The organism is Candidatus Caldatribacterium saccharofermentans (genome assembly GCF_050267035.1).
In the GTDB taxonomy this organism is placed as follows: domain Bacteria; phylum Atribacterota; class Atribacteria; order Atribacterales; family Caldatribacteriaceae; genus Caldatribacterium; species Caldatribacterium saccharofermentans.
Genome location: NZ_CP187957.1, coordinates 283,033 through 339,263, shown reverse-complemented (window position 1 = coordinate 339,263; position 56,231 = coordinate 283,033). Strand labels below are relative to the sequence as shown.

The window sequence follows — 56,231 nt, the reverse complement described above, 5'->3', positions numbered from 1 at the left end:
GGTGCAAAAGGTCACAGTCGATTTTATGATGCTTCTCAGAAGATGTTGCGTTCTCTCGCGCACCGTGGCGGTGATGAGTTGAGACAAGTAGCGTCCGACGGTGTATTCATGCAAATGTCGTTTCGCAAGATCGAGCGATTCCTTGCGCCTTTTGCTGACAGAAATGCTGCAGTTTGGGATGGTATACCTCCTGCTGAAATATCTGCCCAAGCGCTTTCTCGCTGGCCAAGTCCCTTTGTCATTGCGGCTATCCAGGATGGCGATTTGTTCATCGCACGCGACCCCCTGGGGGTAAAGCCTCTCTATTATGGTCAGATAGATGGTGCACTGGTTTTTGCTTCGGAAGTCAAAGCCCTTCTATCCGTTACCGATGATGTGCATGAATTCCCCCCGGGCCACTTCTACACTGCACAGCAGGGGTTTCAACCTTTTACCCATATCCAGGCAGGAGATTTTCTCGACGATGATGCTGATACGATTGTGTCGGAACTCAGGAAACGACTGGAACAGGCTATTCAGAGATGGTTAGTCACGGATACGGTAGGAGTGTGGCTATCCGGTGGTGTGGATTCTTCCGTCATTGCAACCTTGCTCAGACCAAGAGTCAGAAAACTTCACTCGTTTGTGATTGGCCTGCCGAACGCGACAGATCTGGAGTACGGACAGATCATGGCAAACCTTCTTCAGACCGAACACCATGCGCATATCATATCTCTGGACGATGTTCTCGCTGTATTGCCTGATGTTATCTATGCGCTGGAATCCTTTGATGCTCTTTTAGTTCGCTCATCGGTGACACACTATTTGATTTCCAAAGTTGCATCGGAGTATGTAGAGCTGATTTTTACCGGTGAGGGTGGTGATGAATTGTTTGCTGGCTATGATTACATGAAAGATTATCCCCTGGAGCAACTCCCTGTTATTCTGGAGCAAGCAGTCAGGAGCTTGCATAATACAGCCTTCCAGCGTGTTGATCGCTGTGCTGGAGCGCACGGACTCATCCCTTGCTTTCCCTTTGCCGATATGGATGTGGTTGAGTATGCACTTCGTATTCCAGCCGGGTACAAGTTGTACCAGAGGTCGGGGAAGCGGATCGAAAAATGGATATTGCGTCGAGTTGTGGAGCAAGATGTCCCCGAGAAGGTACTCTGGCGTCCCAAGACCAAGTTCTGGCGAGGTACGGGACTCCAGCAGTTCATTGGCGATTATGCGGATTCGCATGTCTCGGACCGTGATTTTGAGCGAGAGCGGCGTTTACCAAACGGCTGGATACTCGCATCTAAAGAAGAATTGATGTACTATCGCATTTTCAGTGAGTTTTTTGGCAAGGTATCCAATCTGGACTGGATGGGACGGACGCAAATACCTGGGTGAATATGAGCTAACGCCAGGCCGTCCAGCACGTGCTCCTGCCCGTTGTGGTTTTGTTGTGCTTCACGATGGGGTTGAACGTGTTCGTTCGTGAGACCGACTTCCGGGAGCCCAAAAGTAGGAGCTCCTCCTTTCCCCTGAAAGCATTGGGGGGAATGGAGTTTCCCCGGGGAGTCTCTGGCAACACCCCGGCAACGAGGGAAGCAGTGAGTGCTCTGCGCATGACCCTCAAAGCCCTGGCGCAAAGTATATCCTGGGTTCATGTACCCTCCGGATGAGTAAGTTTGAAGAGAACGAACCCATGATGAAAGAGTTCAAAAGTAGAGACATCCCTACAGTAAGCTGACGCTGTCGTAGGCGTTTTTCCGTTATCTCTTGCCGTTCCGGCGTGGTAGAATGAAAGAAGCACGAAAGGAGGTTCTACTATGGCCGTAGAAAAGATTTCTGAGCTTCCCCGCAAGATGAAAGCGGTGGTGAACCACGCTCCCTATGACTTCCGTCTTGAGGAGATTCCGGTTCCAGAGGTTGGTCCTGAGGAAGTCCTCATCCGGGTGGGGGGATGCGGTATCTGCGCTGGAGATGTGAAGACCTTCCACGGGAATCCCCGAGTGTGGGGTGGTAATGGCCATCCTCCGTACGTGGTGACCCCGGTCGTTCCAGGGCATGAGTTCTTCGGCCAGGTGGTGGCCCTGGGAGAAGGGGCAAAGGAGAAACACGGTGTTTCCCTGGGAGACTGGGTGGCCGTGGAGCAGATTATCCCCTGTGGGGTGTGCCGCTTCTGCCAGGAAGGGAGCTACTGGATGTGTGAGCGGCACTACATTTTCGGTTTCAAGCGCCACGAAGCCGAAGGGGGATTTGCCGAGTACATGCGCCTGCCCCGAAACTCCCGGATTCACAGGCTCCCGGAAGGGTTCCCTCTCCGGGTTGCGCCCTACATTGAGCCTCTGGGATGCGCTGTACACGCCGTGGACCGGGCGGACATCACTTTCCGGGACGTGGTGGTCGTTGCCGGGATGGGGGCCATAGGCCTGGGCATGCTCCAGGTAGCTCGTCTGAAAAACCCCCGGCTCCTCATCGCCGTCGATGTCATCGAGAAACGCCTGGACCTGGCGAAGAAACTCGGTGCTGACCTTGTTCTCAACCCGAAAGTCGTGGATGTGGTGGAGGAGGTCAAACGCCTCACCGATGGCTACGGGTGCGACGTGTACATCCACGCAAGCGGCAATCCCCAGGGAGTCATCCAGGGGCTGAACATGCTCCGCCGCCTTGGCCGTTACGTGGAGTTCAGCGTCTTCAACGCCCCAACAACAGTTGACTGGAGCATCATTGGAGACGTCAAAGAACTCGACATCCGGGGTGCCCACCTGAGCCCCTGGACCTACCCTGTGGCCATCCGGTTTCTCCATGAGGGCCTTGTGAAGGCCGATGACATCATCACCCATGAGCTTCCCCTTGAGGAGTTCAAGAAAGGGCTTGAGCTTGCCGAAAAAGGCGACGAGGCCATTCGGGTGGTGCTCAAGCCGTAGGGGTGAATCCTTTGCCCAGGCGAAAGGATCATTTTGCCCTGGCCTGCGAAGTGGCAAAACTGTACTACTACGAGGACCTCACCCAGGACCAGATTGGTGAGGTCCTCGGCCTTTCCCGGCAGAAGGTCTCAAGGCTTCTTCGCTGGGCAAAAGAGGAAGGCATTGTCCAGATTCGGGTGCTTGACACAGGGGAAGACACGAAGACCCTTGAGGCGCAGCTTCGGGAACGTTTCGGTCTTCGAGATGTGCGGGTGGCCTCGACCTTCAGCCGCGACCCGGGCCTTGTGGTGAAGCGAATTGCCCAGGTTGCTGCATCGTACCTTCGGGGAGTGGTTGAGCCCCACACCTCTTTGGGGGTTGCCTACGGGAAAACGCTCTTTGCCATGACCCATTTCCTCGTGCCGAAAGTCGTCCCGGGTTTCCAGGTGGTGCAGATTATGGGAGGGTACGGGAAGCTCAAGGGAGATGTTGTGGCGGTGGAACTCGCCCGGGCTCTGGCGCAGAATTTCGGTGGGAGTGTGGTGTATCTCCTGGCTCCAGCATTTGCGAAGGATGAGGCAACGCGGAATGCCCTCCTTGGTGATGAGCGTGTGGCCCGGGTACTGGAACTTGCCCGCAACGTGGATATCGCCCTTGTGGGGATTGGAGGAGTGACTTCGGGTTCCACCTTGCTGGATACCGGGGACATTTACCCCCACGAGGTTGAGGAACTCATCGCCCGGAAAGCGGTCGGGAATATCTGTGGCAATTTCTACAATGAGCAGGGGGAGCCGGTTCCCTGCCAGGCTGATCGGCGGCGTATTGCCCTGACCCTGCAGGAGCTCTCGAGAATCCCAAGGGTCATAGGGGTGGCGGGAGGAGAAGAAAAGCTCAGGCCTATTCTCGGAGCGCTCCGGGGGAAGTTCGTGAACATCCTCATCACCGACGACGTCACCGCTTCGGCCCTTCTTGAAGGGGATTAGCATTTGCGCCCGCTCCTTTTCGGGAGTATAATAACCCTATGGAAGGAACATCACATCTAAAGGAGGGGTGTGGTTATGCGGAAGTTCCTTCTGTTCCTCTTGGCCTTCGTGCTTCTTGCGAGTGTAGCCTACGCTTCACCGGTGAAGCTCGTCGTTGTGGGAGATGCAGGACACAACCTGAAACCTTTTGAGTGGTATGCGAAGGATCTGAAGGAAAAGTTCGATGTGGAACTTGAGGTTATCGGTGTTCCCTTTGGAGAGCTCTATGAGAAAGAAAAGGTAGAGCTCATTGCTGGGACCGGCGCTTTCGATATCATGATTGTCTACCCCAAGTTCCTTGCCGAGTTCGCCGCCAACGGCTGGCTCTATCCCCTTGACGAATTTGTTGCAAAGCTTGATCCCAAGCTCGACGACGTTACCCCGGGATACCGGGACTTCTACTGTAAATACGGCGGCAAGCTCTACGCTCTGCCCTATGACGGTGACGTCCTGAGCCTCTATTACCGAAAAGACCTCCTTGAGAACGAGGAAGAGCGAAAGGCCTTTAAGGAGAAGTACGGGTATGATCTCAAAGTCCCCGAGACCTGGGATGAGTACCTCGATGTAGCTGAGTTCTTCACCCGGAAGGCTGGAGAGAAACTCGCCGGAGAGGTTCTGCAGCGCGATTTCTACGGGACTGCCTACTATGGCCAGAAAGACCAGATTTTCGCCTGGTGGGGGAATATCTTTGCGAGCCTCGGTGGCGTGTACTTCGATGAGGAAACTATGGAGCCGGCCATTAACTCTGAAGCGGGAGTGAAGGCTCTGGAGATTATGAAGGAAATCCACAAGTACTGTCCTCCTGATGTCCTGGCCTACGGATACGAAGAACTGAAAGACGTCTTCCTCAACGGGGACTGCTTCATGGTCATCCAGTGGCCCTGTGTGGGGAAGAAAGGAGCAGACCCAGCACAGTCAAAGATTGTCGGAAAAATCGGAGTCTCTCACGTTCCGGGAGTCAAGAAGGATGGCGAAATATACTATCGGGCCATGATGCCCTGCGGGCGAGTTCTGGCTATTGCCGCACAGTCAAAAGACCCCTGGAAGGCATACCAGGTCATCCACTATCTCTCGGTGGTCACAAGCCTTGATGACGTCTCTACTCCAGAAACCGGCCTTGACCCCTACCGGTACTCTCACTTTGCTCACCCCGAGGCCTACGAGATGTTCGCGAATGTCGAGGACGCAAAGATTTACCTTGCTGGTGTTCAGAAGAACATGGAGAAGGGGTACCCCGAAATGGTCCTTCCTGGAACGGTGGAGTACGAAGAGACCCTGGGTGTGGCCCTCACCAGGGCTCTCACTGGGGAACTCGATCCCAAGAGCGCTCTGGACGAAGCGGCACAGGCCTGGAGAGACATTCTCGAGCGATTCGGCGAGGAGCAGCAGAAAGCCCTCTACCAGGAGCTTGTGAAAGGCTGGAGAGCCGTAGGTCTCTGGTGAAGTCACCGGGGCTGGGGTTCTCCCCCAGCCCCTTTTTCTGGAGGAAACCATGGGGGGCTTGCGCAAAAGAGACTGGTGGATAGCTTTCTTCTTCGTCCTTCCGGTGGTTGTGATTCTCCTTGCCATTTCCATCTTCCCGATGATGTACTCTTTCTACCTCAGCCTCTGCAAATGGGACATCGGTATGGGAGGGCAACGAACCTTCATCGGAGCAGGAAACTACCTGAGGCTTTTTTCCGACGCCCGTTTCTTCAACTCCCTGAAGAATACTGGTCGGGTTCTTCTCTTTGGGGTAGGAGCACAGTTTGCCCTTGGTCTTTCCCTGGCGCTCCTTCTGAACCGGAGTTTCCGGGGGCGGAGTCTCGTGGTGACCCTTTTTCTTCTCCCCATGATGATTTCGCCTGTTGTTGTAGGTTGTATCTGGAAGATTATCTATCACTACCAGTATGGTCCCCTGAACTATCTCCTGAATCGCTTTGGATTCCGCTCAGTGAACTGGCTGGGGAGCAGCAATGTGAGTCCGTACTCTATAGTCCTTGCGGACATCTGGGAGTGGACACCCTTTATGGTCATCACCCTTCTTGCGGGTTTGCAGGCCATCCCCGATGACCTCTACGAAGCGGCACGGGTGGATGGGGCCAACCGCTGGCAGATTTTCTCCGGGGTGGTGTTCCCCCTCTTGCGCCCGGTGGTTGTCATCGCCATCCTCATTCGGGTGATGGACGCATTCAAAATTTTTGACCTTGTGGTGCTCCTCACTATGGGTGGTCCGGGTCAGGCTTCAGAGAGCGTGGCCTTTTACAATTACCTTACCGGGTTCAAGTACTTTAGCATGGGCTATGCCTCGGCTATGAGTTACGTCCAGCTTGCCGTCATTGTAGCTATTGCCAATGTTTTTCTGCGGTCTTTCAGGGGGAGGGAAGTGGTGTGAGGCGACGGGATGGAGTGACGGTGGCGGTTTTCGTGAGCATATTCGCGCTTCTTGCCATTGCCCTTGCCCCTTTTGTCTGGAACGTGCTGACCTCCTTTAAAGATAAGGGGGAATACTTCACGTACCCTCCAGTGTTCGTCCCTTCATCGTTTGACCTTGAGCACTACGTGCGGGGTATGCATCTTGGGGGAGCAAAAGGCATAAAAGACAGCTTCATCATCGCCTCCCTCACCACCCTTCTTGCCATTGCCCTGGGGTCACTTGCGGCGTATTCCCTTTCTCGTTTCCGCATCGGTGGAGACAACTTTGCCTTCTGGATTCTCTCGGTGCGGATGATGCCCCCCATTGCCTCAGTTCTCCCTCTTTTCCTCTTTTTCCGGTTCCTGCGGTGGCTGGATACCTACCAGGCGCTCATTTTCACCTATGCGCTCGTGAACATCCCCTTCGCTGTCTGGATGATGAAGGGATTCTTCGATGAGCTCCCGGTGGAACTTGAGGAAGCTGCGCTTATCGATGGGTGTGGGAGACTGGGGGCCTTCGTCCGGGTGGCCCTGCCCCTTGTGGCTCCTGGCCTTGTGGCGACGGCACTCTTTTGTTTCATGTTTTCCTGGAATGAATTCCTCTTTGCGCTGATTCTCGGGCGATCCCGGGTCGTCCCCATCACGGTGAACATCGCCGGTCTCATCGGGGGTCACGAAATCCTCTGGGCAGAAATTTCGGCCGTTTCCATCGTGGCCAGCATTCCCATTATCGTTCTTGCCATTCTCCTTCAGCGGTACCTCGTTCGGGGTCTTACCCTTGGTGCCGTCAAAGGGTGAGCGATGGGGATTTCTTCTGTGCCGTTTTCAACCATTCCAGGAACTCTTCCCGGGAAGCAAAGGATTTCTGGGTTCCCCGTTTCTCTGTAGAGAGGGCAGCGTAGGCGCAGGCAAGGTCAACAGCACAGGGGAGGTCTTTCCCCTCTGCCAGGAAGTAGGCTAAGGCCCCAAGGAACGCGTCTCCAGCCCCGGTGGTGTCAACCGTCCGGGCCTGGTAGGCGGGGAAAAGGGTGAAGATTCCTCCGCTTCCCAAAAGAGCCCCTTTCTCTCCCAGTGTCACCAGAACATTCTCTATACCTCTGTCCCAGAGCGTGGCTACTGCTCTTTTTAGGTCCTCCTCCCCTTCGATGGGGAAGCCAGCGAATCCTTCAAGCTCCCGCTCGTTGGGGACGAAGAGCTTTACACCGCGGATGCTCTGCCAGTCCAGGGGCTGGAAGGGAGCGGGATTCAGAATGACCGGGATGTGGAGCTTTTGGGCTAAATCAATAGTGGCGTAGACCGTCTCAAGGGGAATCTCAAGCTGCACGAGGATAAAGTGAGATCTGGCCAGGGCCTCTCTCGCTTTCCAGACGTCTTCAGGAAGCAGGAAGGAATTCGCCCCCGGGATGATGAAAATGCTGTTTCGACCTTCAGGATCCACAAAGATAGGGGCGACGCCGCTCGTTTTCCCCGGAACGGTCTTGATGAAGCCTGTATCAATCCCGTAGCGAGCGAAATTCTCTTTGACCAGGGGACCAAAGAGGTCATCCCCTACGGCAGTCACCACGACGACCTCTCCCCCGAGTTTGGCCACAGCTATCGCCTGGTTAGCTCCCTTTCCACCAAAACCGATCTCAAAATCCTTCCCGAAAATGGTCTCTCCGACCCTCGGGAAACGGTCCTCATAGTAGGTGACGAGGTCCATCATGTTGCTCCCCACCATGCCGATGACCGGTCGCGCCATAATTCTCCCTCCTACTTTCCCGCGTACTTCTATGATAGCACAGAGCCCCTGGTGCACTGCCCTGGGGTTCTGACCATCCGGATGTGGGAGAAATTTTTTCTGAACGGGTAGCGTATCGCAGGGTGTTTGGTTAGAATACCAGAGAGCGTCGCTTTTTGGGAGGCCTATGGTTCGCATAAAGGTTCTGCCCCTGGGAAAAACCCTGGAAGGGGAAGAGGGAGAGAATCTCTTTTTGCTTTTTCAGAGGAAGAACATCCCCCTGGAGTCGTACTGTGGGGGTGTGGGTTCCTGTGGTAAATGCGTGGTTCGTATTGTGCAGGGGGAGGTTTCTCCTCCCACTCCTCAGGAGGTGCGGCATCTTAGAGAGCGCATCGGAGAGGGTTTCCGCCTTGCCTGCCAGGTCGTGCCCCTGGGGGATGTGGTGTGTGACGTTTCGGCGTCTTTCGAGGATACGAAGCCCCTGGTTCTCGGTTCCCCTGAAGAGGGAAACGAGACCTTCTCTGGAGATGATGCTCCTGTGCGGCGGAGCATCCTGGGGCTCCGCAAACCCCCTCTCCACTCCCCGACCTCTCTCAAGGAAGAGCTCGAGAGGATGATAGCTCCTGTCTCCTTTGAGCGGATGGCCCTGTTCGGGCTTTCTCTGCTTGGGGAAAAGGATGAGGAAACTTTCGAGGTCCTCTGGGACGAGCGGGCCGTTTTTGCAGTGCGGACTCCTCCAAAAGAGACAGTCCTTGGGCTGGCCTTTGACCTCGGGACGACCACTGTGGCTTGCGAGCTTCTGGATCTTGCCTCGGGGAGGGTTCTGGCCTGGGATGGGGCACTCAACCGACAGGCGCGCTTTGGTGCCGATGTGATTTCGAGGCTTCGAGCCGTTCAGGAGCGGTTTGAGAACCTCGAGGCCTTACAGAAGGATGTGGTGGAGACGATGAACGCCCTGGTGGGGGCAGTATGTCAGCAGGCTCACTCTGACCCTCAAGAAGTCGTAGCAGTTACAGTTTGTGGCAACACCATTATGGAGCACCTCTTCCTCGGTCTTTCCCCTCTGAGCATTGGCGTGGTGCCTTTCGTCCCCGTACTCCGGGAAGGGTATGTCCTCCGGGCAGGGGAACTTGCGCTCTCTGTTCACCCCGGGGCTCAGGTGTACGTCTTTCCCGCAGTGGCAGGATACGTGGGAGGGGATGTTCTGGCAGGACTTGGGGCCTTCAGGGTTCACGAAGCGAAGAGGACAACCCTTTATATCGATATTGGGACCAATGGAGAGATGGTGCTCGTGCACCGGGGAGAGGTTTTCGCCTGCGGGACAGCGGCGGGACCGGCCTTTGAGGGAGTAGGAGTGCGTTTTGGAATGCGGGCCTCTTTAGGTGCGATTCACGCCCTTCGCTTTGAGCAGGGACGGCTTTCTTTCTCCACCATCGGAGGCGTACCACCCCGGGGCATCTGTGGCACAGGCCTTCTGGACCTTATGGCCGGTCTTCTCGCTTTTGGTCTCCTTTCCTCAACGGGAAGGTTTCGCAAGCAGGCAGAGTGGACATCGTTTTTTGAAGAGGAGCGGGGAGAACGAAGGTTTATCGTATCCCGTGACCCTCTCATTTTCATCACCGAGAAGGACATCGAGAACCTCCAGCTCGCTCTGGGGGCAATGAAGGCAGGGAGAGATATTCTGCTGAAAGAGGCTCGCCTGAAAAAGGAAGACATTGAGGAGGTCATCCTTGCGGGGGCCTTCGGGAGTTTCATAAAGCCAGAGAGTGCCAGGATGCTCGGGCTCATTCCTCAAAAGGCCCTGGCCCGTTCCGTGGGGAATGCAGCCCTTTTGGGGGCGAGAAAAGCCCTGGTGTCGTTGCGTTTTCGGGATGAGGTGGAACGCCTTGCCCGTCGAGTTCACTACATTGAACTTTCGGCTCGTCGAGACTTTGAAGACGCGTTCTGTGATGCACTGCTTTTTGAGAGTTAACCTGCAGTAGGGGGGTTCACCAATGGCAGTGGTCAAGCCCTTTTCGGGATATTTCTATGCTCCTTCCCTTGTTAGGGAACGGGGAATTGAGAGACTTGTGGCACCTCCGTATGACGTGATTTCGGAGAAGGAGAGGAAGCGCCTGGGTGAGGAGGAGTACAACTTCGTGCACCTTATCCTCGGAAAGGACGAGAGCGGCTACAGAAATGTAGCTGAACGGCTCCGTCGCTGGGTTGCCCAGGGAGTATTTGCGAAAGACACCGCTTCTTCCCTGTACATCTATGAGCAGGAGTTTGAGCTCAATTCCTTTGGGCGCAGGACCCGTACCGGTGTTGTGGCTCTGGTGCGCCTTGAGGAATTCGAGAAGCGGGTCATCTTCCCTCACGAGCGGACCATGCCAAAGTACTCTCTGGACCGCCTTGAGCTCCTCCGGGCAACACGAGCGAATCTCGAGCACATCTTTTGTCTTTACAACGATCCCCAGGGGGTGGTGGATACCCTCTGTGAGGAACACAAAAAGGAGGAAGCGCTCCTTTTCGCCTTCACTGACCACCGGGGAGTGATACACCGACTCTTCCGGCTTTCTGATCCTTCAGCCATCGCCACCATCCGGAAGGTTCTCAATCCCCGTACCCTTATCATCGCCGATGGGCACCACCGGTATGAAACCTGCCTCATGTACCGGAGGGAACGGCGGGAAGCTCTGGGAGACCCCCTTGAGGAGATTCCCGAGGACTACGCCATGATGACCCTGGTCAACATTCACAATCCGGGGCTCCTTATTCTTCCGACGCACCGGCTGGTCCATGACCTTCCAGAAGAGCGTCTTGTCAACTTCTTCCAAAAATGCGAGGCCTATTTCGACGTCAGGATTTTCCCCAACGAGCGACAGATGGAGGAATTCCTGCGAGTGGCCCCTCCATACACCATTGGGGTCTACGACCGAAAGAACGAGCAGTGGGGAACGATCACCCTGAAAGACCCCCGGATTATGGATGAACGTCTGGGGGAGGACAATGTGAATCGCCATCTTGACACCACCATCCTCCACGAGCTCGTCTTCCGGGACATTTTGGGTCTCAATGAAGAGGGCCGGGGGGAGAGTGAGTACGTTGATTACCTCCGGGGAACCAAGGACGTTTTCGCCATCGCCCGGGAAGAAAGCAGGTACCAGCTCGTCTTTGTCATGCGCCCGACACCGATTGAGCAGGTTGAGAAAGCGGTGGCGAAGTTCCAGCGGATGCCTCAAAAATCCACCTATTTCTATCCCAAGGTGTGGAGTGGTCTCGTCTTCCGGATGCTGGAAGAGTAGGGAGGAGCATATGCCTCTGCTCCAGATTGCCCTGGATCTCTGGGAAGAACGTGAAGCCCTTGAGCTTGCCCGTCGTCTTGCTCCTTGTGCGGATATTCTTGAGGTAGGGACGACACTCCTTCTTGCCTGTGGTCTGCGTATCGTCCAGCGCCTCCGGGACCTTGTGGGAGACAGAGTACTTCTCTTTGTGGATGCCAAGATTGTGGATGCAGGAGAAGAAGAGGCTGAGGCGGTTTTCCAGCATGGTGCGGACATTGTCTCTGTTCTTGGCGGTGCATCTCGTCCCACCCTTGAGGGTGTGTGGAAGGCAGCAAGGCGCTGGGGGAGGCGATGGATGGTGGACACCATTGACTTACCTCTGGGTTCCCTAGAAAAGATGGCTCTTCTAAAGGAACTTCAGCCGGATTTTGTGGGTCTTCACCTTCCCCACGATGTGGTCCGGGAGGAAGAACGTGCCTGGCAGAACGTCGAGTTTTCCTCTTTTCCCTGGCAGGATTTTCCGCTCCTTGTAGCGGGAGGTATCACTCCCCGGACACTTCCCAGAATCCTTGCACTCTTCCATCCAGAGGTGGTCGTGGTAGGATCGGCAATTACCCGGAGTTCCTATCCCGAAGAAGTAGCCAGAACCATGAGGAGAATGCTCGATGAGTGTTCGGGAGAAAGTTGCTGAGGTTCTGCAAGAAGCTCGGGATTTACTCTCCACCCTTGAAGAGAAGGAGATAGAGCAAGTTCTCTGTGCTCTCAGGAAGTGGCAGAAGAAGCGCCTCTTTTTCTGGGCTCGGGGACGCAGCTTCCTGGTCCTCAAGGGGTTTGCCATGCGCCTGATGCACCTTGGGTATGGGGTGCACATTGTGGGCGAGGTAACCTGTCCTGCCATTCAGGAGGGCGATGTCCTCATCGTGGCTTCAGGTTCAGGAAAGACATCCTCGGTGCTCCTTTTTGCCGAGAAAGCCCGAGACCTTGGGGCCGAGGTGCTGGCCTTTCTGGGAAGGAGAGGAACACCTCTTGAGCGCGTTGTCCACCACGTTGTGGCCTTTTCTCCGGAACAAGCAGGTGAAAGCCGGCAGCTTTATACTGGAGGAGGGGGAACGAGGTTTGAGGACGCTCTCTGGCTCCTCTGCGACGCCCTCATTCTCGCCCTCATTGAGGGAAGGGAAGGGGAGGCCTACCGCCTCATGATGGAACGTCATGCCAACCTGGAATAAGGGGGGAGGAGGATGGTCAGCATTCCCGAGCTTCGTCGGAGGGTTGAGGACGCCCTTGGGGTGGAAATCCCTCTGCGGGCGCGCTTTCCAGAAAAGGAGGACATTCCCGAAAGAGAAGAGGACCTTCAGGGTTTCCTTGCCCAGCACACCGACCTGACGCTCCTTCGGCCCACGGCGACCCGGCAGGAGGTTCGGGAACTCTGTGAAAAGGCCAGAAAGTACGGGGTTTTCAGCGTGATCGTGCATCCTTACTACGTTGCCCTGTGCAGTGAAATCCTCGAGGGCAGTGGGGTCCTCGTGGGGGTGGCTGTGGGGTTTCCTCTGGGACAGAATAAGCCCGAAATCAAGGCCCGGGAGGCCCGCCTGGCGTTCCAGGAGGGAGCAAGAGAGGCCGACATGGTGGTGAATTTGGCGGCACTCAGGGAAGGAGACTGGAAGACGGTGTACCAGGACATCCGGGGTGTGGTGGAGGAAATGTCCCCTCACGTGGTCAAGGTGGTCCTTGAGGCAGGATACCTCACCGAAGAGGAAAAGGCCATTGGATGTCTCATCGCCTGTGCCGCACGGGCCCACTTCGTGAAGACCGCTACAGGATTCGGACCTTCAGGGGCCACAGAAGAGGACGTTCGTCTCTTCCGCCAGGTGGTGGGGCCGTTTCTTGGGGTAAAGGCGGCAGGGGGCATCAAAACCCGCGCTCAGGCCCTTGCGCTTCTGCGGGCGGGGGCCAACCGCCTGGGGACATCCTCCCTTGCGGTGGTCACAGGCGAAGGGTAACGAGGTCTTGCTGGAGTTCCCTGTTGATGATGTCCCGCCATTTTTCAAGAAGCGACAGGGGATAAGGAACAACTTCTTTCGCCTCGGGAGAGAGAGTCTTCTCGCGGTGGAAATTCTGCCAGTACCAGGCTGGGGCCTCCCTGAGGAATCTGGCCATCTCAAGGAGCGTCGCAAGGTCGTGGAAGGGAGGATAAATGGTCGTCCGGATTTCTGCGTGCACTTTCCGCTCCAGGACCCTCTGCAGTACCCTCCGCACCGCTTCCCCATCCCCTCCAACAAGGTCGTATCGTGCAAAAGGCACTTTGAAGTCCACACCCCACAAATCCACGAGGTCCTCAAGGGTCAGGAATTCTTCGTAGAGACCTCCGTTGGTGTCAACCTTAACGAGGTACCCGAGCTCTTTAACCTTTTCCAGGAAAGGCCTGAGTTCCTGGGTCCACAGGAGGGGCTCCCCACCGGTGACGCACACCGCATCAAGGAGCCCCAGGCGCTTTCTCAGGTATTCGAGGACCTCTTCCCCGTCAATGTGGGGGAGGGATTCGCTTTCGGTGACGAGCTCCGGGTTGTGGCAGAAAGGGCAGCGGAAATTGCACCGGGCAACGAAGAGCACGGTGGCGATTCTCCCTGGATACTCGATGTAACTCACCCTGTGCCACCCCCGGAAGACCATTGCGGTCACCTCAGCGCGTATTCTTTGCGCTCGGCGAATTCCTCCTGCTTTCCCCGGTTCCACCGCTGCACCGGGCGGTAGTACCCCACAACCCGGGAGTAGACCTCCGTTTCCTCACCGCATTTGGGACATACGGTGACTTTTCCCTTGAGGTACCCGTGCTTTGGGCAGACCGAGAAGGTGGGGGTGATGGTGAGGTACGGGATGGGGTAGTTCTCGAAGACCCGCCGTACGAACCGCTTCACTGCTTCGGGATCAGGCATCTCAGAAAGGAATGTGTGGAAGACCGTCCCACCGGTGTAGAGGACCTGGAGGTCTTTCTGGTGCTCTAAAGCTTCGAAGGGGTCGTCGGTATAGTCGACCGGAAGATGAGTGCTGTTGGTGTAATAGGGTTCTGATTCCCCAGCGGTGATGATGTCAGGGAAAATCCGGCGGTCAATCCGGGCCAGACGGTAGCTTGCGCTTTCGGCGGGAGTGGCTTCGAGGTTGTAGAGGTTACCCGTTTCCTCCTGGAAATCGGCAAGTTTCTCCCGCATGAACTCAAGGACCTTCACCGCAAAGGCCTTTCCTTCCGGATGAGCAATGGAGACCCCAAGGAAGTTCAGGCAAGCCTCGTTCATCCCCACAAGGCCAATGGTGGAGAAGTGGTTCCGGAATGTGCCGAGGTACCGGCGGGTATACGGGAAGAGGCCGTTTTTAAGGTTCCGCTCGATGACCTTACGTTTGATTTCGAGGGCCGTTTTCGCAATGTACATCATCCGCTTGAGGCGGGTGAAGAATTCCTCTTCAGTTTTGCTCAGATAGCCAATGCGGGGGAGATTGATGGTGACGACCCCAATGGATCCAGTTTTGTCCGCAGAGCCAAAGAGCCCTCCACAGCGGTTCCGCAGGGTCCTTAAGTCAAGTTGCAGGCGGCAGCACATGGAGCGCACATCACCGGGACGGAGGTTGCTCGAGATGAAGTTCTGGAAGTACGGGACCCCGTACTTTGCAGTGAGCTCAAAAAGAAGCCGCGCGTTCTCTGAATCCCAGGGGAAGTCGGGGGTGATGTTGTAGGTGGGAATGGGGAAGGAGAAGACCCTTCCTTCGTAGTCACCCTCAAGCATAACCTCAAGGAACGCCCTGTTAATCATGTCCATTTCCTTCTGGTAATCTCCGTACGTTCCAAGGTCTGGTCGTTCTTCCCCGCCGACGATGACCGGGCGATCCTTCATATCCTCGGGCACAATCCAGTCAAAGGAGAAATTGATGAACGGCGCCTGGCTTCCCCAGCGAGACGGCACATTCATGGCGAAGACCATCTGCTGGATGAGCTGCTTCACCGCCTGGTACGAGAGGCGGTCATATCGTACGAAAGGCGCAAGGTAGGTGTCCACAGAGTTGAAAGCCTGGGCCCCGGCGAACTCCATCTGCATCGTTCCCAGGAAGTTCACCATTTGCCCAGTGAGGGCCGAGAGGTGTTTTGCTGGTCCAGCGGCAATCTTATCCTTGACCCCGCCAAAGCCCTCCCGGATGAGTTCCTCAAGCGACCACCCGGCGCAGTATCCGGCAAGACCATAGGAGAGGTCGTGGATGTGGATGTCCCCGTTCACGTGGGCTTCCCGGACTTCATCGGGGTAGATGCGGTTTAAGGTATAGTGGGCCATGACCGATCCAGCAACATGGAGCACAAGCCCCGGGTATGAGTAGGTGGTGTTGGAGTTCTCCTGGGTCCGCCAGTCGGCCTTGAGGAGGTATTCCTGAACGATTTTCTCCACGTCCACCACAACTTTCAGGGCTTCTCTTGCCTCCTGGCGTTTCCGGCGATAGAGGATGTACGCTTTGGCAACTTTGGCAAACCCATACTCAATCAGGGTCTCCTCCACCACATCCTGAATGGTTTCAATATCCACCACCGTATCCTGCCCGAACTTTTCGAAGAGCTTCTGGGTGACGATGATGCTCAGTTCCCGCGGAGTGGCCTCGTTCTCTTCGCCCACTGCCTGGAAGGCCTTGTAGATGGCTCGCTCAATGCGCTGCCGGTCAAAGGGGACGACGCGCCCATCCCTTTTCCGGACTTCTCGCGGCGTTAAGAGGTTCACAATATCTGTCATACCGATTCCCCCTTTGAAGCATTCTGTTCCCTGCTTAAGGAGAGCACGATTTCCATGAACTGGTCGATGTCCCGGAACTCCCGGTACACCGAGGCAAAACGGACATACGCCACCTGGTCAAGGGCTTTGAGCTTCTCCATCACCTTCTCTCCGATTCGGGAAGAGGGAACCTCCTCGTACCCCTCTTCCTGGAGTTCCCGCTCGATGTCGTCCACAATCCGCTCCAGCTCTTCAGACGATACCGGCCGCTTTTCGCAGGCTTTCATGAGGCCGTTGAGGATTTTCTTCCGGTCGAAGAGCTCTCTCGTCCCGTTCTTCTTGATGACCCGGAGGGGTTTCCGTTCATACCGCTCGTAGGTCGTGAAGCGGCGGTGGCAGGTGGGGCATTCCCTCCGGCGGCGAACCTCGGCGCCTCCCTCGACCTCCCGGGAATCAATCACCTTTGAATCCTCTGCGCCACAGTACGGACACCGCATGCTTCTCACCAATATATAGGGTTTTTTGTTCACTGTAAACACTAAATGTAGTATACATGAAGGAGGAGGGATGCGCAAGAGGAATGGAGAAGTATTTGGTGTCCTGGAGGAAAGAGGGTATAATTCTTGAAAACAGGGGAGTGGTGCTCCGTGTCCCAGCTGAACGTTCTTGTGAGTTTCGGTGCTGGCGTTCTGTCTTTTCTCTCACCCTGTGTCCTGGCCATTGCCCCGGCCTACCTTGGGTACGTTGTGGGCGTGGAAGCGCTTGAGCGTGACCGTCGCGCTACCCTCTTCCACACGGTGTTCTTCGTTCTGGGGTTTGTCGGGGTATTTGTGCTTTTGGGTATTGGAGCGTCAATGCTTGGAGGGGCGTTTTTCCGTTACCGGTTCTGGTTCACCCGGATTGCGGGAGCTGTCATCATCCTCTTTGGGCTTCAGGTGCTGGGGGCAGTGAAAATTCGAGCGCTCTATGCAGAACGGCGCCTTCGTTTTGAGGCGTCTTTCGGGGTTCTCCGGAGTCTTCTCCTTGGGGTCTCCTTTGGTCTGGGCTGGACTCCCTGTGTGGGTCCGGTGCTCGGGTCTATTCTCCTTTACGTCTCCGCGCTTGGACGGGTGTGGGAAGGGGGGTTGTTGCTCCTCGTGTACGCCCTTGGCCTTGCCCTCCCCTTTCTGCTCCTTGGGGCAGGGTGGGGATGGATGACGGGCGTGCTGCGCCGTCTGCAAAAAGGAGGAAGAATCGTGGAACTTGTAAGCGGCATCCTTCTTATAAGTTTGGGGGTTATGCTGGTGCTGGGGAAAATCGACGTCCTCCTTGGCCTTTTCGGGTCGTTCAACCCGGAGACCTGGCTTGTGGAGTAAGGAGCTGAGTGCAGTGCCTCTGGCAAAAAAGAGTAGTCAGCCAGTTAAGGCGTTTGGAGCGATTTCGAAAAAGCTCAACCTCTCTTCTCGGGTGTACCGGGGTGTGCATCCCATCCCCGTGGACCGCATCGTGGGGAGCGTAGGACGGGCTGCAGACCTTCTTCCGGGGTTCCGCCTGCGAAACCCCGATGTCCGTTACTACCGGATCCGGCGGGCCATGGAGCGGGGGGAAATCCTCCCGCCGATTATCGTGTACAAAGTTGGGGACGAGTACTACGTCCTTGATGGGAACCACCGGGTAGCGGTGGCGAAGGAGCTCGGTATGGAGTTCATCGACGCTGAGGTGATTGAATTTTTCCCATCAGAGCGCCGGGAAAGCAAGACCCTTCGGGCAAAGCGGGCGGAATTTGAAAATCTCACGGGTCTCAAGGGAATCGATGCCAGTGAACCCCGGCACTACGACTCGTTCCTCAACTACATTAAGGACTACGCCCAGCGTATGGAGCTCTTTTTGGGGCGGAAGGTTCCCCTCAAAGAGGCAGCGCTCAACTGGTTCCTCTGTGTGTACACCCCGGCGGTTCAGGCTATCGTGGAGAAGGGACTTGAAGAGGCTTTCCCGGAGAAAAGCCTTGCGGATATTTTTGCCTACATCATGGACTACAAGTGGTACAAAAGTCAGAAAGAGGGATACGACATCGGTTTTGATGCCGCTTTGCAGGGATTCGTCGAGGAGATTGTGGGGAAGAAGGAGGGCGTGGAGGAGGAAAAGAAGAAAGGTCTCGTGCAGCGATTCGGAGGAATTCTCGAGGAGGTTCTGCCATGGCTCAAGAGGGAGTGAAGTGGCACGCCCTTTCCTGGGATGAGGTGGCGAAAACCCTTGGAACGGATACGGTGCAGGGGCTTTCAGAGGAAGAGGCCAGAACTCGCCTGCTCCAGTACGGACCCAATGTTCTTCTGAAAAAGAAAGGCAAGAGCATCCTGGCCATGTTCTTCGAGCAGTTCCGGGATTTCCTGGTACTCATCCTCCTTGGGGCAGCGGTGATTTCCCTTGTACTGGGCGAGGTGACGGATTCTCTGGTCATTGTGGCCATCCTCGTCGTCAACGCCTGCCTCGGGGTGTTCCAGGAATACCGGGCGGGAAAAGCCCTGGAAGCCCTCAAGAAAATGAGCGTCCCGGAATGCGAGGTCATACGCTCGGGAGTGCCAAAGAGAGTGAGCACGGAGCTCCTTGTTCCTGGGGATATCGTTGTGCTTCGGGAGGGCGATATCGTTCCTGCAGACCTCCGCCTCCTTGAAGCCAAAGCACTCCGGATTGACGAGGCCAGCCTCACCGGTGAGTCTGTTCCTGTGGAGAAGGCTACCGAAGTACTCCCCGAGGATACCCCGCTTCCTGAGCGGGTGAATATGGCGTTTTCCGGGACGGTCGTCACGTACGGGCGGGGGAAGGGCATTGTGGTGGCCACAGGGATGGCACGGGAAATCGGGAAGATTGCCGCCCTCCTTGAGGAAGAGGAGGAGACCGTTACCCCCCTGCAGAAGCGTCTTGCCGGGTTGGGGAAACTCCTTGGGCTTCTAACCATCGGTATCTGTGCCCTGGTGTTCCTCCTTGGGGAATTGCGGGGAGAGCCGCCCTTTGAGATGTTCATGACTGCAGTGAGCCTCGCGGTGGCGGCGATTCCGGAGGGACTCCCTGCAGTGGTGACGGTAGTGCTGGCCCTTGGGGTTTTCCGGATGAGCAGGCACCACGCGATCGTGCGGAAACTTCCTGCCGTTGAGACCCTGGGTTGCACCACGTACATCTGTACGGACAAAACCGGGACGCTCACTGAGAACCGGATGGTGGTTCGAAAGGCGTGGACCTTTGGTCAGGATCTTGGGCGGCTTTTGACGATTGCCACGCTCTGTAACGATGCCTTCCTGGGGGAAGGATCCTCCTCCGGTGACCCCACAGAGGTTGCCCTCCTTGAGTATGCAAAACGCCAGGGCTTTCCCTGGCAGGAACTCCGAATAAACCACCCTCGTCTTGATGAGATTCCCTTTGATTCTGCCCGGAAGCGAATGACCACGCTCCACCTTTTTGACGGGCGGTATCTCCTTTTCGTCAAGGGAGCTCCCGAGATTCTCCTTGAGCGGTGTTCCTGGTATGAGGCCGAGGGAGGTATTTTCCCCCTTGGAGAAGAGGAACGGAAAAGAGTTGTCACGGAGCTTGCGTCCATGGCAGAAGAGGCCCTGAGGGTTCTGGCCTTTGCCTTCCGTGAGCTTCCTGATGGGAAGCTCGACGAAGGGAAGGAAGAGGACCTGGTGTTCGTGGGGCTTGTAGGGATGATGGACCCGCCGCGGAAAGAAGTTTACGGAGCACTTGCTGAAGCGAAGGGAGCGGGAATCAGGACCATCATGATTACCGGCGACAGTGCGCTCACGGCCTCAGCCATTGCCCGGGAACTGGGTCTGCTTGATGATGGGGATGAGGTCCTCACGGGGCAGGAGCTCGAGCGCCTTTCCCGCGAAGAGTTACGGGAGCGAATCACAAGAACCAAAGTTTTTGCCCGGGTCTGGCCGGAACAGAAGCTCCGCATTGTTGAGGCGTTGCAGGAGAATGGCGAAGTTGTAGCCATGACAGGAGACGGAGTGAACGATGCTCCGGCTCTCAAGAAGGCTGATATCGGTATCGCCATGGGTATCACCGGAACGGACGTGGCTAAAGAAGTCGCCGATATGGTGCTTGCTGATGACAATTTCGCCACCATTGTGCGGGCGGTGAAGGAGGGGAGAATGATTTTCGACAACATCCGGAAGTTTGTGGTGTACCTTCTCTCCTGCAATCTCGGGGAAATCGGATCGGTCTTCGTCCCGATTCTCCTTGGGCTTTCCCGACCGCTTGCGCCGGTGCAGATTCTCCTTGTGAACCTCGTCACCGACGGACTCCCCGCCCTGGCCCTGGGGGTTGAGGTCCCCGAGCCCGACCTCATGACCCGTCCGCCTCGCCATCCCAAAGAAGGCATTCTGACCCCCCTGTACCTGCGGACTGTTCTCTTCGGAGCGGCCTTTATCACTCTGGCGGTGGTGGTCGCTTTTGTCCTGGGTTTGCGTCTTTGGGGGCTTCATACTGCAAGGACCATCGCCTTTGTCACGCTTTCTCTTGGGGAGCTCTGGAGGGCGTACAGCTTTCGCTCGGAGCGCCTGAACGCCTGGAAGGTGGATCCAAGGACCAATCTTTTCCTCCTTGAAGCCTGCGGGATTTCCCTCAGTGTGGTGTTGCTCACCGTCTTTGTCCCTTTCCTTCGGGAGATTTTCGACACACATTTTTTGACGTTCTGGCAGTGGATGTTCGCCCTGGGCTTTTCTCTTTTGTCCTTCCTGGCCTTTGAGATTCGAAAAATCTTCGTGTGGGGGGATAGAACGTGGAACTGAAGCTTGTGGCCCTTGAAAACCCTAAAGGGTACAACGTCATTCTCGGACAGGCGCACTTCATCAAGACCGTGGAAGACCTCCACGAGGCCCTTGCGACCTCTTCCCCGCACCTCAAGTTCGGTATTGCCTTCTGCGAGTCTTCTGGACCCTGTCTTGTGCGGTACAGTGGGAATGATGAGGAGCTTGTGGAGCTGGCGAAGAAAAACGCTCTTTTGCTTTCGGCAGGGCATGTGTTTGTGATTTTCCTCAAAGAGGGGTATCCTATTAATGTGCTCAATGCCGTGAAAATGGTCCCCGAGGTGTGTCGCATTTTCTGCGCCAGTGCCAATCCCATTCAGGTCATCCTTGTGGAAACAGAGCAGGGGAGGGGAGTCCTCGGGGTGGTGGACGGACTGAAGACCAAGGGAGTGGAGACCGAAGGGGACATTGCAGCGCGGAAGGTCCTCCTCAGGAAATTCGGGTACAAGCTGTGACGTGAGGTGAGCATGAAGCGAAGTGGTTTCGCTGACCTGCCACTCCATGGGGGGCAGTGCCCTCCATGGCTCTTCGAGCGAATGAAAAGGCTTGGCGGGTGCATTATTGAGGCTATCGTTGCGCTCTTTGGACCTGAGGAATTCCTCCGTCGCATTGCCGACCCGGTGTTCTTCCAGTCCCTGGGGTGCCTCCTTGGGTTTGACTGGCACTCAAGCGGCCTCACCACGACCCTCTGCGGAGCACTGAAGGAGGCCGTCCGGGGAAAGGAGAAAGACCTGGGGCTTTACATCTGCGGGGGGAAGGGAGGAACTTCGAGGAAAACTCCTGAGGAAATCCTGCACCATGCCGAAAAGGATGCACTTTCTTTTGGGGAAGAGTTCGTCGCCTACAGCAGGCTCAGCGCTAAAATCGATAACACCGCCCTGCAGGATGGGTATACCCTCTACCACCACGTGTTTTTCTTCACCTCCTCAGGAAAGTGGTCCGTGGTCCAGCAGGGGATGAATCCCGACACCCGCTTTGCCCGGAGGTACCACTGGCTGGGAGAACGCGTGGAGGATTTCACCTGCGAACCCCATGCGGGAATCTGTGGCGTTCGGGAGGCGGAGGTCCTGAACCTCGTAGCCCGGGAGAGCAAGCCCTGTCAGGAGGGTATCGTGGCGATGCTTGGGGAAGGCTTTTCTGTCCTCCGGAAAACTGTCTCTGATGCGCTCCGGCATCTTGTCCTTCCCCGCCGCCATCACATCCGGGAGGAAGACTTTGACCTTTCCCGGATGGAGAAGACCCTGGCACTCCTTTGCGAGCAGAAGCCGGGGAGTTTCCTCGAGGTTCTGGCCTCCCGGGGTGTTGGACCCAAGACCCTGAGGGCACTGGCGCTCACCGCAGAGGTGGTTCTCGGGACACCTCCAAGCTACACCGACCCGGTGAGCTTTTCCTTTGCCCATGGAGGTAAAGACGGTACCCCCTTTCCTGTGGACCGCAAGGTCTACGATACGACCATTGACTTCTTCTCCCAGATTGTGGGACGGATGCAGGTCAGTGTCTCGGAGAAGAAACGGATGTATGAGCAGCTGAAGCTCCTTGGAGGAGAGGAGGGAAGGCGATGGATGCTCTGGAAGCATTGAGGACTCGCCGTTCTATCCGGCGCTTCGCTCCGCAGGCGGTGGAGCGGGAGAAAATCGAAACCATTATCGACTGTGCCCGGCTTGCTCCTTCGGCGAACAATCTCCAACCCTGGGAGTTCGTGGTGGTGACGGACCAGAAAAAGCGCGAGGAAGTTGCCAGACTCACCGATTACGGGAAGTTCATCCGTGAGGCTCCGGTTCTCGTTGCGGTATTCTGCAAGGAGACCAAGTACTACCTTGAGGATGGGTGTGCGGCGACGGAGAACATTCTTCTCGCTTCCTGGGCCCTTGGCCTTGGGTCCTGCTGGGTGGCGGGGGACAAAAAGCCTTATGCGGAGGAAGTGCGCCGCCTTCTGGGGGTTCCGGAAGGGTACCGCCTGGTGAGCCTTATTGCCATAGGGTATCCGGCTGAGGTGCCAAAGGGCCATATATTCAAGCGGGAGCTGCGAGAGGTTCTCCACTGGGAGGAGTTCTGAGGAGGTGGGGCGGGTGCGGGTAGGAGTGCTTTCCGACAGTCACGACCATCTGACCGAACTCCGGAGGGCTCTGAAGGTCCTGCAGGAGGAAGGGGCTGAGCTCATCATTCATGCTGGAGACTACGTGGCACCATTCTCAGTGGCGGTCCTTGCGGAACTCACCATCCCCTGGTTTGGGGTGCTGGGCAACAACGACGGGGAGATCCTGGGGATTTTCCAGAAGTCCGAAGGGCGGATCAAAGCCCCCTTCCTGGAACTCGAAGAGCGGGGTTTTCGGATTTTCGTTTCCCATTTCTACCAGCCAGCAAAGCTCGCCTTTGCAAGCGGTCACTACGACCTCGTGGTGTACGGCCACACCCACGAGGCAATCATCAAAGAGGAGGGAAAAACAATCCTTGTGAATCCTGGAGAGGTGTGTGGTCTTTTGAGTGGAAGACCAACGGTTGCCCTCTGTGACCTTGAGAAGAGGGTGGCGAAACTCCTCGATATTTGATTTAATAGTGGCAAATCTCTGGGAGGTTGGGTATGCAGATTCTGCGAGAGCACTTTGTGCGGCAGCTCACCGAGCTCCAGGAAGACCTGGTGAGCATGACCCATGCGGCAGAGAAGATGCTCCAGATGGCGGTGGAGTCCCTGAAGGAGCGGGATGTTGAGAAGGCAAGAGAGGTCATCGCCCTCGATGACGTTGTGGACGATTACAACTTCAAAATCGAGGAGAAGTGTCTCCGCATGATTGCCCTGCAGCAGCCGGTGGCGAAAGACCTGCGGGTGATTGCTGCTATTTTGAAAATCATTACCGATGTGGAGCGTATCGGGGACTACTCCATCGACATCGCCAAGTTCAGCATCCGCCTTGCGGAGAACCCCGTCTTTCGGCCCTTCGTCGAGGTCCCCAAAATGGCGGAAATCGTCGTCCATATGCTCGAGGAAACCATCACCGCCTTTCTCCGCCGGGACCTGGGCATCGTCCAGAAAGTGGTCGATGCCGATGCTCAGGTGGATGCCCTGTACCGGGCCATTCATGAGGATGTGGTGCAGAGTATTGAAGCTGACCCTAAGGTGGCCCGCCAGGCCATCTGGATTCTCATGATTGCCCGGTACCTCGAGCGCATCGGCGACCATATCACGAACATTACCGAGCGCATCTATTACATGGAGACCGGAGAGATGCTCGAACTCCACCAGTGAGGAGGGAGGAGGATGAAGGAGCGGACTGTATGGTATTTTGAAGCTCCGGGTCCTCAGAATACGGAGAAAGCCCTGGAGTGTGCAGTGAAGAGGGCAAAGGAGGGCGGCATCGCCTACCTTGTGGTGGCTTCGAGTTCTGGAGAGACTGCCCTTCGTCTTGGGGAGAAGGCGCGCCAGGAAGGGTACCAGGGGAAAATCGTGGTGTGCACGTACCATGCCGGGTTTTCCGGAGGGGACGAGATTTCTCTCTCTCCTGAGCGGCGGGCTCTCCTTGAGTCCATGGGGATGGCCGTGGTGCAGGGGTCTCATGCGCTGAGTGGTATTTCCCGGTCGTTCCGCCAGCGTTTTGGGGGTTTGAGTATTCCTGAGGTCATCGCCGAGAGTTTCCGGCGGATTTCAGAGGGGTTCAAGGTGGCGGTTGAGGTGGCCATCATGGCTGCCGACGCGGGGGCAATTCCCACAACCCAGGATGTCATCGCCCTGGGAGGGAGCGGGAAGGGGGCGGATACGGCAATTCTCCTTCGTCCCTGCCACCAGAATTCGTTTTTTGACCTCAAAATTCGGGAGATTCTTTGCATGCCCCGATCATAGAGGAAGGAGGAGCACAAAATGGGAGTTCTCACGTTTCGTGCCTCGGGTGAGTGGGCTGGAGGTCTGCGGGTTGACGCGAAGGTGCGGCATTTCTCTCTGAGCTTTGACGAGCCACCCTCTCTCGGCGGGAAGGATTCCGCCCCCAATCCTGTGGAGGGGCTTCTTGCGTCGCTTGTGGGGTGTCTCGGAATCGTGACGGTTGTTGTCGCCCGGGAGAAGAACCTGCCTGTGGAGGGTGTTTCCATTGAGGTCGAAGGAGATCTCGATCCCCGGGGCTTTATGGGACAGTACGATGTTGTCCGCCCCGGGTTTCTGGCTGTCCGCTTCGTGGTGAAGGTGCGGGGGAAGCTCTCCTCCGATGACCTTGCGGCGCTCCTTAAGGAAGTGGAAAAGCGGTGCCCCGTTTCTGATGTGTTGAGTAACGGTACTCGGGTTGAGGGAAAAATCGAAAGCGCCTGAAGAAGGGGACGCGGTATGCGCGCCGCAGTTCTTGAGGATTACGACCGCCTCGTCATCCGGGAGGTTCCCGACCCTTCCCCAAAAGAGGGGGAAGTGCTGGTGCGTGTTCGGGCGTGTTCTGTTTGTGGCTCGGACATCCGTATTTTCCACTTCGGGAACCCCCGGGTGAAGTTCCCCCAGATTATCGGGCATGAAATCGCCGGGGATGTCGTGGCTGTTGGCCCCGGGGTGACCAAATTCCAGGTGGGGGACCGGGTGGCCATCGGTGCTGATGTTCCCTGTGGAGCCTGCTACTGGTGCCAGAACGGGATGGGCACAAACTGTGCCATCAACTACGCCATCGGGTACCAGTTCCCCGGAGGGTTTGCCGAATACATCCTCCTCAACGCCCTGACCGTCACCCAGGGGGCAGTGCATCGGATTCCTGAGAACCTCTCGTACGACGAGGCTTCTCTCGCCGAACCCCTGGCCTGTGCCATCAACGGCCTTGAGATGAGCCAGCTTGGTGTAGGGGATACACTCCTTATTATCGGTGCCGGTCCCATCGGGTGCATGATGATTGAGATGGGCCGCTTTATGGGGGCAACAAATATCATCGTTATCCAGCGTTCTTTGAGGCGCCTGGAGATGGCGAAGAAATTCGGTGCCGACCACTATTTCCTTGCCGACGACCCGGACCTTGAGGCAAAGGTTTTCGAGGCGACTGGGGGAGAAGGAGCGGATGTGGTGATGGTCACCTGCGCCTCTCCCGATGCCCAGGAGATGGCATTGCGCCTTGCCCGTCACCGGGCGCGAATCAATTTCTTCGGTGGATTGCCAAAGGATGCCCGGAACATCTCTATCCCGAGTAACCTCATCCACTACCGGGAGTGCATGGTCCTTGGGACCCATGGGAGCCTTCCTCGCCATCACAGGAAAGCCCTGCAGGTGATGGCAAAAGGCATGGTGCATCCTTCCTGGTACATCACCCACCGCTTTCCCCTTGAGGCCATCCACGAGGCCTTCCGGGTGGCCGAATCCCATGAAGGGCTCAAGGTTGTGGTCAACCCATGACCCAGGTTATGAAGGCGCTGGTTCTTGAGGGTAGGGGTCGCCTGCGCCTTGCCGAAGTCCCGATTCCTGAGCCGAGACCCGGAGAGGCCCTTGTCCGGGTTCGGGCCTGTGGCATCTGTGGCTCGGATCTCCCCCGGATTTTCGGGGACATTGCCTACTTCTACCCCCTCATTCCAGGACACGAATTTTCAGGAGAGGTCGTGGCTGTGGGAGGGAGAGAAGATGAACGGTGGGTAGGAGAACGGGTAGTGGTGTACCCCCTCCTTCCCTGTCGGAAGTGCCCCTACTGTGAAATGGGGTGGTATGAGCTCTGTGAGGACTACGGGTACCTTGGCTCTCGCCAGAACGGTGCATTTGCCGAGTACGTCGTGGCGCCTGTGGCGAATCTCCTCCCCCTTCCGGGGAACCTTTCCTTTGAGGAAGGTGCTCTCACCGAGCCTGCGGCGGTGGCGTTCCATGCCGTCCGGCGTGTGGGTGAGGTTATGGGGAAAAGCGCGGCCGTATTCGGTCTTGGACCGGTGGGGCTGCTCCTTGGGATGTGGCTGAAGCTTGCGGGGATTCGGCGACTCATCGGGTACGATGTGGACGAGCACAAATTCGCCTTAGCAAGGAATCTGGGTTTTGACGTGACGCTTTTCCCCTCCTTTTTCCCCGCAGATCCTGAAGGCATCGACCTTGTGGTTGAGGCTTCAGGTAACGCCAGAGCTCTGGTGGATGCCCTGAAGCTTGTGCGCAAGAAGGGGAAGGTGTTGCTTTTGGGGAACCAGGAGCAAGAGCTCACCCTCCAGCCGACGGATTTCGGGCACATCCTCCGAAAGGAACTCACGGTTTTTGGGAGCTGGAACTCGAGTTTCACCTTCCTTGATTCTGACTGGAAGAAGGTTCTTGACCTTGCTGCCGGGGGGCGGGTATCCTTTGCCCCGCTGATTTCACACCGCATCCGTCTTGAGGAAGCGCCGGCTTTTCTTTCAGGAATGCGGGAGCGACGGCTGTCGTATGTGAAGGTGGTGCTTGTCCCGTGAAGACGAAGATCTCGGCGTCTCTGGACTGTGCGAACTACCTCGCCCTCCTTGAGGATGTCCGGAAGCTCGAGCGAGCCGGAATTGAGATGCTCCACATCGACATCATGGATGGAGTGTTCGTGCCCAATTTTGCCATTGGGACCAACCTCCTGAAGAAGCTCCGTCCCCAGACCTCGCTCTTTTTTGATGTCCACCTTATGGTGGTGAACCCCGAGGCGCACTTCTCGCTCTTTGCCCAGCTTGGAGCCGACAGTATCACCTTTCATGCCGAGGGGAACCCGCGGCTGCACCACCTGGTTGACGCGGTGAAAAAGCTTGGCAAGAAAGTAGGCATTGCCCTGAACCCCTCCACAAGCCCGGAGTTTTTGCGCTATCTCCTCCCCTACCTCGATCTTGTCCTCTGCATGACCGTGGATCCGGGTTTTGTGGGACAGAAGTTTGTCCCCGAAGTCGTGGCCAAAGTGGAGGTCATCCGAAAGATGAGCCTTGAGCTTGGTGTTGCCGTTGATATTGCCGTCGATGGGGGGATCAGTGAGGAAACCGTGCCCCAGCTCAAGAGAGCCGGGGCCAATGTGTTTGTGGCCGGGACTTCGAGCATCTTCTCAGGGAGAGAAGACCTCGAAGTAGCGGCGCGACGCTTCAGGGAGTTCTGTGAACGTCTCTGAGCCCTAATGTTCACTGAAAGCGGCAAACGCCGGTATCCGGAAGAGGCTGAGGATGAGTACAGTAAAGGCAATGGTGTTGAGTGGCACACTCACAAGACGAGGAATAAGGAGAATCTTCCAGGGCATGTCGAAGAGAGTATGGAGGAAATAAGGGGTGAGGAAGAGCCCTACACCCACCTGGGGAATGGCTACAGCGCAGAAAACCCGAAGAGCCTTCGAGCGGAAGGGAAGAAGCGACACAACTCCTGGAATCACTCCGTAGAGGCTTGAAGTCAGGGTGAAGTGGGGGAAATACGGCCCCATGGGGCTGAGGACAAAACCGATGATGTCTGCAAGGGCCCCTGTGAGAGCACCGGAAATGGGTCCAAGGAGAATGCCGCTGAGGATAATGGGAAGAGTCCCGAAACCAATCCGTACGCCTTCAATGCCGCCGATAGCGATGCGGAGGCTGGCGAATCGGGTGAGCACCACACTCATGGCGATGAAGATACCCGTGAAGGCAAGGTGGCGAACTTTCTCGCGCATTGGACAACCTCCCCTGGCGCCGGTTTTCCGGTATTGTACCGTACCCTGAGGGGGCCTGCAAGTGATGTCGTCCCCTGTTGCCCTGGTGTTCTGTCCAGGTTACGATGAGGAGGAGGTGGAGAAAGCCGTTCGCCAGGGTTTTGCCCTTTTTGGGGGACCGGGGGCGCTGTGCCCCGGGGCAAAGAGCGTGCTCCTCAAACCCAATCTCCTTGTAGGTGAGGCTCCGGAGCGAGCTGTGACTACTCACCCTGCGGTGTTCCGAGCGGTGGCGAAGGTGTTCCTGGAAGCGGGATACCGGGTGGGATTCGGGGATTCCCCTGCCTTCGGGTCGCCTGAGAGTGTGGCGAAAAAGGCTGGTATCCTCGAGGTGGCCCGGACTCTGGGTGTGGATTTCGCGGATTTTACCCATGGGGTGGAGGTGGATTTTCCGGAAGGCGTGCAGCACAGGAAATTCACCATCGCCAGGGGGGTCAGGGAGTACGACGTCCTTGTGAGCCTTCCAAAGTGGAAAACCCATGGACTTACCAGGGTCACAGGAGCGGTGAAGAACCAGCTTGGGTGCGTTCCAGGGGTGCGGAAAGGGGAGTACCACTTTCGTATTCCTGATGCCACACTGTTTTCCCGGATGCTCGTGGATCTCAACCGTCTCCTCCGTCCGGCATTCTTCGTCATGGACGCAGTGGTAGCGATGGAGGGTAACGGCCCCCGAAACGGAAAACCCCGTTTCATGGGGCTTCTGGCCTTTTCCCGGGATCCCGTGGCCCTTGACGCCACCCTGGCACGGTTGATTCACCTTGATCCTGCTCTTGTCCCCACCTGCTCTGAGGGTGAGCGCCTTGGCCTGGGGACGTGGCGAAAAGAGGCCATCGTACTCTGGGGAGACGATCCCAGGCGCTTTGAGCAAAGAGATTTTGAGGTCCTGCGGATACCCCGGGTGTCTCCTTCGAGGAAACTCTTTCTCCCCCTTGTGCGCCGTTTCCTCCTTCCCTACCCAGTCATCCGGCGGGAGCTCTGCAAAGGTTGTGGGGTGTGCACTGAGGTTTGTCCTGCGCATCCTAAGGCCCTGTGCTGGAACGAGAGACTTCGTCTCCCTTCTATAGACTCCACCCGGTGCATTCGCTGTTTCGTGTGCCAGGAGGTGTGTCCCCATGGGGCGATTCTGGTTGGTGTTCCCCTTGTGCGGAGGATGCTGGGAAGATGGCATGATTCTTTATGTTCTTCTGCGGGAGGGTGAGACGTATGGAAGAGCGCATAGAAATGGATGTGGCACTGAGCCAGGGTCTGCGTCGTTTACCGGTGTACCTGCTCCTTGACACCTCAGGGAGCATGGCGGGAGCACCCATTCAGGCCCTCCAGGAGGGGGTGGCGCTGTTCAAGCGAGAAGTGGAGAACGACACTTTCGCCCGGGAGACGGTCTGGGTTTCAGTGATCACCTTTGGAAAAGAGGTGGAGAACCTCACCCGGGGGCTTGTGCCCATTGACCAGCTGACCCTTCCTCCCCTTGAGGCGGGAGGATACACTCCCCTTGGACAGGCACTTCAGCTGCTCATCGAATCCCTCGACCGGGATGTGAAGAAAGCTGTTCCGGGAGGAGAAAAAGGTGACTGGAAGCCCCTCGTCTTCATCCTCACCGACGGGAAACCCACCGACGACTGGCGAACCCCACGAGAAGAACTGCTCAAGCGGAGAGAACGCAAGGTGCTCAACGTGATTACCGTAGGTTGTGGTCCGGACATCGATGAGGCCACGCTTCGGGAAATCGCCATTGGGCCAAGCTTCAAGATGGACTCCGACGCTGCGTCGTTTTCCGCCTTTTTCCGCTGGGTCTCTCAAACTGTGCGCACCGTGAGCAAGACCCTTTCGCGGCCTCAGGGCCAAGGCGAGGGCTCACCTATGTCCATACCCATGCCTCCAGACGTTCTGCAGTACATCCCATAGGGAGGTGTGAACATCCCTCAAGGATTCATCGCTGGCGACCGGGTGCTTTCGTCCTTCAACACTCATCCGGAGTGGATTGCCGTTTTTGGAACCCTTGGACGGTATAGCTTCGTTGGTGGCAGCGCCGTGGGAAGGTTGCATTCCCGGGAACGCAGGGGTCGGGAAGACAGCCTCCTCGTTCGGTCGAAGGGTGACTGGCTCTGCGTTGCCGTGGCTGATGGGGTCGGGAATGCCCCAAAGGGGGTGTGGGGGTCGGCGCTGGCGGTGAGTGCTTTCACCGACCGGGTGCTCTTCCACCTCCCCTATAGTTGTACGAGAAAGGCCCGTCGTGTTTCCGGGACAAAGGGAACCTTCGAGGAAGACGCCGCTTCCTTTTCCCTGGCGGGATGGCACGAGGTGGGAGTACTCAGCTTTTTCCAGGAAGGGGAGGCGGAAAAAGGGGAAATCCCTCCTTGGGAAACCGTTCAGGAATACCTTTTTGAAGCCGGTGAGTACACGCACCGGGTGCTCCAGGACTTAGCCCAGCGGGAGGGAAGGGACCCACAGGATTTCGCCACAACGTTGCTTTGTTGCCTTTTCCATGTGGCCGAGGAAAAGGGGGTGTTCTTCCACATTGGAGATGGAGCGCTCCTTGGTGTTCGAAAAGACGGAAAGAGTGTGCTCATGAGCGTTCAGGAGGGACGTGATACGGGTGAGGTGGAGGTGCTAACCCAGCCTGACTGGCGGGACTTCTGCCGTGCCGGAACCTTTGATTTCCGAAAGGACCATCTTTCGGCCTTCATGCTCATGACTGACGGTCTTGCTGATGATTGTCTCTACGGGCCTCCGGAGGATATCACTGACCGTTTTGCCCTGGACATTCTTCGGGAGATTCGCGCGACTTCGAGTCGTGAGGTGGCGGCGCGGCGCCTCGTTTTCTGGCTGGGGACGTATACGCTTCCCGGGAGTTTTGACGATCGAACGCTTGTTGTGGTGTACCGATGAGGGTCACAACTGTTTCTCCTTTTCCCTTTGTGCCGAAACGTCTTGAGGTCGAGGGCCCGGTATTCGTGGGCGGTGAAGGAGAAGTGTACTTCAGCCGCTGCGGGAACTTCGTGGTAAAGGTGTACCACGACAGAACCCTCCCTCCCGAAAAGGAGGAGCTCCTCCGGCGGGTCCTCGCTCTGGGCAAGAACCTGGGGGAGGAGGCCAATTTTCTTTGCTGGCCTGTGGCGCTGGTGCGAGAAATTGACGGGTGGCGGAGGATTGGAGTGGTGACGAAACGAATCCCCCGCCCCCCTTTTCGGGAGCTCGTCGATTACATCTTCAGTCCCCGGGAGTTCAAGAGGGCAGTGGAAGAGGGAGCGAACTGGCTCAACTACCTCCAGGTGGCCCACAGTATCGCCCGGACTGTGGCAGCACTCCACGGGAAGGGGTGTGCCCATGCCGATCTCCATTTTGGCAACTTCCTGGTGGATATCCGCAAGGGCCTTGCGGTGCTCATCGACCTTGACGGTCTTGTAGTCCCGGGGTTTCTCCCTCCTCAGGTTGCGGGGATGATGCCCTTCATGGCTCCGGAAGTGGTCATGGGCAGAGAAACCCCAAATCAAAGGACTGACCGGCACAGCCTCGCAGTCCTTGTCTTCCACACACTCCTTTTCCGAAACCCCCTGCAGCCTCTCGTCTGCTACGCTGAGGATCCAGAAGAGGACGAACGGCTCGGGTGGGGGAACATGGCGCTCTTCAGCGAGCATCCCCTGGATTTCCGGAATCGTCCCGAGCGCCTGGGGGTACCGCTTTTCCGCCGGGGTGTGCTCAGTTACCGCATGCTCCCTCCCCACCTTCAGGAGCTCATTGAGCGGAGTTTCCTCGAAGGCCTTCGTTCTCCTGAGCAGCGTCCCCTGGCGCGGGAATGGGAGCGGGCGCTCTTTTTCGCCTTTTTCGAGCTCTGGCGGTGCTTGAAGTGCGCCCAGTACTTCCCGTATCCGTACTGGATGCCCCTTCCCCTTCGCCGCTGCCCCTTCTGTGGGGAGACTGTGCGCCGTCCCCACCCGGTGGTGTGCAGCGTCCTCGAGAGGAAAGGTCAGGGGGTTCTGGTCGCGGCAAAGCGGAAAATTGTCCTCGGACACCGGTTTGCCCTGGTGGCCAAAATGCTCCACGGCCAGAGGGAGGACGAAATCCTCGGGGAAGTCCGGTGGAAGGAGGGCGAAGGGTACGTTTTTTCGGGGATGGGGCACTGGCAGGTGGTTTTCCCCTGTGGGGAGCGCCGGAAAGTCGAGCCGGGAGAATGTGTTCTCCTGAGACAAAATCTCCTTCTGGTCTTTGGGGATTTCGCCCTGAGGGTTGAGGAAGATGGCCTTTGAAGACACCCTTAAGAACGGTCTTACCAGACTTCTTACTGCTTCCCGGGGGGAGGAAAAGCCTTCTCCTGAGGAGGAAGGGGCGCTGTCCTTTCGGGATTTTCGGCCTGTTTTCCCCGAAGAACCGCTTGTTCCCTCAGGTGGTTTTGTGGTGTTCCATCCAGGGGACTACGTGTTGCGGGACCAGGTGGTTCTTACCCCTCCCTTTTTCCTTGTAGGAATGAAGGGGACGGTGCTTTTCCGGGATGGGGAGGTAGTCCGGGTTGAGGGAAGGGGAGAGGGAAGGGTCCGGGGTGTGGCCTTTTCACTCCGGGGCCGGCACAAGGGCAACGTGGCGGTGGTCCTGCAGGGCCGGGTGGTGTTCGAGGAGTGCCTTTTCCGGGGAGGTGTGCGGGAAAAACTGAGCTGGATGGGGAATGGTGTCGTGGTGGCGAAGGGGGCCTCGTGCATCTTTCGCCGCTGTGTTTTTCTGAGGAACGAGGCGGCAGGAATTCTCGTTGAGAGCGGGTCCCGGATAACAGTCGAGGATTCGCTCTTTCTTGAGAACGGAGGAGAGGGGATTCTTCTTCGGCGTGGTGCCGTTGCGGTGGTCCGGAACTCCCGCTTTATCAGGAATGCCTGGGGGGTTACCTGCGGGTCGCTCCTCCTTTTTGAGGGGAACGAGGTGCTGGAACACACGGTTGGTGGGATGTGTTTCCTGAGGGAAGCAGAGGGCATTTTTGCGGGGAACCGGATTGCCGAAAACCCTCTGGGGGTGATGCAAAGCAGGAATAGCCGCGTTATCTGGGGGACGAATCTCCTCGAGGGGAACCGGGTTGCCCTCCTCGAGGAATGACGGTCTGTGCGTCCCCAAGGAGGTACCGGAGGAAAACGGCAAGGAGAATCACGCCACCTCCAAGCAGGGCGAAACGTCCTGGAGACTCTCCAAAGGCAAGGAAGACCCAGAGGGGGTTGAGGACTGGCTCAATCATTGGAATCAGGCTGGCCTCAAGAGCCTTAACCTTCCGTATGGCCTGGGCATAGAGGAGGTAGGAAAGCCCAATCTGCACCGTTCCAAGGAGCACAAGTCCTGTGAGGCTCCACCCACCGGGGAAGGGGCCGAAGCAGAAGGGGAGGCCTGCCAGGGCGGCGAAGAGATTGCCCACAAACACCGACTGCAAGGGTTCAGCGTCTTTTTGCATTCGCAGGGTGACGATGAGGAAGGCAAAGGCAATGCCGCTGCCAATGGCCACGAAGTTTCCAAGCATGTTCCCCAGGCTCAATTGGTCAAGGAAGAAGAGCACCATTCCTCCAACCACGAGGACCACGGAGATCCAGTCGAAACGGGAGGGAACCTCGCCAAGGAACCACTGGCTGAGGAGGGCAACATACACAGGAGCGCCATACTGGAGGAGGATGGCGTTGGCAGCGGTGGTGAGTTTGTTGGCAAGCACAAAGAGCACCACCGTTGCGGCGTAGGCAAGGCCTCCGAGAACCTCAAGGCGGGTAAAGCGGAGGCGGGGGCGGAAAAAGCAGAGGAGAAATCCGCAGGCAATGGCGCTCCGGGCTCCGGCAATCGCCACAGGATTCCAGCTGACGAGCTTGATGAGCAGGCCGCCAAGACTCCAGAATAGAGCAGCAGCAAGGAGATAAACAATGGCCCGTTTCCGCGACATGGTCAGGTTGCCGGGATTTTCCGGTTATTGATGGACTTCTCGCTGCTTCTTCTCTATGTACATGCTGGAGAGCACCGAGAAGAGTATCACGAGCCCAAAGACCACATAGGTCCAGAAGTACGGGATGCGCATCACCACAAGCCCATTCTCGATTACCGAGATGGTGAGAGCACCGATGAAAATCCCCACCATGCTCCCCACACCACCCCGAAGCGACGTACCTCCAACAACGCTGGCTGCCACGGCTTTCAGTTCCCAGCCTTCTCCTGCCCGGGAGGTGAAACAGGCAGTGCGGGCAATCTGGGCACAGGCCACAAACCCGCAGAGTATCCCCACAATCATGAAACAGATGGTCTTCACAAGGTCCGTATTGATTCCCATGGCCCGGGCGGCATCCCGGTTATCTCCGGTGGCGTAGATCCAGTTCCCGAAGCGGTGGTAGTGGAGAAGGATGCCAAGGAAGACAGCAAAGACAACGAACCAGAAGGCCTGGGCCGGGAAGAACCCCCCGAGTCTTCCCGTGAAGAAGGGGAGGAAGTACCGGGAAGGAACCGTGGAAACGTCGCAGCCCCTTTGTTCTCCACCCGAGAAAAGTAGGGCCAGTCCTCGCCACATCATCATGGTCCCCAGGGTGGTGACGAAAGAGGGTATCTGGGCGCGGACGGTGATGAGGCCATTGATTATCCCCAGGGCGGCACCTACAAGGATGGTGGTGAGGGCAATGAAGACAAGAGGAACCTGAGCTTCAAAGAGCCGCAAAAACACGAAAGAGCAGAAGACGAGGATAGACCCGATGGAGAGGTCAAACTCCCCGCAGACCATAAGTAGCCCCACTCCCAGGGCAACGATGCTGAATTCTGATCCCAGGGAGAGGAGGACTCTGAGGTTGTCAGGGTCCACGAAACGGTGCTCGGGAGAGAGGATGGCAAACCCAAGGACCAGCACCACAAGCACAATGAAAACACTTGAAGAACGAGAAAGCAACAGTTTCCGTCCAAGGCTCATTCTTCTTTCGTTCATACTTTCCTGACCCCTTTCCCGTGGTTATTCGGCAAAGGCGCTTTTGATGACCAGCTGAGAGAGCTCCTCGGGAGAGGTATCCTTCTTCTTCACGTCGGCCATTTTCTTGCCCCGGGCCATGACCACAAAGCGCTCGGCAATGTCGTAGGCGTGGTAGAGGTTGTGGGTAATGAAGATGACCGAAATCCCCTCACGCTGCAGCTGGCGGACAAACTCAAGAACCTCTTCAACCTCTTTCACGGAGAGCGCCACCGTGGGTTCGTCCAGAATCACGAGTTTAGCCTTGAAGTGGAGGGCCCGGGCAATGGCCACACCCTGTCTCTCACCCCCAGAGAGTGTGACCACGGGAAGGTCTGGGGAACGAAGTCGGAGACCGAGATTTGCCAGGGCCTTCATGCTCTCCTCGTTCATGACCTTCCGATCGATGATGCCCCAGCGCCTCACTGGCTCTCGACCCATGAAGATGTTCCGGGCAATGCTCAGGTTTGGTGCCAGGGCCTGTTCCTGGTAGACCGTTTCGATGCCGAGTTTTCGAGCATCCCGGGGTGAAGAAATCCGTACTTTCTGGCCTTCAAAGTAAATCTCTCCCTGGTCGGCCTGGTGGTACCCGGAGAGGATTTTGATGAGCGTGGACTTCCCTGCACCGTTGTCCCCGATGAGTCCCACTGTTTCTCCCCGGTAGACCTCAAAATCCACTCCCCGAAGGGCGTACACCCGGCCGAACCACTTGTGGATGTTCACCATCCGCACCAGGAGGTCACCGTTCTGTCTCTCCATATCCGTCTCTCCCCTGTTATCGTGTTTTCCGTTCCACGTAACTGTTGAGCACCACAAAGAGGATGGTAGCAATACCGATGAAGGCACTGATGCCGAACACCGGGACACGCAGGAGGATAAGGCCGTTGTCGAGAATAGGGATGGTAAGGGCTCCAAGGACAATCCCTGGCATGCTCCCCACGCCACCCCGGAGTGATGTGCCCCCCACGACACAGGCGGCGATGGCCCGGAGTTCGAAACCGATACCCTGAGTGGCGGCAAAAGAACCAATACGTACGGCCTGCATGCAGGCAGAAAACCCGCAGAGTATCCCCACAATCATGAAACAGATGGTCTTCACAAGGTCCGTATTGATTCCCATGGCCCGGGCGGCATCCCGGTTATCTCCGGTGGCGTAAATCCAGTTCCCGAAGCGGTGGTAGTGGAGGAGGATGCCGAGAATGAGGGCAAAGAGCGTGAACCACAGTGCCTGGACCGGGATAAAAGACCCCACCGTTCCGGCAAAGGCGCGTTCGAAAGGAGACCCGGAAGGGACAAGATTGCGGATGCCTGCAGGCATCATTTTGGACCAGATGTAGAGCACCCCTCGCCAGAACATCATGGTCCCGAGGGTGGTGATAAAGGAGGGCATCTTCGTCTTCACCGTGATGAGGCCGTTGAGGAGTCCGAGGAGTGCTCCCACTCCTAGGGCAACCCAGAAAGCCCAGAAGGGCACGATTCCACGGTAAAGCAGGCGAACAAAGACATAAGAACAGAAGGGAAGAACTGAGCTCACGGAAAGGTCAAACTCTCCACAAATCATGAGCACCCCAACGCCCAGGGCGACGACGCCAAGATCAGGGAAGAGTTTTCCCAGGGCGGCAAGGTTCCTCCGATCAACGAAGAGGTAGTTGGGGGTCAGGAGGGAGAAGAACATCACAAGGCCAATGAAGACGAGGAAAGTATTGGCTGCCCGGTACCGCAGGAAGTTTCGAACCCACTCCATCTTCCTTCATCCTCCTGCAAAAAGCCCCCGGTTGCCCGGGGGCTCTGGGTTTTAGCGGATGTGTTCTGGAGAGAGCTTCTCGATGAGCGCAATCTTCTCCGGGGAGTCCACAAGGTACCCGCCGGTGTCGATGTTGGGGGTGAAGCCGTATTTGTTATAGAGGTAGAGGACGTACACGGCGAAGTACCCCTGGAGGTACTGCTGCTGGTCAATGGTGGCGGTGACGTACCCTTCCTTAATCCCTGCAAGGGTATCAGGAGTGGTGTCGAAGCCACCGGCAATGATTTCTCCAGGCTGCTTCCCTGCTGCCTTTAACGAAGCGGTGAGGCGGTCCGTGCAGATACCGCCAAGACCAATGAGGAAGGTCGTCTCGGGGTGGGCAAGGAGGTAGGCCGTCTCCCGGGCTTCCACAGTGGTCATCTCAAGACCACCGGCATCGATGATCTCGTAAGAAGTGATACCGTACTCTTTCATAGCCTCGAGGATACCACTGGCACGGATTTTGGCGTAATTTGCTCCGGGAACCTCAGCGGCCATGGCTACGTGGGCCTTGGAGAGGTCAATGCCCCTGGCCTTCGCCTCGTCAAAGAGCCGACGGGCCAGCCGGTAGGCTGCGGCTTTCTCGCTCTGGCCAATGTAGCAGAGGCGAGGATTGCCCACGGCACCCTCGGAATCATCGTTGTTCATGCCGATGACCGGAATGCCCTGCTCAAGAGCCCTTCGCACCGGCTCATCCCAGGCGGTATCGTCGTTGATGACGAGGGCAATGCCGTTCGGTTTCATGGCCACTGCTTCCTCGAAGCGCTTGAGCTGCAGCGTCAGGTCGCCACCACAGAGGTCAATATCCACCTTGCAGCCGAGTTCCTTTGCGGCATCCATGGCGCCTTTCTGTACCACGGCCCAGAAGGGATCATCGCCTCCATGGGTGACGAGACGGAAGTACATACCTTCTGCCGGCTTTTTCTCCTGGGCAAAAGCCAGCGTACCCACAAGGACCACAGAGACAAGAAGCACCATAAAGAGATTCCGTCGCATGCTCATCCCTCCCATCGAAGGTTTTTTGCATGTACCTCACAAGGCTTGCACATGAAGAGCCTTCCTTCCTCTCTCACCCCCTTTGGCTTCCGTAACGGATTGCCTCCTCATACATGGCTACGATGTTCTCTTGGGGGACATCGGGCTGGATATTGTGCACCGCACAGAGCACATACCCTCCTCCAGGAGCAAGCTCGTCAATGCGCCTTCGTACCTCTTCACGAACCGCATCGGGGGTTCCGTGAGGAAGGACCCGTTGTGTATCGATGCCACCCCAGAAGGACAGAACATCCCCGAAGTGCTTCTTAAGCCACCCCGGGTCCATTCCCGAAGCGCTCACCTGGACCGGGTTGAGGATATCGACGCCAATCTCTACGAGGTCCTCGAGGAAAGGTGTGACAGCACCGCAGGAGTGGTAGAAGAGGAAAGCCCGGGTGTGTTTTTTGATGGCTTCATAGAGTCTTCTTTGTCTTGGTTTTACGTACTTCCGGTACATCTCGAGAGACAGTAAAGGTCCACGCTGCGTGGCAAGGTCGTCCCCCACAAGAACGACATCCACGAGATCCCCCACTTCTCTGAGAAGGAGCTCGAACTGCTGCAGTTCAAAGTCGAGCACTATGTCCATAATGGCACAGGCAAGGCCAGGTTGCAGAGCGAGGTCGGTCATGAACTGAGCAAAGCCCCGGAGGTACCAGGAGAACTCAAAGCACGACCCGATACAGTTGACGATAACCGCTTTGCCCTCCTTTTTTCGAGCTGCAACCTGAGCCCGGAGGCCTTCCGGAAGACAAGGTGAGGGAGGTTTATAGTGCTTCAGTTCTTCCGAAGAGGTGATGTGGGCGAGGGGATGGGCGACCATGTCGAAATAGTATCCGGTGAAGCGGCGCTGGATCCCCCAGCAATCCTCCCAAAGCGATCCTTCCTGGTCCGCGAGCCATACCTTCCTGGGAACAGGGTCATACACGTACCTCGTATCTATGGCAAAGTGTTCCAGAATATCCTCGGCAGGCTGGACGAGGTACTGGATGCGGTCAACAAGAATGTCTTCACAAGGGATCCCCAGGAAAGAGCAGAGCGCACGGTGCGCCTTCAGAGTAATTCCGGTAACCACGCCCCCGAGGTCCAGGGGTACTCTATCCGGCTCCCTGTGGTGCAGTGCCGTATTCAAGCGCTCCGCAGAGGTCATTTTATCTGAAAGAAAGTCCTGCGTACAGTGTTTTTCTCGGCTATAATTGGGATAGGGGGTGGCATGCTGCGTGACCGACCAGACAGTGGCTTCGTTATACCGGGTATCATTCCGAAGCGAAGAAATTCAGGTGACCCCGAAGGAACGGGAAATCCTCCGGACTCTGGCCCTCAGGGTCAGGGAGCTTTCGGAGCTCCCGGAGCAGGAGGAGAAACGCAGGCTCTGGTACCGCCACAACGCTCTTGAGCGGACCCGTCCGGTCGTCTTCTGTGACCCTGAAAATGGCTGGAACGAAATCATCCCACCCCAGAGCCTGCAGTGCGAGGGGAGACTTGCCCGTCACTGGGAGATGTGGCTTCGGAAAGAAATCTTCTGGGGAGAGTCCATGGGGGACGATAAGGTCATCGAACCTTATTTCGACGTTCCATACCTCTACGAGGAAACGAGCTGGGGGCTTGAGGAGCGGATTATCAGAACGGAAGAGCGGGGCTCATACCGCTGGGATCCTCCACTCAAGGATTACCGGGACATGGACAAGCTCCGCTTCCCGGAGATTCACATCGATGAGGAGGCAAGCGAGAAACTCCTCAACCTTGCCCAGGAGGTTTTCGGGGACATCCTCATCGTCCGGAGGAAGACCATCTGGTGGTGGACGCTGGGTATGACCTGGACCCTGGTGAACCTGCGGGGGCTGGAACAGGTGATGCTTGATATGTACGACCATCCCCGGGAACTCCACGAGCTCATGGCCTTCCTCCGGGATGGGCACCTGAGAAAGCTCGATTTCTTAGAGCAACACAACCTCCTCTCCCTGAATAACGACGGCACATACGTGGGCTCAGGGGGCTTTGGGTACACCACAGAACTCCCCCAGAGAGACTTCGACGGGGTGCACGTGCGCACCATCGACATGTGGGGGTTTGCCGAGAGCCAGGAGACCTGCTACGTTTCTCCCGAGATGTTCGAAGAATTCATCTTCCCCTACCAGTACGCTATCCTTGAACGCTTTGGCCTCAACTGCTACGGGTGCTGTGAACCGTTGCACCCCCGCTGGTACGTGGTGAAGCGGTTCCCCCGCCTTCGGCGGGTTTCCGTTTCCCCCTGGGCGGACCTCAGGAAAATGGCGGAGTACCTGGGGCGAGAGTACATCTACTCTATGAAGCCGAGTCCCTCCGACCTTGCGGTTCCGCGCATTGACGAAGAGTACATCCGGAAGAAACTCCGTGAAGCCCTGGAAATCACCAAAGATTGCTGTGTGGAAGTCATCATGAAGGACAACCACACAATCGGTGGCAATCCGGAGAACGTCATTGCCTGGTGCCGGATAGCAAAAGAAGAGGCAGAAAGGGTTGCCTCTTCCCGGTGATTCGTCCTCTATAATAGAGGGGATAACTGGAAAAGGGGTGAAGAAGAGATGGAAGCATCGCTGGAACAACTTGCGGTCAACACCATTCGCATGCTGGCTCTGGATGCCATCCAGAGAGCAAAGTCCGGGCATCCAGGTCTTCCGCTTGGGGCTGCACCCATTGGGTATGTCCTCTTCCGAAGGTTTCTCAAGCACAGCCCGAAAAACCCCCGGTGGTTTAACCGGGACCGTTTTATTCTCTCTGCTGGCCATGGGTCGGCCATGCTCTATGCCCTGCTGTACCTCTGCGGGTACGAAAAGATGAGCCTTGAAGAGCTCAAGAATTTCCGTCAGTGGGGAAGCCGTACTCCTGGGCATCCAGAAAGGTGTGTGGAGTGCGGCATAGAGACCACTACCGGGCCTCTGGGGCAGGGGTTTGCCACCGGAGTTGGTGTGGCCATTGCTGAGGCGCATCTTGCTGCACGCTTCAACCGTCCTGGTTTTCCTGTTATCGACCACTACACCTATGCGCTGGTGAGCGATGGCGACCTCATGGAGGGTGTGGCCTATGAAGCTGCGTCTTTGGCAGGACATCTGAAGCTTGGAAAACTCATTTACCTCTATGACAACAACCATATCAGCCTCTCGGGGGAGACGCGTATCTGCTTTACTGAAGACGTGAAAGCCCGTTTTCTTGCTCTGGGATGGCAGGTCCTTGAAGTTGAGGACGGGAACGACCTTGCCGCTTTGAGCCGGGCTATTGAAGAGGCCAGAAAAGACACCGAACACCCCTCGCTCATCATGGTGACAACACACATCGGATATGGGAGCCCGAAGCAGGACACCTTTGAGGTCCACGGTGCTCCCCTGAAGCCGGAAGAGGCTGTGGCAACCAAGAAGTTCTTTGGCTGGCCCCTTGAGCCTGAGTTCTACGTCCCTGAAGAGGTCCTCGCTCACATGCGGGAGGTTATCCGTGAAGGAGAGGAGAAGGAACGGGAATGGCAGAAGCTCTTTGAAGCCTATTCCCGGGAATATCCAGAAGAGGCGGAGACCCTCAAGATGATGATGGAGGGGAAGCTCCCACCAGACTGGGACAAGGATTTACCGGTGTTTGAACCGGGTGCTGGGCCGGTAGCTACCCGCTCAGTGGGTGGGAAAGTCCTGAACGTCCTGGCCGACCGGATTCCTGGTCTCATTGGGGGTTCTGCGGATCTTGACCCCTCCACCAGTACCGTTTTGAAAGGCAAAGGGAGTTTCCAGGCACCCGCATCCGTACCCTCCGGGACTCAGGGGCTTGTCGATGGACCCCTCGGGTACGAGGGCCGGAACATCGCCTTTGGTGTGCGGGAACACGCCATGGGGGCCATCCTGAATGGTATAGCCATCCATGGGGGGCTCATTCCCTTTGGGGCAACCTTTTTCGTGTTCTCCGACTACATGCGTCCTGCGGTGCGCATTGCGGCCCTCTCCCACTGCAAGGTCATCTATGTGTGGACTCACGACTCAGTAGGTGTGGGTGAAGACGGCCCCACACACCAGCCGGTGGAGCACCTCATGAGTTTCCGGGTTATGCCGAACATAGTGTGCATTCGCCCTGCTGACGCCAATGAAACTCGGGAGGCCTGGAAGGTGGCCATTGAACGGCAGGGAGGGCCGGTGGCGCTCATCCTCACGCGGCAGAACGTTCCAGTTATCGACCAGAGTAAGTTCGGGAAAGCCGAGGGTCTGAGGAAAGGAGCGTATGTCCTTGCCGATAACTCCCAGGGTGACCCTGAGCTCATCCTCATTGCTTCGGGTTCTGAAGTCCACGTAGCCCTTGAGGCTTATGAGAAACTTGCCCAGGAAGGCGTGAAGGTAAGGGTTGTGAGCATGCCCTCTTTTGAGCTTTTCGAGGAGCAACCGAAGAGCTACCAGGAGGAGGTTCTCCCTCCCAGCGTGAAGAAACGAATTGCCATTGAGGCTGGGGCAACCCTCGGGTGGTACAAGTACGTCGGGACGGAAGGAGAAGTCATCGGTGTTGACCGCTTTGGAGCCTCAGCACCGGGGAAAACCGTGCTTGAAAAGCTTGGTATCAGCGTGGAGAATCTCCTCGCAAGGGCTAAGGCTATGCTTTCCCGGTGAGGTTTTTCGTTGACCTCACCGGGCTTTTCTGCTAATTTTCTTGCCGAAAGGGAGGATATGGTATATGAGCACGAAACGATTGGCGATTCTCGTTGGCGGTGGTCCTGCACCTGGTATCAACGGCGTCATCGGTTCGGTGACCATTGCTGCCCGGAAGAGGGGCCTTGAGGTGGTCGGATTCTACGACGGCTTCAAGTGGATTTCGAGTTCTTCCTTTGACCCCGCGGTGCACACCGTGCCTCTTGACATTTCCCGTGTTTCCCGGATTCACCTTGAAGGCGGGTCTATTCTCCGAACCGCCCGGGATAGTCTCATCAAGGGAGGAGCCATTGATGAGGCCAAGGTGGCAAATGTCCGGAAGGTCATGGAGTCCCTCAACGTGGGGTACCTTGTCACCATCGGCGGGGACGATACGGCCTTCAGCGCAAGCATCGTGGCCAGAGCCATGGAAGGGAGGCTCTTTGTCGCCCATGTCCCCAAAACCATCGACAATGACCTGCCCCTTCCGGGCGATATGCCCACCTTCGGTTTCCAGACCGCCCGGGAGGTGGCCACTAGCATTGTGAAGAACCTCATGGAGGATGCTCGGACGACAAACCGCTGGTACTTCGTGGTCATCATGGGTCGTTCTGCAGGCCACCTTGCTCTGGGAACGGGGAAGGCTGCAGGAGCCACCCTCACGATTATCCCGGAGGAGTTTGGTGATCGGAAGGTCAGAGTAGAGGACGTTTGCGATATCATCGAGGCCGCGATGATCAAGCGGAAGGCCCTTGGCCGGGATGATGGTATCGCCATTGTGGCAGAGGGTGTGGCGCTGAAGTTTGGGGACGTGGAGGAGATTGAGAGAATCCTCGGAAAGTCTATCCCTCGCGACCCCCATGGCCATGTGCGTCTTGCTGAGGTTCCCCTTGGGGAACTTTTGAAGAACGAAATTACCCGGAGGTTTGAAGAGCGGGGGAAGAAAATCACCATCGTCACCAAGGACGTGGGGTATGAACTCCGCTGCGCTCCGCCAATTCCCTTCGACATTGAGTACACCCGGGACCTGGGGTATGGCGCGGTGGAGTACCTCTTAAGCGGAAGCTACAGCGAGGAGATGAAGCGGAAGGGTGCCATGATCAGCATCCTGAACGGAAAACTCAATCCCATTCCCTTCGACGAAATTATGGATCCTGTTACGGGACGGACCCGTGTTCGCACGGTGGATATCACCTCCTACGCTTACCAGGTGGCCCGCTCGTACATGATTCGCCTCGAGAGAGAGGACCTGGAGAATCCCGAGTTCGTGGCTTCCATGGCAAAAGCTGCGAACATGGATGTGGAATCCTTTACAAAGCGTTTCGGGCATCTTGTCTCCTGAAATTTTCGGAGAGAGGGGAGAACGGCGCATATCCCCTCTCTCCTTTGTCCAGTATCCCATCTTCTGGGTTGCCCTCTGTGCCACCCTGGGATTTGTTGTGGGAACGTTCCTTCGGCTTCCTTTTCTCCCCCTTTTTGTTCTCCTTGGAGGGCTTTTTGCCGCCCAGGTACTCTCTCTGCCTTCCCGTGTCTTTGTGATCTTTACCCTCGCGGGCTTTGGGGTCTTCGGGATGCTTTTCTCCTCCGTGGTCCTGGACCTTCCCGGAGAGTTCTTCCAGGGTAGGGAAGGTCAGAACCTTGTCCTTGAGGGGTATGTTGTCGAGAAGGATGGGAGGTTTACCCTCGTCCGTCTTCAGGGGTTCCCGGTGTATTCGCCAGGGGTTCTTCTCCGGGGGAAGGAGGACATCCTCCGGCCACTTCTTTACCGGAAGGTGGAGGTTACCGGACTTTTCCGCAAGTTTCCCTCCTGCGCGAATCCTGGAGGGTGGGACCTGCGGGAACACTTCCGAAAAAGGCGAATTGTCGGATACCTTGAGGTACGGGCGATTTTGCCCCTCCCTTCCCAGAGCCTGTGGTTTGCCTTTCTCCGCTGGATACACGAAAAAAGAGGGGCTTTTCTCGATCGCTGGCAGCATCTCCTCCTTGGAACCTCTCCCCTTTTCAACGCCCTCCTTTTCGGTGTTCGAGACGGGGAGTTTCTGCAGACGTTCTCCCTCCTTCAGGAAATCGGCGTGTACCACCTCTTCTGTGTTTCGGGTTTCCACATGGCGCTTCTTGGGACGATGCTTTTTTCCGCGTTTCAGCGTTTCCTCCCCCGGCGCATGGTGCTCTTTGGGGTGCTTCCCTTCACCTTCCTGTATCTCGCTTTCTGCGGTTTTGTGGTATCGGCATTCAGGGCCTGGGTGATGGCGAGTCTTTTGCTTTTGAGTAGAAGACTCGGGCGCACGGTGACCACGGTGGGGCTGCTTTGCAGTGCTTTCCTGGTGATGTTTTTGCTGCAGCCGGAAATGCTCTTTCTTCCAGGCGCACAGCTCTCCTTTGCCTCTACAGTGGGCATTGCCGTGTTTGCCGCTTTTCTCCCTCGCCGGAAGGAACACAGGAAGTGGCGAGAGCTCTTCTCCCGGTACGTTCTTGGGGTTCTGCTTGCCACCGCTTCCGCCACCTTTGCCAGTTTCCCCTTCCTTGTGGGGAACCGGTTCTCCTTGAGTTCCCTTGTCTTTCTGGGCAACCTCGTTGCGTTCCCCCTCATTGAGGGGGTGCTCTTCCTTGGGCTCTGGACGCCTGTTCTGGGGACCTTTGCGTACGGGCGTCTTTTGCTGGGGTTCTGCCTCCGTTGCCTTTTGCAGATGCTTCTTGAAGTGTTGGTGTTCCTCCGGAATGCTGTGCCCCACTGGGTTGCCGATTTTTCCAGAGGGCGCGATGCCCTCTGGGGGATGGTCGTCTGGGGAGTCATCGTTGTCCTTGGAGTTTCCGCTCTCACCAGGAAGCGAGTGTTGCTCTTCTTTTCCCTTTGCCCCGTTCTTGGAGGCCTGGTTTTCGGTTCCCTGTGGTTTCCAAAGACGAGTTTCCTGGTGTTCGACGTCGGTCAGGGTCTTGCCTGTGGATTGTTTGAAGGGAATACTGGAATATTCATCGATACTGGGGGAATCATCCGGGGGTATGGCAATGTGGGGGAGAGCATTCTGCTTCCTTTTCTGCACTTTCGGGGGGTTACGGAAATCCGGGGCATTTTCCTCACCCATGGGCACAGGGACCACGCAGGAGGCGTGACGGTACTGCAGAGGGTGTTTCCAGAGGCTCCCTGTTTTTCGCCTGCGGATTTTTCTTCCCTGACCCGCCTGCGGCTTTCGCCCCGCATTCTCCTTGAGATTTTTCCGATCTCTGACAGAGGAGAGAAGGCGGTGGTGTACCGCCTGCATACTCCTTACGGTCGGGTGCTCGTGTGTGGGGATGCGGAAGGAGTTTTCGAGGAGATAGCCCCCCGTGATCCCTCTCTTCTCAGGGCAGAGGTTCTGGTGCTTCCCCATCACGGGAGTTACAATACCTCTCTGGAAGCACTCATTCGGGCGTCGGGTTGCCTGTGGGCGGTCATTTCTGTAGGGGAGAATCCCTATGGGCACCCTGACCCCCGCACGGTAGCGCTCCTTGAGAGACTCAGGGTGCCGTACTTTATCACAGAGCGGGACGGAGCGGTAGAGTTTTACCCTCTTTTCCGCCGGGGGAGGATACGGAGATTTGGGAAAGCAGCGATTTGAAGACTGGCTTTCGGGAGATCTTGGGGGTCGTTTCTTCATCCTTGAGCGGCGGGTGAACCAAGCGCGTTTTGAAAACTGGTACGTTCCCGAAATCCTTCGAAAACTCGGAGCCTCCAGGGCGTTGTGGGTGCGAAAACTTCAGGAGTGGGAGGAAAGGGCAAGAGAGTTCTCTTTGCCCTCGCTTTTCCCCGAGAGGGAGGTTTGCTTTCTGGACCGCCTTGACGAGGGAGAGGCGCTCCAAGTCTTTCGTGAGGCATCCCGGTACCCTGAGGTGTACTTTTTCTTCCTTCCAGGTGGTGACCTCAAGGGAGCAGGGTGGTCAAAGGTTCCCTGGATTGTGGTGGAGGAAGATAGGGAGGTCCTGCAGCGTTTTCTCCAGGGTGAAGCGGCCCGGCTTGGTCTTTCGTTCGGGAAAGGGGTCGAGGAGCACCTTCTTCGCCTTTTTGAGGAGTACGAACTTCAGGAAACGGAGATCGTGAGTTTCCTCGAGGGATTTCGGGGCAGAAGAGTCCAGAGAGAGGACGTTGAGGCCTTCTTTGAAAAGAACGAAAAAATCCTGCTCTTCCGTTTCCTTGACTTCCTGGGGGAGAGGAACACTTCCCTGGCCCTGCAGTACGCATATCGCCTGGTTGGCCAGGGATTTCCCTTACCCCTTCTTGTGACTCACCTGGCGCGGCGATTCCGGCTTCTGGCTCAGGTGTTCGAAAAAGGGGAAACCCGAAGGGACCTCTGGCAAGGGAAGGAGGTGAATCCTTTCGAAATGAAGAAAATCCAGAAGATGAAGGATGCCTTCAGTCCCGCTGATATCCCGCGGATTTTTGCCACACTCAGGATGGCCGACAGGCTCCTGAAGACCCAGAGTATTGATCCGCGCCTTTTCTGCGTCCTCCTTGTGACCGGGGTCACGCAGCCTGAGAAGCCATTGCCCGGTTGAGTTTCTGGGTGAGCCGTGATTTGATGCGAGCCGCCTTATTCCTGTGGAAGACTCCTTTGCTCACCGCCATATCAACCCGCTTGTACACCTCGCTGAGGAAAGCCCGTGCCTCGTCAATCTTCCCTGCTTCCAGGAGTTTCAGGAATTTCTTGATGTAGGTTTTCGTTGCCGATTTGATAGCTTTGTTCCGGAGTCTCCGTTTCTCACTTTTCCGCAGGTTTTTCCACGCAGACTTTGTATTTGGCATGATTCCACCCCTCGTTGTCCAGGAAATAAGACGATGCCAATTGTAGCATGGAAGGCTGGGGTTTGCAACCTCTGGTGCCGGTGTACACCGTACTGATGACCGGGGTTTCCGTTTTCAGCGTGGTCTCTCCGGAAAAATTCCTCCCGTGAGGAGATATATAATAACGGTGAGACCACGGGGAGAGGGGGAAGCCTGATGGCTTTCACGAGGATTGTTCCCGAGATCGGTACACGGGGGAAGGACGTTACCCTGTGGGGAGTATTTTTGGTTCTCTCCCTGCTTCTTTTTGCGGGATGTACCCTCTCGGTGAGGGTTCAGGTAGGAGAGACAGTCAGTGTATGTGTAGGCAGAGGGATCGAACTCGAAGGAGGGGATTTTTCTCTCTTTTTCCGAGACGTCCTTGAGGATTCGCGCTGCCCCCAGGGAGTGGAGTGCTTTTGGGAGGGTAGGGTTGTTGCTCTGTTCGACGTTCAGGGGAATGCAGCAGGGGTTGAGCTTGTTGAGTCCAGACTTCCCAAAACATTGCCTTTTGGGTCATACTGCGTTGTGTTTCTGGGCGTTTTTCCTCCACGGACTTCCTTAGCCCCTCCGGCAAAGGATGAGTATCGAGTTGTTCTGAGAATAGAAAAATGCACACTGGAGAATCCGGGGCTGGAAGTTCCAGGGACTCCTTCCGGTTTGCCTGCTAACCTTAGCTCAAAAGGCACCTTTTCCTCTCCACAAATTTTTCCCAAAAATTTTTTTCTACCCCCTGGATAGGTTCACAGAGATCTGCAACAGGTAGGGTAGACAAAAAGGTGCAGGACCCTGTATCCTAACTCGGTGTCGAAAACCCTAAGAGAAGGGAGGCCCTGCACCTACATGAAGAGTAGCACAAAGGGAGCAAAAAGTCTATCGGCATATTCTGGTGCATCCATGCACCTGGTGAGCTTCCCCCATGGAAGCTCCATTGCTAAGCTCGCTAGAATCCATGGACTCTCCAAAAAAGCCAGGATTCGCCTTGAAATCCTCGACTTTGCTAAAACCCACCCTGTGGCCGTCACTTGCCGGAGGTACGGAATAGCTCGGAGTACATACTACCGGTGGAAGAAAAAGTTCAACCCCAGAAACCTCCAAAGCCTTGAGGATAGGTCCAGAAGACCCAAAAAGATCCGGAAGCCCCAGTGGACACCAGAGCTTGTGGAGAGGATTCAAAGACTCCGGGAGGAATTCCCCTTCCTGGGGAAAGGGAAGCTCACCGTCCTCCTCAGGAGAGAGGGTTTCACCGCTTCTTCCTCCACCGTGGGGAGGATCCTCAGGTATCTCAAGACCCGGGGTCTCCTCAAAGAGGGAGAGAAACCGAGGAGGGTTTCTGCGACAAAAAGCCCACGGGGGAATCAAAGACCCCATGCCCAGAGAAAACCCAGAGACTACAAGGTGGTATCCCCAGGAGACCTCATCGCCATCGATACCCTGGACATCCGTCCCCTTCCTGGAAAGGTGTATAGGGAATTCTCACAAAAGACCTCATCTTGCGGTGGGCCTATTCCTCCCTCCATGCTCAAGCCACGGAATCTTCCCAGAGTGTCCCTCGAGGAACTCCGAAAGGTACCCCTTTCCGCCCAAACCAGGAGGTACTGGAGGGAGTGCATGCTACGGGGAGTTTGAGGGTCCTCGCAGGAATACGGTATCAAGCTCTTCGTCCTTCCTCCAAGGTCTCCCAAGCTCAATGGGATGGTGGAACGGCTCAACCGGACCTTCCGGGAGGAGTTCTGGGCGCACTATGAGGATGAAGTAGATCTTGCAACCATGAGGTTCCACCTTAAAAGGTGGACGGAAGAGGTGTACAATAGGAAAAGACCACACTGGAGCTTGGGGTACAGGAGTCCCTGGGAGTACCTGAGAGACACTGGACTTGTTGAGTGTCCCACATGATGTGGACCTATACACCCCCTTGACAGAAAAAAGGGAAGGGTGTATTCTATAGTTGCCATGGGTTCCGAGGAATCGGAAGGTGGTCTGGGACCCTCCAGAGTCTCCCCGAAAGAGGAGATGAGGAGGAAGCCCGCAAAGAGGCGCAATGCCTCCTGAAAGCACCGGAAGGTTCGTTGGAGCCCATGGTCCTTTTTTGCCCTCTGTGTTCCCACGAGTTCCAGGCAGGAGCGCTGTAGAGTTCCCGGGGTGAGGAATCCCGAGTTCACCGCAGTGCGCTGAAACGTTCAAAGACCCTCTGGGGAATACGGTACCGGGGAAGGTAGAAGAGATTGTGCTCGGCGTGGAACCACTGGATTTCTTTTGGAGCACGGATTGCCCTGTAGAGCGCAAGAGTACACTCCCCCGGAACGATGGTATCCCGGGTGGCGTTGAAGAAAAAGACCGGGGTGTCAGCGAGTGCTTCTGCTGCGTTCACGGGGTCGAGGTCCTTCCAGGCTATGGCGACATCACGAACCGGTATGCCCCGTTTCCGGAGATCGTAGCGGATGTTTACGATAGAGTCGAGCATGCTCTCCTCAAAAAGGATTTCGATGTCTCCTCCGCCAACGACAAGGGCAATGCCCCTGAATTTCCCATAAAGCGCAGCGGTAACAGCACCCACAAGTGCCCCAAGGCTCACACCGAGAAAGAAGATTTCTCCCGGGCGGATGCTTTCGTGCGTTTCGAGGAAGTGAAGGGCAGAAAGGGCGTGCTCGAAGGTCCGGAGGAACGCCTGGTAGTCGTCCTCAAGGTCTGTCGAGAGAATGTCTCTGCCGTTGACCCTCCGTTCCCCGTGGTACTCCATGTCAATGGCCAGAGCCGCAAAGCCCCTTCGTGCTGTCTCGAGGGCAAAGAAGGTGAGGTTTTCTTTCGACCCCCGGTAGTGGTGGAGGAAAAGGATGGCAGGGTACGGTGGAGGGGCGTTCCGGGGTGTGAGGAAGAGGGCAGGAAGGCCAGGTTTGAGGAAGAAACGGAAGATAGTGTACTCCCTGTGTTCTCTGAAAGGCACAAAGTCCGCTTCCATAATCTTTGCTCCTTTCGGTCTTCTGGACTACGCTCTTGCTGCCGTCATGTTCCACAGACTCTCTATCTTCCTCGGCTCTTTCATCCGCAGGGGTGCACTTCTTGACGAAAGCCCGGAGAGCCGTCCTTTTTCCTCTCCGTCCACAGAGGTAGCCTCACCGAATACTACCACACTTTCACAGGCCGTTGGAAGCTCTTCGGAAAGGACTCCGGTTTTCCCCACGACCGTGAGGCACACTTTTGGGTACCGCAGGAGGTTGTCTATCCTGTGCCCTTCACTGACTTGCGCTGTGAATGGAGGTGGATTGGCCGTCTGGGGTTTCATGTACCGGTCAGGTGTCGTCTTTCCATTGCCCGGGCCGGTAAAAGGCCAAGGTGGCAAATCTTGCGAAGATGTGGTAAGATAAGGGACAAGACCAGAGAGGGAGAGGGGATACCGAAAGCAGTGTCTGAAAGCGAGGACCCGGACGAGCGGTTTTCTTTCCCCCTGTATCCCTTTAGGTTTCACCGGAGTGCCGCTTTTTGCCCTCACCTGTCCCGGAGGATGATGTAAGTGGAGTATCTGGGAACAATCCTGCTCATACTGCTTCTTGTTGCCATGAACGCCTTTTTTGCGGCTTCTGAGATTGCCCTGATTTCCACCCGGAGGAGCCGTATCCACCTGGCGAAAGGGAAAGGTTCGGAAAAGCAGCTTGAAGCGCTGCACCATCTTCTCGAGAACCCGAGTGAATTCCTGGCCACCATCCAGATTGGGGTAACCATGGCGGGGTTTTTCGCAAGCGCCACCGGTGCCATTTCCCTTGCCCGGAATCTCGGAAGGCGCCTTGAAGCCAGTGGCCTTCCAGTTCTTGCGATTTTTGGAGAAGAGATTGCTGTGATCTGCGTCACGGTTCTCATCTCTTTCGTTACCCTGGTCCTTGGGGAGCTTGTGCCGAAACGCCTTGCCATGGCGCATCCAGAGCGCCTTGCCCTTATTTCCTCCCGGTTCATCTTCTTCCTCTCCCGGGTCCTGCGCCCTGTGGTGGTTGCCCTCTCGGCATCCACGGATGTTATCTCCCGTCTCTTTGGGGTCACCCAGGAGACTGCAAGTTCTCTGAGCGATGAGGAGCTCAAGCTCTTCATCGCCGAGCAGCGGACACTTCCTTTGGAAGAGCGGCGGCTCATCAGCGAAGTCTTCGAGTTTGGGGATACCCTGGCATATGAGGTCATGACTCCAAGGACCGACATGGTGTGCATTGAGGAGCATGCTACCCTTGGGGAAGCTCTGGAGCTTTCGCTGAAGAGCCATTTTTCCCGCCTCCCGGTGTACCGGGAGGATATCGATAACATCATCGGTTTCGTCCACATCAAAGACATGCTCCCGGCGTTAAAAGAGGGTGACCTCGAGAAACCGGTGCGGGAAATCCTCCGTCCCATTCATTTTGTCCCTGCGACGAAGAAAGTCGTGGAGCTTTTGCGCGAGCTCCAGCAGCGGCGCATCCACATGGCCATCGTCCTTGATGAGTACGGAGGAACGGCGGGGCTTGTCACCATTGAGGACCTTCTGGAGGAACTCGTGGGTGAGATCCGGGACGAGCACGACCGGGAGGCCCCTCCGTACCGGAAGATTAGCGACCGTGAGTACCTTGTGGACGCCTCACTCCCCATAGAGACGGTGAACGAAACCCTGGGGGTACAGATTCCCGAAAGCGAGGAGTCCGAAACCCTGGGGGGTCTCGTTATGGAGCTCCTCGGGAAAATCCCTGAAGAAGGAGAAACGGTCAGCATCAATGGCTACAGGCTCAAGGTTGAGCGAATGAGGGGGAAACGCATCGCCACGGTACGTCTCACCGTTGAGGAGAGGGGGGAAGAGGACCATGGGGAAGCTCATCATCGCGCATGACCTGGGGACTACAGGCAACAAGGCCACGCTCTTTGACCCGGAGGGGGAGTGTCTGGCAAGCAGCTTCTTCGGGTACGAGACCTTTTACCCCGATGCGTTATCCGTCGAACAGGACCCGGAGGATTACTGGAAAGCGGTGGTTTTTTCCACGCGGGCCCTTCTTGAGAAAGCCAGGGTGAAAAAAGAAGACATCGGTGTTGTTTCCTTCTCCGGCCAGATGATGGGGGCCCTGCCGGTGGATGAGCGGGGTGAGCCTCTTGACCGGATTATTATCTGGGCGGACCGCCGGGGAGTGAAGGAGGTCGAGTGGGTCCGGGAGAGGATTGCTGATGAAGAAATTTACCGGATTACCGGACACCGATTGAGCCCCAACTATTCTCTGGCGAAAATCCTCTGGTTCCGGAACCACCGGCCTGAAGTCTACAGGAAGGCGCGGAAGTTCCTCCTGGCCAAGGATTTTGTGGTCTTCCGGCTCACAGGGCAGTGGGCAACGGATTTTTCCGACGCCTCCGGGACGAATCTCTTCGACATCACCGAAGAGCGCTGGTCCGCAAAGATTCTTGAGGCTGTGGGTATCGAAGAGGAGAAACTCCCACCCGTTTTCCCCTCTTTTGCCGTGGTAGGGGAGGTGACGAAAAACGCAGCCGAGGAAGTGGGGCTTTTACCGGGGACGCCGGTGGTGATTGGCGGCGGAGATGGAGCCTGTGCGGCCTGTGGTGCAGGAGTGGTCGAAGAAGGGCAGGCATACAACTACCTTGGTTCCTCCTCCTGGATTGCCCTGGCTTCCCGGAAACCTTTCTATGATCCTCAGATGCGGACCTTCACCTTCCACCACCTCGCCCCGGGGCTTTTCATGCCTACCGGAACCATGCAGGCCGCGGGAGGCTCATACCAGTGGTGCCGGGATGCCCTCTGCGGGGAAGAAGTGAAGGCAGCGGAAAAACTCGGGGTGAGTCCTTATGTGCTCATGGACCTTGAGGCGGGAAAGGTTCCGGCAGGAAGCGAAGGCCTCCTTTTCCTCCCGTACCTTCTGGGGGAGCGGGCTCCCTGGTGGAACCCCCATGCCCGGGGGGTGTTCATCGGGCTTACCCCAAGGCACACCAGAGCCCACCTGATTCGGGCCGTCCTTGAGGGTGTGAGCCTGAACCTCCGGATTATCCTTGATGCCTTCCGGGAACAGGGGCTCAGAATAGCAAACATGCGCATCATCGGGGGCGGGGCAAGGGGGGATTTTTGGGCCCAGATGCTTGCCGACGTCTTTGGTCTTGAGGTCCTTCGCCCCGTGTACCGGGAAGAGGCGACTTCCCTTGGTGCGGCCATTTGCGGAGGGGTGGGGATAGGGCTCTACCGGGGGATTGAGGTAGCAAAGGAGCTTGTGAGAATCCAGGACCGATTTGCACCACGGGAAGAGGAGAAAAGCGTGTACGACCGGATTTACCCCACCTTTGTGAGGAGCTACCTCGCCCTGTGTGAGGTGTTTGAGGAGCTGGGTGGGAAGGATTAGGGAGAAGGAGAGGGAGAAACGGCCTCTTCCCACCCGGTGATGGCCAAGGGGACTGGAAGAGCGGTGGAGCTGGGGCCACTTGAAGAGCCGGTGGATCCTGAGCCGTCTGATCCTGAGCGGAAAAGTTCGCCCAGGGCATCGATGAACTCCTGGGGAGGGGTATGGTACGTTACAGATGCGCCTCCGCTGGCAGAAAAGCTCTTTGCTATAATGGTCCCTTTTACTTTCCCACTTCCCTGAAGGGTTACCGCTGCGTTTGGAGCGTAAATTGCCCGCACGTAAGCGCTTGAGTCACCGTCGATGGTGACCTGTGTACCACCAGTGAGAAGATTACCGATGACTTTCCCGCTGTTGCTGATGTTCACGTTTGCCGATGCGGCGTAAATGTTTCCGGCAAAGCGAACGTCGTTGGGGAAGCTCAGGGCTGTTCCACTGTAGTACATGAAAAGTTGAGAAGGATTTCTGGGGTTGTTGTTATTGTCCACGTTGACACCACCACCGTTATCGAGGGTGACTGTCTGCTCAACGTAGAGAACCAGGGTTCCCGTCCCCTCCAGGATAATCTTCCCGCTTCCGGTGACTTTAAGGTTTTTGACCCTTAAGATTCTTTTGCCTGTCCCAACGTTTATGACCAGGGTACTTTGCACCTCCAATGTGTCGTACTGGCCGTCTTCGGTGATGTAATAAGGTGGTGCAGGCCACCAGCCGGCTACGAAGCTTCCTCTGGCAGGGAGATTACTGGGATACTCAGGGAAGGGCGGGAGGGTGTACTGACGGATGCTGTCAAGAGTACTGTGGCCTCCGGAGATGAAGTAGCCAAGGCTTTCCCAAGATGGGTAGGATATGGCATTCTGGTTCCCACCTGGACCCACGTACGCTATGCCATAAATGCGGGGGTTGCCGCTCAGGGTTATGCTTCCTGGGGCTGTGGAATTCACTCCCGCGTTACCGCTGATGATTGCGCTTCCGCTGAGTGAAATGGACGTGCTGGCGAAGACGGCCATGTCGAGGGGAGGAATGGGTGAGGGAGTTGGTGAGGGAGTTGGGGAAGAGGAACAGCTTACAGTTACTTGAATGCTGATCTCCTGTCTTCCGGCTTTCCCTGTGGAGATGATGTTAGCCTGAGAGCCATCAAACGTCACGGAGTACCAGTAAGATCCTATCGGCGATCTTACTGGAAAGCTTACAGGACTCGTTGTCGGGATTACTTGGCATCCTTCTTCGGTGAGTTGCTTCAAAGCCCTTTCTACTCCCGCTTCGGCGAGGTAATGCGCCTGGTTCCTTTGAGCTATCAGCATGGTTCTCTTATACCCACCAACCATGAGATTTGTGCCGAAACCGATGAGGAGTACAAACACGGTGGCTATGACGAGAAAAGTCAGTAATACTGATCCCTCTTCACGCTTTCTCCGCATAGGGGTCTATCCCTCCTTGTAGTAGTGGAAGACAAATTACCCTGACACACGGCGATGGACGATAATGAACGAGAACTCTCGTTCTTCGAGATCATTCTTTCCCTTCCCGGTTTGAGAGAGGTACTGCACCGGTAATTTCACGAAAACGTAATCAGGATTGCTTACCCCGGTTGGGGAGAAGAACTCCCCGCTTCCCTTTTTAACACCCCGAAGCAGCTTTTTCTCGCTATTCCCCTGGCTCCTTACAATCGCCCCAGCTCCGTTCTCCTCCTGGAATTTGTAGTAGATCCAGTCTCCACTCGAAGGAAGAATTTTTAGTTCCGTTCCTGTCGGATTAATCTCTATCAAGGCCGCACTCCGAACGTCTCGGGAGAGCCACACCACGAGGATGTTGACCTGGTCGATAACTTGCTGTTGTGTTAAGATGCTGCCCCCCTGGGGGATGTTCCTTCCCCCGACGGTGATACTCAGCAGGAATCCTCCAAGGGCCATGACAAGAAAAGCAAGGACAGCTACCGTCACGATAACTTCAAGAAGTGTTGTTCCTTGAGAGTCTGTCTCTTTTTCATTCCATAACTTTCTCATGTCCCACCCTTGCGGAGCGTTTGAATTCCTTTTTCATACACACGGGTGGCCACCCTGTACGTGCGTTCCTGCATTTCCCGGGAGATTCTGAGGAGTTCTTGCCATTTAATTTCGATTTCCACAACAAGTGTGTCGCCATTCGGGTTGTTATCCTCCCACCGTATTATGACACGAGACATTTCCTCTGCCTCCGGTGGAAGCGTTGAGGGGAGGGGATCGTCCCCGTAGAGAAATCTCCTGAAGTCGCTGTTATTTAGCTTCCATCCTTCGGCGTTCACTTTAGCTTTGAGTTCCTCGAAACTCTTCCCTCGGA

At 56.5% G+C, this 56,231-nt stretch carries 53 protein-coding genes and 1 pseudogene (2 of these 54 only partly in view); 38 read left to right on the top strand and 16 right to left on the bottom strand.

The annotated features are described in order from the left end of the window. From ACPT9Q_RS01725 to ACPT9Q_RS01700, 6 genes are all read left to right on the top strand, one after another. Positions 1-1,374, top strand: the 3' portion of a protein-coding gene (locus ACPT9Q_RS01725; protein ID WP_427366073.1) for an asparagine synthase-related protein. It extends 15 nt beyond the left edge of the window; only the last 1,374 of its 1,389 coding nucleotides appear in the window; its start codon lies beyond the left edge, outside the window; the stop codon is at positions 1,372-1,374. Between the two features lie 422 nt (positions 1,375-1,796). Beyond that, positions 1,797-2,897 (top strand): alcohol dehydrogenase catalytic domain-containing protein, encoded by a 1,101-nt coding sequence (locus tag ACPT9Q_RS01720; RefSeq protein ID WP_427366072.1) that lies wholly within the window; start codon positions 1,797-1,799, stop codon positions 2,895-2,897. Positions 2,898-2,908: 11 nt separating this feature from the next. Then, positions 2,909-3,859 carry a sugar-binding transcriptional regulator gene (locus ACPT9Q_RS01715; RefSeq protein WP_427366071.1) on the top strand — a complete coding sequence of 317 codons (951 nt, stop codon included), beginning with the start codon at positions 2,909-2,911 and terminating at the stop codon, positions 3,857-3,859. 75 nt (positions 3,860-3,934) lie between these two features. Beyond that, on the top strand, positions 3,935-5,341 hold the full coding sequence (locus ACPT9Q_RS01710; protein ID WP_427366070.1) for an ABC transporter substrate-binding protein: 1,407 nt from the start codon (positions 3,935-3,937) through the stop codon (positions 5,339-5,341). A 49-nt stretch (positions 5,342-5,390) separates the two neighbouring features. Beyond that, positions 5,391-6,272, top strand: coding sequence for an ABC transporter permease subunit (locus ACPT9Q_RS01705; protein ID WP_017873640.1), 882 nt, complete (start codon positions 5,391-5,393; stop codon positions 6,270-6,272). After that, a complete protein-coding gene (locus ACPT9Q_RS01700) occupies positions 6,269-7,090 on the top strand; it encodes an ABC transporter permease subunit (protein WP_017873641.1) in 822 nt (273 codons plus the stop codon). Before ACPT9Q_RS01705 ends, ACPT9Q_RS01700 begins: the two co-directional genes overlap by 4 nt. Here ACPT9Q_RS01700 and rbsK read toward each other — a convergent pair. Beyond that, on the bottom strand, positions 7,080-8,033 hold the full coding sequence (rbsK, locus tag ACPT9Q_RS01695; protein WP_017873642.1) for a ribokinase: 954 nt from the start codon (positions 8,031-8,033) through the stop codon (positions 7,080-7,082). The genes ACPT9Q_RS01700 and rbsK overlap by 11 nt on opposite strands. 166 nt (positions 8,034-8,199) lie before the next feature. Between rbsK and ACPT9Q_RS01690 the strand changes: the two genes are divergently transcribed. Genes ACPT9Q_RS01690 through deoC form a run of 5 tightly spaced genes read left to right on the top strand, consistent with a single transcriptional unit; the run spans position 8,200 to position 13,275 of the window. After that, complete coding sequence (locus tag ACPT9Q_RS01690; RefSeq protein WP_427366069.1) at positions 8,200-9,984, top strand: ASKHA domain-containing protein; 1,785 nt, start codon at positions 8,200-8,202, stop codon at positions 9,982-9,984. 22 nt (positions 9,985-10,006) lie between these two features. Further along, positions 10,007-11,296 (top strand): DUF1015 family protein, encoded by a 1,290-nt coding sequence (locus ACPT9Q_RS01685; protein WP_017872405.1) that lies wholly within the window; start codon positions 10,007-10,009, stop codon positions 11,294-11,296. Between the two features lie 10 nt (positions 11,297-11,306). After that, positions 11,307-11,966, top strand: a complete 660-nt coding sequence (locus ACPT9Q_RS01680) for an orotidine 5'-phosphate decarboxylase / HUMPS family protein (RefSeq protein WP_017872406.1) — start codon at positions 11,307-11,309, stop codon at positions 11,964-11,966. Beyond that, the gene (locus ACPT9Q_RS01675; RefSeq protein WP_017872407.1) at positions 11,941-12,501 is read left to right on the top strand and encodes an SIS domain-containing protein; all 561 of its coding nucleotides are present in this window, start codon (positions 11,941-11,943) and stop codon (positions 12,499-12,501) included. Before ACPT9Q_RS01680 ends, ACPT9Q_RS01675 begins: the two co-directional genes overlap by 26 nt. A 12-nt stretch (positions 12,502-12,513) precedes the next feature. Then, positions 12,514-13,275, top strand: coding sequence for a deoxyribose-phosphate aldolase (gene deoC / locus ACPT9Q_RS01670; RefSeq protein ID WP_017872408.1), 762 nt, complete (start codon positions 12,514-12,516; stop codon positions 13,273-13,275). On the opposite strand, the gene ACPT9Q_RS01665 is transcribed toward deoC, so the two are convergent. The 3 genes from ACPT9Q_RS01665 to nrdR are packed head-to-tail and all read right to left on the bottom strand — an operon-like array spanning position 13,259 to position 16,514. Continuing rightward, positions 13,259-13,921 carry an anaerobic ribonucleoside-triphosphate reductase activating protein gene (locus ACPT9Q_RS01665; protein WP_427366068.1) on the bottom strand — a complete coding sequence of 221 codons (663 nt, stop codon included), beginning with the start codon at positions 13,919-13,921 and terminating at the stop codon, positions 13,259-13,261. The two genes, deoC and ACPT9Q_RS01665, sit on opposite strands and share 17 nt — an antisense overlap. 29 nt (positions 13,922-13,950) lie before the next feature. Then, entirely contained in the window at positions 13,951-16,038 is a 2,088-nt protein-coding gene (locus ACPT9Q_RS01660; protein WP_427366067.1) for a ribonucleoside triphosphate reductase, read from the bottom strand. Beyond that, complete coding sequence (nrdR, locus tag ACPT9Q_RS01655) at positions 16,035-16,514, bottom strand: transcriptional regulator NrdR (RefSeq protein WP_427366066.1); 480 nt, start codon at positions 16,512-16,514, stop codon at positions 16,035-16,037. The genes ACPT9Q_RS01660 and nrdR overlap by 4 nt, the downstream gene beginning before the upstream one ends. A gap of 150 nt (positions 16,515-16,664) precedes the next feature. Here nrdR and ACPT9Q_RS01650 point away from each other — a divergent pair, with 150 nt between their 5' ends. The 13 genes from ACPT9Q_RS01650 to rpe are packed head-to-tail and all read left to right on the top strand — an operon-like array spanning position 16,665 to position 27,835. Further along, positions 16,665-17,372: a cytochrome c biogenesis protein CcdA gene (locus ACPT9Q_RS01650; protein WP_026137199.1), complete on the top strand. Its 708-nt coding sequence runs from the start codon at positions 16,665-16,667 to the stop codon at positions 17,370-17,372. Between the two features lie 13 nt (positions 17,373-17,385). After that, entirely contained in the window at positions 17,386-18,210 is an 825-nt protein-coding gene (locus ACPT9Q_RS01645) for a DUF4032 domain-containing protein (protein WP_017872413.1), read from the top strand. Next, a complete protein-coding gene (locus ACPT9Q_RS01640; RefSeq protein ID WP_427366065.1) occupies positions 18,192-20,783 on the top strand; it encodes a calcium-translocating P-type ATPase, SERCA-type in 2,592 nt (863 codons plus the stop codon). Before ACPT9Q_RS01645 ends, ACPT9Q_RS01640 begins: the two co-directional genes overlap by 19 nt. Next, complete coding sequence (locus ACPT9Q_RS01635) at positions 20,774-21,256, top strand: adenosine-specific kinase (RefSeq protein WP_017872415.1); 483 nt, start codon at positions 20,774-20,776, stop codon at positions 21,254-21,256. The genes ACPT9Q_RS01640 and ACPT9Q_RS01635 overlap by 10 nt, the downstream gene beginning before the upstream one ends. Positions 21,257-21,268: 12 nt before the next feature. Then, entirely contained in the window at positions 21,269-22,381 is a 1,113-nt protein-coding gene (locus ACPT9Q_RS01630) for a DUF763 domain-containing protein (protein ID WP_026137200.1), read from the top strand. Further along, a complete protein-coding gene (locus tag ACPT9Q_RS01625; protein ID WP_017872417.1) occupies positions 22,360-22,857 on the top strand; it encodes a nitroreductase family protein in 498 nt (165 codons plus the stop codon). The genes ACPT9Q_RS01630 and ACPT9Q_RS01625 overlap by 22 nt, the downstream gene beginning before the upstream one ends. Positions 22,858-22,861: 4 nt before the next feature. Continuing rightward, positions 22,862-23,350 carry a metallophosphoesterase gene (locus tag ACPT9Q_RS01620; protein WP_427366064.1) on the top strand — a complete coding sequence of 163 codons (489 nt, stop codon included), beginning with the start codon at positions 22,862-22,864 and terminating at the stop codon, positions 23,348-23,350. A 32-nt stretch (positions 23,351-23,382) separates the two neighbouring features. After that, positions 23,383-24,045 carry a phosphate signaling complex protein PhoU gene (phoU, locus tag ACPT9Q_RS01615; RefSeq protein ID WP_017872419.1) on the top strand — a complete coding sequence of 221 codons (663 nt, stop codon included), beginning with the start codon at positions 23,383-23,385 and terminating at the stop codon, positions 24,043-24,045. A 12-nt stretch (positions 24,046-24,057) separates the two neighbouring features. Beyond that, positions 24,058-24,636 carry a pyruvate kinase alpha/beta domain-containing protein gene (locus ACPT9Q_RS01610; protein WP_427366063.1) on the top strand — a complete coding sequence of 193 codons (579 nt, stop codon included), beginning with the start codon at positions 24,058-24,060 and terminating at the stop codon, positions 24,634-24,636. Between the two features lie 18 nt (positions 24,637-24,654). Continuing rightward, entirely contained in the window at positions 24,655-25,095 is a 441-nt protein-coding gene (locus ACPT9Q_RS01605; RefSeq protein WP_017872421.1) for an OsmC family protein, read from the top strand. A 15-nt stretch (positions 25,096-25,110) separates the two neighbouring features. Beyond that, positions 25,111-26,148, top strand: coding sequence for an alcohol dehydrogenase catalytic domain-containing protein (locus tag ACPT9Q_RS01600; protein ID WP_017872422.1), 1,038 nt, complete (start codon positions 25,111-25,113; stop codon positions 26,146-26,148). Further along, positions 26,145-27,170 (top strand): alcohol dehydrogenase catalytic domain-containing protein, encoded by a 1,026-nt coding sequence (locus ACPT9Q_RS01595; RefSeq protein WP_017872423.1) that lies wholly within the window; start codon positions 26,145-26,147, stop codon positions 27,168-27,170. Before ACPT9Q_RS01600 ends, ACPT9Q_RS01595 begins: the two co-directional genes overlap by 4 nt. Further along, entirely contained in the window at positions 27,167-27,835 is a 669-nt protein-coding gene (rpe, locus tag ACPT9Q_RS01590; protein WP_017872424.1) for a ribulose-phosphate 3-epimerase, read from the top strand. The genes ACPT9Q_RS01595 and rpe overlap by 4 nt, the downstream gene beginning before the upstream one ends. A gap of 3 nt (positions 27,836-27,838) precedes the next feature. Here the strand turns inward: rpe and ACPT9Q_RS01585 are convergent, their stop codons facing one another. Further along, positions 27,839-28,360 (bottom strand): folate family ECF transporter S component, encoded by a 522-nt coding sequence (locus tag ACPT9Q_RS01585; RefSeq protein ID WP_017872425.1) that lies wholly within the window; start codon positions 28,358-28,360, stop codon positions 27,839-27,841. Between the two features lie 64 nt (positions 28,361-28,424). On the opposite strand from ACPT9Q_RS01585, the gene ACPT9Q_RS01580 reads away from it, so the two are divergent. Genes ACPT9Q_RS01580 through ACPT9Q_RS01560 form a run of 5 tightly spaced genes read left to right on the top strand, consistent with a single transcriptional unit; the run spans position 28,425 to position 33,472 of the window. Further along, positions 28,425-29,594 (top strand): DUF362 domain-containing protein, encoded by a 1,170-nt coding sequence (locus ACPT9Q_RS01580; protein ID WP_017872426.1) that lies wholly within the window; start codon positions 28,425-28,427, stop codon positions 29,592-29,594. A 5-nt stretch (positions 29,595-29,599) separates the two neighbouring features. Further along, entirely contained in the window at positions 29,600-30,298 is a 699-nt protein-coding gene (locus ACPT9Q_RS01575) for a VWA domain-containing protein (RefSeq protein WP_017872427.1), read from the top strand. A 6-nt stretch (positions 30,299-30,304) separates the two neighbouring features. Beyond that, complete coding sequence (locus ACPT9Q_RS01570; RefSeq protein ID WP_017872428.1) at positions 30,305-31,282, top strand: protein phosphatase 2C domain-containing protein; 978 nt, start codon at positions 30,305-30,307, stop codon at positions 31,280-31,282. After that, on the top strand, positions 31,279-32,640 hold the full coding sequence (locus ACPT9Q_RS01565) for a protein kinase domain-containing protein (protein WP_017872429.1): 1,362 nt from the start codon (positions 31,279-31,281) through the stop codon (positions 32,638-32,640). The genes ACPT9Q_RS01570 and ACPT9Q_RS01565 overlap by 4 nt, the downstream gene beginning before the upstream one ends. Further along, positions 32,630-33,472: a right-handed parallel beta-helix repeat-containing protein gene (locus tag ACPT9Q_RS01560; protein ID WP_427366062.1), complete on the top strand. Its 843-nt coding sequence runs from the start codon at positions 32,630-32,632 to the stop codon at positions 33,470-33,472. The genes ACPT9Q_RS01565 and ACPT9Q_RS01560 overlap by 11 nt, the downstream gene beginning before the upstream one ends. On the opposite strand, the gene ACPT9Q_RS01555 is transcribed toward ACPT9Q_RS01560, so the two are convergent. The 6 genes and pseudogenes from ACPT9Q_RS01555 to ACPT9Q_RS01530 form a co-directional block, all read right to left on the bottom strand. Next, positions 33,417-34,292, bottom strand: a complete 876-nt coding sequence (locus ACPT9Q_RS01555) for a DMT family transporter (protein ID WP_427366061.1) — start codon at positions 34,290-34,292, stop codon at positions 33,417-33,419. The two genes, ACPT9Q_RS01560 and ACPT9Q_RS01555, sit on opposite strands and share 56 nt — an antisense overlap. 24 nt (positions 34,293-34,316) lie before the next feature. After that, complete coding sequence (locus tag ACPT9Q_RS01550; protein ID WP_017872432.1) at positions 34,317-35,312, bottom strand: ABC transporter permease subunit; 996 nt, start codon at positions 35,310-35,312, stop codon at positions 34,317-34,319. Positions 35,313-35,624: 312 nt separating this feature from the next. Continuing rightward, positions 35,625-36,056 (bottom strand): annotated as a pseudogene (locus tag ACPT9Q_RS01545) (ATP-binding cassette domain-containing protein); the annotation flags it as partial. A 49-nt stretch (positions 36,057-36,105) separates the two neighbouring features. Next, on the bottom strand, positions 36,106-37,074 hold the full coding sequence (locus tag ACPT9Q_RS01540; protein WP_427366060.1) for an ABC transporter permease: 969 nt from the start codon (positions 37,072-37,074) through the stop codon (positions 36,106-36,108). A 51-nt stretch (positions 37,075-37,125) separates the two neighbouring features. Continuing rightward, positions 37,126-38,109 carry a substrate-binding domain-containing protein gene (locus ACPT9Q_RS01535; RefSeq protein WP_017872435.1) on the bottom strand — a complete coding sequence of 328 codons (984 nt, stop codon included), beginning with the start codon at positions 38,107-38,109 and terminating at the stop codon, positions 37,126-37,128. A gap of 73 nt (positions 38,110-38,182) precedes the next feature. Continuing rightward, positions 38,183-39,295 carry a uroporphyrinogen decarboxylase family protein gene (locus tag ACPT9Q_RS01530; RefSeq protein WP_017872436.1) on the bottom strand — a complete coding sequence of 371 codons (1,113 nt, stop codon included), beginning with the start codon at positions 39,293-39,295 and terminating at the stop codon, positions 38,183-38,185. Positions 39,296-39,365: 70 nt separating this feature from the next. Between ACPT9Q_RS01530 and ACPT9Q_RS01525 the strand changes: the two genes are divergently transcribed. The 5 genes from ACPT9Q_RS01525 to ACPT9Q_RS01505 all read left to right on the top strand — a co-directional run bounded on the left by ACPT9Q_RS01525 (position 39,366) and on the right by ACPT9Q_RS01505 (position 47,309). Continuing rightward, a complete protein-coding gene (locus ACPT9Q_RS01525; RefSeq protein WP_017872437.1) occupies positions 39,366-40,661 on the top strand; it encodes a hypothetical protein in 1,296 nt (431 codons plus the stop codon). Between the two features lie 48 nt (positions 40,662-40,709). Then, the gene (gene tkt, locus ACPT9Q_RS01520; protein WP_427366058.1) at positions 40,710-42,761 is read left to right on the top strand and encodes a transketolase; all 2,052 of its coding nucleotides are present in this window, start codon (positions 40,710-40,712) and stop codon (positions 42,759-42,761) included. 64 nt (positions 42,762-42,825) lie between these two features. Further along, positions 42,826-44,121 (top strand): diphosphate--fructose-6-phosphate 1-phosphotransferase, encoded by a 1,296-nt coding sequence (gene pfp / locus ACPT9Q_RS01515; RefSeq protein ID WP_427366057.1) that lies wholly within the window; start codon positions 42,826-42,828, stop codon positions 44,119-44,121. After that, a complete protein-coding gene (locus ACPT9Q_RS01510; RefSeq protein WP_427366055.1) occupies positions 44,111-46,375 on the top strand; it encodes a ComEC/Rec2 family competence protein in 2,265 nt (754 codons plus the stop codon). The genes pfp and ACPT9Q_RS01510 overlap by 11 nt, the downstream gene beginning before the upstream one ends. After that, a complete protein-coding gene (locus tag ACPT9Q_RS01505) occupies positions 46,356-47,309 on the top strand; it encodes a DNA polymerase III subunit delta (RefSeq protein WP_427366054.1) in 954 nt (317 codons plus the stop codon). The genes ACPT9Q_RS01510 and ACPT9Q_RS01505 overlap by 20 nt, the downstream gene beginning before the upstream one ends. Here the strand turns inward: ACPT9Q_RS01505 and rpsT are convergent. Further along, the gene (gene rpsT / locus ACPT9Q_RS01500) at positions 47,278-47,556 is read right to left on the bottom strand and encodes a 30S ribosomal protein S20 (RefSeq protein WP_017873436.1); all 279 of its coding nucleotides are present in this window, start codon (positions 47,554-47,556) and stop codon (positions 47,278-47,280) included. The genes ACPT9Q_RS01505 and rpsT overlap by 32 nt on opposite strands. 861 nt (positions 47,557-48,417) lie before the next feature. Between rpsT and ACPT9Q_RS01495 the strand changes: the two genes are divergently transcribed. After that, positions 48,418-49,203 carry a helix-turn-helix domain-containing protein gene (locus ACPT9Q_RS01495; RefSeq protein ID WP_427366053.1) on the top strand — a complete coding sequence of 262 codons (786 nt, stop codon included), beginning with the start codon at positions 48,418-48,420 and terminating at the stop codon, positions 49,201-49,203. 66 nt (positions 49,204-49,269) lie between these two features. After that, positions 49,270-49,470 carry an integrase core domain-containing protein gene (locus ACPT9Q_RS01490; protein ID WP_427366052.1) on the top strand — a complete coding sequence of 67 codons (201 nt, stop codon included), beginning with the start codon at positions 49,270-49,272 and terminating at the stop codon, positions 49,468-49,470. 262 nt (positions 49,471-49,732) lie between these two features. Here the strand turns inward: ACPT9Q_RS01490 and ACPT9Q_RS01485 are convergent, their stop codons facing one another. Further along, positions 49,733-50,533 carry an alpha/beta hydrolase gene (locus tag ACPT9Q_RS01485; RefSeq protein ID WP_427366051.1) on the bottom strand — a complete coding sequence of 267 codons (801 nt, stop codon included), beginning with the start codon at positions 50,531-50,533 and terminating at the stop codon, positions 49,733-49,735. Between the two features lie 552 nt (positions 50,534-51,085). Between ACPT9Q_RS01485 and ACPT9Q_RS01480 the strand changes: the two genes are divergently transcribed. Then, positions 51,086-52,414 carry a hemolysin family protein gene (locus tag ACPT9Q_RS01480; RefSeq protein ID WP_427366050.1) on the top strand — a complete coding sequence of 443 codons (1,329 nt, stop codon included), beginning with the start codon at positions 51,086-51,088 and terminating at the stop codon, positions 52,412-52,414. Then, entirely contained in the window at positions 52,389-53,918 is a 1,530-nt protein-coding gene (xylB, locus tag ACPT9Q_RS01475) for a xylulokinase (protein ID WP_427366049.1), read from the top strand. Before ACPT9Q_RS01480 ends, xylB begins: the two co-directional genes overlap by 26 nt. Here the strand turns inward: xylB and ACPT9Q_RS01470 are convergent. The 3 genes in view from ACPT9Q_RS01470 to ACPT9Q_RS01460 are tightly spaced (at most 36 nt apart) and all read right to left on the bottom strand, a layout consistent with a single transcriptional unit that may run on beyond the window. Then, complete coding sequence (locus ACPT9Q_RS01470; RefSeq protein ID WP_427366048.1) at positions 53,915-55,333, bottom strand: polymer-forming cytoskeletal protein; 1,419 nt, start codon at positions 55,331-55,333, stop codon at positions 53,915-53,917. The genes xylB and ACPT9Q_RS01470 overlap by 4 nt on opposite strands. A gap of 36 nt (positions 55,334-55,369) precedes the next feature. Further along, entirely contained in the window at positions 55,370-55,918 is a 549-nt protein-coding gene (locus ACPT9Q_RS01465) for a hypothetical protein (RefSeq protein ID WP_427366047.1), read from the bottom strand. Further along, a protein-coding gene (locus ACPT9Q_RS01460) for a type IV pilus modification PilV family protein (RefSeq protein ID WP_427366046.1) crosses the window boundary here: on the bottom strand, positions 55,915-56,231 show its 3' portion. It continues 178 nt past the right edge of the window; the window shows 317 of its 495 coding nt (coding positions 179-495); the start codon falls outside the window, past its right edge; its stop codon occupies positions 55,915-55,917. Before ACPT9Q_RS01460 ends, ACPT9Q_RS01465 begins: the two co-directional genes overlap by 4 nt.

Excerpts from the sequence above, each read along its gene's own strand:
- ACPT9Q_RS01685 (WP_017872405.1), top strand. The coding sequence starts at position 10,007 with ATGGCAGTGGTCAAGCCCTTTTCGGGATATTTCTATGCTCCTTCCCTT.
- ACPT9Q_RS01610 (WP_427366063.1), top strand. The coding sequence starts at position 24,058 with ATGAAGGAGCGGACTGTATGGTATTTTGAAGCTCCGGGTCCTCAGAAT.
- ACPT9Q_RS01660 (WP_427366067.1), bottom strand. The coding sequence starts at position 16,038 with ATGACAGATATTGTGAACCTCTTAACGCCGCGAGAAGTCCGGAAAAGG.
- deoC (WP_017872408.1), top strand. The coding sequence starts at position 12,514 with ATGGTCAGCATTCCCGAGCTTCGTCGGAGGGTTGAGGACGCCCTTGGG.
- ACPT9Q_RS01595 (WP_017872423.1), top strand. The coding sequence starts at position 26,145 with ATGACCCAGGTTATGAAGGCGCTGGTTCTTGAGGGTAGGGGTCGCCTG.
- ACPT9Q_RS01585 (WP_017872425.1), bottom strand. The coding sequence starts at position 28,360 with ATGCGCGAGAAAGTTCGCCACCTTGCCTTCACGGGTATCTTCATCGCC.
- phoU (WP_017872419.1), top strand. The coding sequence starts at position 23,383 with ATGCAGATTCTGCGAGAGCACTTTGTGCGGCAGCTCACCGAGCTCCAG.
- rbsK (WP_017873642.1), bottom strand. The coding sequence starts at position 8,033 with ATGGCGCGACCGGTCATCGGCATGGTGGGGAGCAACATGATGGACCTC.
- ACPT9Q_RS01535 (WP_017872435.1), bottom strand. The coding sequence starts at position 38,109 with ATGCGACGGAATCTCTTTATGGTGCTTCTTGTCTCTGTGGTCCTTGTG.
- ACPT9Q_RS01690 (WP_427366069.1), top strand. The coding sequence starts at position 8,200 with ATGGTTCGCATAAAGGTTCTGCCCCTGGGAAAAACCCTGGAAGGGGAA.
- ACPT9Q_RS01630 (WP_026137200.1), top strand. The coding sequence starts at position 21,269 with ATGAAGCGAAGTGGTTTCGCTGACCTGCCACTCCATGGGGGGCAGTGC.
- ACPT9Q_RS01605 (WP_017872421.1), top strand. The coding sequence starts at position 24,655 with ATGGGAGTTCTCACGTTTCGTGCCTCGGGTGAGTGGGCTGGAGGTCTG.
- xylB (WP_427366049.1), top strand. The coding sequence starts at position 52,389 with ATGGGGAAGCTCATCATCGCGCATGACCTGGGGACTACAGGCAACAAG.
- ACPT9Q_RS01560 (WP_427366062.1), top strand. The coding sequence starts at position 32,630 with ATGGCCTTTGAAGACACCCTTAAGAACGGTCTTACCAGACTTCTTACT.
- ACPT9Q_RS01565 (WP_017872429.1), top strand. The coding sequence starts at position 31,279 with ATGAGGGTCACAACTGTTTCTCCTTTTCCCTTTGTGCCGAAACGTCTT.
- nrdR (WP_427366066.1), bottom strand. The coding sequence starts at position 16,514 with ATGCGGTGTCCGTACTGTGGCGCAGAGGATTCAAAGGTGATTGATTCC.
- rpsT (WP_017873436.1), bottom strand. The coding sequence starts at position 47,556 with ATGCCAAATACAAAGTCTGCGTGGAAAAACCTGCGGAAAAGTGAGAAA.
- ACPT9Q_RS01640 (WP_427366065.1), top strand. The coding sequence starts at position 18,192 with ATGGCTCAAGAGGGAGTGAAGTGGCACGCCCTTTCCTGGGATGAGGTG.
- ACPT9Q_RS01675 (WP_017872407.1), top strand. The coding sequence starts at position 11,941 with ATGAGTGTTCGGGAGAAAGTTGCTGAGGTTCTGCAAGAAGCTCGGGAT.
- ACPT9Q_RS01575 (WP_017872427.1), top strand. The coding sequence starts at position 29,600 with ATGGAAGAGCGCATAGAAATGGATGTGGCACTGAGCCAGGGTCTGCGT.
- ACPT9Q_RS01530 (WP_017872436.1), bottom strand. The coding sequence starts at position 39,295 with ATGACCTCTGCGGAGCGCTTGAATACGGCACTGCACCACAGGGAGCCG.
- ACPT9Q_RS01600 (WP_017872422.1), top strand. The coding sequence starts at position 25,111 with ATGCGCGCCGCAGTTCTTGAGGATTACGACCGCCTCGTCATCCGGGAG.
- ACPT9Q_RS01580 (WP_017872426.1), top strand. The coding sequence starts at position 28,425 with ATGTCGTCCCCTGTTGCCCTGGTGTTCTGTCCAGGTTACGATGAGGAG.
- tkt (WP_427366058.1), top strand. The coding sequence starts at position 40,710 with ATGGAAGCATCGCTGGAACAACTTGCGGTCAACACCATTCGCATGCTG.
- pfp (WP_427366057.1), top strand. The coding sequence starts at position 42,826 with ATGAGCACGAAACGATTGGCGATTCTCGTTGGCGGTGGTCCTGCACCT.
- ACPT9Q_RS01710 (WP_427366070.1), top strand. The coding sequence starts at position 3,935 with ATGCGGAAGTTCCTTCTGTTCCTCTTGGCCTTCGTGCTTCTTGCGAGT.
- ACPT9Q_RS01720 (WP_427366072.1), top strand. The coding sequence starts at position 1,797 with ATGGCCGTAGAAAAGATTTCTGAGCTTCCCCGCAAGATGAAAGCGGTG.
- ACPT9Q_RS01555 (WP_427366061.1), bottom strand. The coding sequence starts at position 34,292 with ATGTCGCGGAAACGGGCCATTGTTTATCTCCTTGCTGCTGCTCTATTC.
- ACPT9Q_RS01540 (WP_427366060.1), bottom strand. The coding sequence starts at position 37,074 with ATGGAGTGGGTTCGAAACTTCCTGCGGTACCGGGCAGCCAATACTTTC.
- ACPT9Q_RS01470 (WP_427366048.1), bottom strand. The coding sequence starts at position 55,333 with ATGCGGAGAAAGCGTGAAGAGGGATCAGTATTACTGACTTTTCTCGTC.
- ACPT9Q_RS01465 (WP_427366047.1), bottom strand. The coding sequence starts at position 55,918 with ATGAGAAAGTTATGGAATGAAAAAGAGACAGACTCTCAAGGAACAACA.
- ACPT9Q_RS01625 (WP_017872417.1), top strand. The coding sequence starts at position 22,360 with ATGGATGCTCTGGAAGCATTGAGGACTCGCCGTTCTATCCGGCGCTTC.
- ACPT9Q_RS01705 (WP_017873640.1), top strand. The coding sequence starts at position 5,391 with ATGGGGGGCTTGCGCAAAAGAGACTGGTGGATAGCTTTCTTCTTCGTC.
- ACPT9Q_RS01485 (WP_427366051.1), bottom strand. The coding sequence starts at position 50,533 with ATGGAAGCGGACTTTGTGCCTTTCAGAGAACACAGGGAGTACACTATC.
- ACPT9Q_RS01680 (WP_017872406.1), top strand. The coding sequence starts at position 11,307 with ATGCCTCTGCTCCAGATTGCCCTGGATCTCTGGGAAGAACGTGAAGCC.
- ACPT9Q_RS01550 (WP_017872432.1), bottom strand. The coding sequence starts at position 35,312 with ATGAACGAAAGAAGAATGAGCCTTGGACGGAAACTGTTGCTTTCTCGT.
- ACPT9Q_RS01495 (WP_427366053.1), top strand. The coding sequence starts at position 48,418 with ATGAAGAGTAGCACAAAGGGAGCAAAAAGTCTATCGGCATATTCTGGT.
- ACPT9Q_RS01490 (WP_427366052.1), top strand. The coding sequence starts at position 49,270 with ATGGTGGAACGGCTCAACCGGACCTTCCGGGAGGAGTTCTGGGCGCAC.